Origin of the sequence: Lentzea sp. NPDC005914 (genome assembly GCF_040629405.1) — a bacterium.
In the GTDB taxonomy this organism is placed as follows: Bacteria; Actinomycetota; Actinomycetes; order Mycobacteriales; family Pseudonocardiaceae; genus Lentzea.
Genome location: NZ_JBEXVQ010000001.1, coordinates 284,872 through 342,542, shown reverse-complemented (window position 1 = coordinate 342,542; position 57,671 = coordinate 284,872). Strand labels below are relative to the sequence as shown.

The 57,671-nt window shown below is 68.8% G+C and carries 45 protein-coding genes and 1 pseudogene (2 of these 46 only partly in view); 21 read left to right on the top strand and 25 right to left on the bottom strand.

The genetic code is table 11. The annotated features are described in order from the left end of the window. The 6 genes from ABZ345_RS01415 to ABZ345_RS01390 form a co-directional block, all read right to left on the bottom strand. On the bottom strand, positions 1-866 hold the 5' portion of the coding sequence (locus tag ABZ345_RS01415; RefSeq protein WP_359841736.1) for a LacI family DNA-binding transcriptional regulator. It extends 169 nt beyond the left edge of the window; 866 of the gene's 1,035 nt are visible here — the first part of the coding sequence; it begins with the start codon at positions 864-866; the stop codon falls past the left edge of the window. 239 nt (positions 867-1,105) lie between these two features. Then, a complete protein-coding gene (locus ABZ345_RS01410) occupies positions 1,106-3,487 on the bottom strand; it encodes an endo-1,4-beta-xylanase (protein WP_359841734.1) in 2,382 nt (793 codons plus the stop codon). Positions 3,488-3,504: 17 nt separating this feature from the next. Continuing rightward, positions 3,505-5,268 (bottom strand): glycoside hydrolase family 6 protein, encoded by a 1,764-nt coding sequence (locus tag ABZ345_RS01405; RefSeq protein ID WP_359841732.1) that lies wholly within the window; start codon positions 5,266-5,268, stop codon positions 3,505-3,507. 19 nt (positions 5,269-5,287) lie between these two features. Further along, complete coding sequence (locus tag ABZ345_RS01400; protein WP_359841731.1) at positions 5,288-5,755, bottom strand: hypothetical protein; 468 nt, start codon at positions 5,753-5,755, stop codon at positions 5,288-5,290. Further along, positions 5,752-7,002: a lytic polysaccharide monooxygenase gene (locus tag ABZ345_RS01395; protein WP_359841730.1), complete on the bottom strand. Its 1,251-nt coding sequence runs from the start codon at positions 7,000-7,002 to the stop codon at positions 5,752-5,754. Before ABZ345_RS01395 ends, ABZ345_RS01400 begins: the two co-directional genes overlap by 4 nt. 11 nt (positions 7,003-7,013) lie before the next feature. Then, a complete protein-coding gene (locus ABZ345_RS01390) occupies positions 7,014-9,893 on the bottom strand; it encodes a glycoside hydrolase family 48 protein (RefSeq protein ID WP_359841728.1) in 2,880 nt (959 codons plus the stop codon). 357 nt (positions 9,894-10,250) lie between these two features. Here ABZ345_RS01390 and ABZ345_RS01385 point away from each other — a divergent pair, with 357 nt between their 5' ends. Then, positions 10,251-11,015 (top strand): pectate lyase, encoded by a 765-nt coding sequence (locus tag ABZ345_RS01385; RefSeq protein ID WP_359841726.1) that lies wholly within the window; start codon positions 10,251-10,253, stop codon positions 11,013-11,015. A gap of 53 nt (positions 11,016-11,068) precedes the next feature. Here the strand turns inward: ABZ345_RS01385 and ABZ345_RS01380 are convergent, their stop codons facing one another. Genes ABZ345_RS01380 through ABZ345_RS01360 form a run of 5 tightly spaced genes read right to left on the bottom strand, consistent with a single transcriptional unit; the run spans position 11,069 to position 17,414 of the window. Next, positions 11,069-12,214: an enolase C-terminal domain-like protein gene (locus ABZ345_RS01380; protein ID WP_359841725.1), complete on the bottom strand. Its 1,146-nt coding sequence runs from the start codon at positions 12,212-12,214 to the stop codon at positions 11,069-11,071. Beyond that, positions 12,211-13,479, bottom strand: coding sequence for a sugar ABC transporter substrate-binding protein (locus tag ABZ345_RS01375; RefSeq protein ID WP_359841723.1), 1,269 nt, complete (start codon positions 13,477-13,479; stop codon positions 12,211-12,213). Before ABZ345_RS01375 ends, ABZ345_RS01380 begins: the two co-directional genes overlap by 4 nt. Before the next feature lie 7 nt (positions 13,480-13,486). After that, the gene (locus ABZ345_RS01370) at positions 13,487-14,368 is read right to left on the bottom strand and encodes a carbohydrate ABC transporter permease (RefSeq protein WP_359841722.1); all 882 of its coding nucleotides are present in this window, start codon (positions 14,366-14,368) and stop codon (positions 13,487-13,489) included. After that, positions 14,365-15,240: a sugar ABC transporter permease gene (locus tag ABZ345_RS01365; RefSeq protein ID WP_359841720.1), complete on the bottom strand. Its 876-nt coding sequence runs from the start codon at positions 15,238-15,240 to the stop codon at positions 14,365-14,367. Before ABZ345_RS01365 ends, ABZ345_RS01370 begins: the two co-directional genes overlap by 4 nt. Further along, a complete protein-coding gene (locus ABZ345_RS01360; protein ID WP_359841718.1) occupies positions 15,237-17,414 on the bottom strand; it encodes a pectinesterase family protein in 2,178 nt (725 codons plus the stop codon). Before ABZ345_RS01360 ends, ABZ345_RS01365 begins: the two co-directional genes overlap by 4 nt. 376 nt (positions 17,415-17,790) lie before the next feature. Here ABZ345_RS01360 and ABZ345_RS01355 point away from each other — a divergent pair, with 376 nt between their 5' ends. The 5 genes from ABZ345_RS01355 to ABZ345_RS01335 are packed head-to-tail and all read left to right on the top strand — an operon-like array spanning position 17,791 to position 23,399. After that, positions 17,791-18,672, top strand: coding sequence for a cellulose binding domain-containing protein (locus tag ABZ345_RS01355; protein WP_359841716.1), 882 nt, complete (start codon positions 17,791-17,793; stop codon positions 18,670-18,672). A gap of 42 nt (positions 18,673-18,714) precedes the next feature. Next, on the top strand, positions 18,715-19,716 hold the full coding sequence (locus ABZ345_RS01350; RefSeq protein WP_359841714.1) for a TerC/Alx family metal homeostasis membrane protein: 1,002 nt from the start codon (positions 18,715-18,717) through the stop codon (positions 19,714-19,716). A gap of 42 nt (positions 19,717-19,758) precedes the next feature. Beyond that, the gene (locus ABZ345_RS01345; RefSeq protein WP_359841712.1) at positions 19,759-21,177 is read left to right on the top strand and encodes a hypothetical protein; all 1,419 of its coding nucleotides are present in this window, start codon (positions 19,759-19,761) and stop codon (positions 21,175-21,177) included. 60 nt (positions 21,178-21,237) lie between these two features. Continuing rightward, the gene (locus ABZ345_RS01340) at positions 21,238-21,816 is read left to right on the top strand and encodes a TetR/AcrR family transcriptional regulator (protein ID WP_359841710.1); all 579 of its coding nucleotides are present in this window, start codon (positions 21,238-21,240) and stop codon (positions 21,814-21,816) included. Continuing rightward, positions 21,813-23,399: a CocE/NonD family hydrolase gene (locus tag ABZ345_RS01335; RefSeq protein ID WP_359841708.1), complete on the top strand. Its 1,587-nt coding sequence runs from the start codon at positions 21,813-21,815 to the stop codon at positions 23,397-23,399. Before ABZ345_RS01340 ends, ABZ345_RS01335 begins: the two co-directional genes overlap by 4 nt. 2 nt (positions 23,400-23,401) lie before the next feature. On the opposite strand, the gene ABZ345_RS01330 is transcribed toward ABZ345_RS01335, so the two are convergent. Then, the gene (locus tag ABZ345_RS01330) at positions 23,402-23,605 is read right to left on the bottom strand and encodes a cold-shock protein (protein ID WP_359841706.1); all 204 of its coding nucleotides are present in this window, start codon (positions 23,603-23,605) and stop codon (positions 23,402-23,404) included. Positions 23,606-24,042: 437 nt separating this feature from the next. On the opposite strand from ABZ345_RS01330, the gene ABZ345_RS01325 reads away from it, so the two are divergent. Beyond that, positions 24,043-24,273: a hypothetical protein gene (locus ABZ345_RS01325; RefSeq protein ID WP_359841704.1), complete on the top strand. Its 231-nt coding sequence runs from the start codon at positions 24,043-24,045 to the stop codon at positions 24,271-24,273. A gap of 4 nt (positions 24,274-24,277) precedes the next feature. Here the strand turns inward: ABZ345_RS01325 and ABZ345_RS01320 are convergent, their stop codons facing one another. Both ABZ345_RS01320 and ABZ345_RS01315 read right to left on the bottom strand, forming a co-directional pair. Next, on the bottom strand, positions 24,278-25,381 hold the full coding sequence (locus tag ABZ345_RS01320) for a serine/threonine-protein kinase (RefSeq protein ID WP_359841702.1): 1,104 nt from the start codon (positions 25,379-25,381) through the stop codon (positions 24,278-24,280). A gap of 48 nt (positions 25,382-25,429) precedes the next feature. Next, positions 25,430-26,017, bottom strand: a complete 588-nt coding sequence (locus tag ABZ345_RS01315) for an NAD(P)-binding domain-containing protein (protein WP_359841700.1) — start codon at positions 26,015-26,017, stop codon at positions 25,430-25,432. Positions 26,018-26,083: 66 nt separating this feature from the next. Between ABZ345_RS01315 and ABZ345_RS01310 the strand changes: the two genes are divergently transcribed. Both ABZ345_RS01310 and ABZ345_RS01305 read left to right on the top strand, forming a co-directional pair. Beyond that, complete coding sequence (locus ABZ345_RS01310) at positions 26,084-26,455, top strand: helix-turn-helix domain-containing protein (RefSeq protein WP_359841698.1); 372 nt, start codon at positions 26,084-26,086, stop codon at positions 26,453-26,455. A 47-nt stretch (positions 26,456-26,502) separates the two neighbouring features. Beyond that, a complete protein-coding gene (locus ABZ345_RS01305) occupies positions 26,503-26,970 on the top strand; it encodes a hypothetical protein (protein ID WP_359841696.1) in 468 nt (155 codons plus the stop codon). Position 26,971: 1 nt separating this feature from the next. Here the strand turns inward: ABZ345_RS01305 and ABZ345_RS01300 are convergent, their stop codons facing one another. After that, a complete protein-coding gene (locus ABZ345_RS01300) occupies positions 26,972-27,979 on the bottom strand; it encodes a LacI family DNA-binding transcriptional regulator (protein ID WP_359841694.1) in 1,008 nt (335 codons plus the stop codon). A 256-nt stretch (positions 27,980-28,235) separates the two neighbouring features. Here ABZ345_RS01300 and ABZ345_RS01295 point away from each other — a divergent pair, with 256 nt between their 5' ends. From ABZ345_RS01295 to ABZ345_RS01260, 8 genes are read left to right on the top strand one after another with little or no spacing between them, the layout of a single operon-like run. After that, a complete protein-coding gene (locus tag ABZ345_RS01295) occupies positions 28,236-29,738 on the top strand; it encodes a sugar ABC transporter ATP-binding protein (protein WP_359841692.1) in 1,503 nt (500 codons plus the stop codon). Continuing rightward, the gene (locus ABZ345_RS01290; RefSeq protein ID WP_359841690.1) at positions 29,735-30,811 is read left to right on the top strand and encodes an ABC transporter permease; all 1,077 of its coding nucleotides are present in this window, start codon (positions 29,735-29,737) and stop codon (positions 30,809-30,811) included. The genes ABZ345_RS01295 and ABZ345_RS01290 overlap by 4 nt, the downstream gene beginning before the upstream one ends. Further along, positions 30,804-31,763 carry an ABC transporter permease gene (locus ABZ345_RS01285; RefSeq protein ID WP_359841688.1) on the top strand — a complete coding sequence of 320 codons (960 nt, stop codon included), beginning with the start codon at positions 30,804-30,806 and terminating at the stop codon, positions 31,761-31,763. The genes ABZ345_RS01290 and ABZ345_RS01285 overlap by 8 nt, the downstream gene beginning before the upstream one ends. Beyond that, positions 31,760-32,821, top strand: coding sequence for a rhamnose ABC transporter substrate-binding protein (gene rhaS, locus ABZ345_RS01280; protein ID WP_359841686.1), 1,062 nt, complete (start codon positions 31,760-31,762; stop codon positions 32,819-32,821). Before ABZ345_RS01285 ends, rhaS begins: the two co-directional genes overlap by 4 nt. A 2-nt stretch (positions 32,822-32,823) precedes the next feature. Continuing rightward, a complete protein-coding gene (locus tag ABZ345_RS01275) occupies positions 32,824-33,135 on the top strand; it encodes an L-rhamnose mutarotase (RefSeq protein ID WP_359841684.1) in 312 nt (103 codons plus the stop codon). A 16-nt stretch (positions 33,136-33,151) separates the two neighbouring features. Continuing rightward, a complete protein-coding gene (gene rhaI / locus ABZ345_RS01270; protein ID WP_359841682.1) occupies positions 33,152-34,306 on the top strand; it encodes an L-rhamnose isomerase in 1,155 nt (384 codons plus the stop codon). A 1-nt stretch (position 34,307) separates the two neighbouring features. After that, the gene (locus ABZ345_RS01265) at positions 34,308-36,332 is read left to right on the top strand and encodes a bifunctional aldolase/short-chain dehydrogenase (RefSeq protein WP_359841680.1); all 2,025 of its coding nucleotides are present in this window, start codon (positions 34,308-34,310) and stop codon (positions 36,330-36,332) included. After that, positions 36,329-37,627, top strand: a complete 1,299-nt coding sequence (locus ABZ345_RS01260) for a rhamnulokinase family protein (RefSeq protein WP_359841678.1) — start codon at positions 36,329-36,331, stop codon at positions 37,625-37,627. The genes ABZ345_RS01265 and ABZ345_RS01260 overlap by 4 nt, the downstream gene beginning before the upstream one ends. Here ABZ345_RS01260 and ABZ345_RS01255 read toward each other — a convergent pair. Genes ABZ345_RS01255 through ABZ345_RS01240 form a run of 4 tightly spaced genes read right to left on the bottom strand, consistent with a single transcriptional unit; the run spans position 37,575 to position 42,162 of the window. Then, entirely contained in the window at positions 37,575-39,248 is a 1,674-nt protein-coding gene (locus tag ABZ345_RS01255; RefSeq protein WP_359841676.1) for a glycogen debranching protein, read from the bottom strand. The genes ABZ345_RS01260 and ABZ345_RS01255 overlap by 53 nt on opposite strands. A 13-nt stretch (positions 39,249-39,261) precedes the next feature. Then, positions 39,262-40,020 (bottom strand): carbohydrate ABC transporter permease, encoded by a 759-nt coding sequence (locus tag ABZ345_RS01250; RefSeq protein WP_359842234.1) that lies wholly within the window; start codon positions 40,018-40,020, stop codon positions 39,262-39,264. Between the two features lie 41 nt (positions 40,021-40,061). Beyond that, positions 40,062-40,940 carry a sugar ABC transporter permease gene (locus tag ABZ345_RS01245; RefSeq protein ID WP_359841675.1) on the bottom strand — a complete coding sequence of 293 codons (879 nt, stop codon included), beginning with the start codon at positions 40,938-40,940 and terminating at the stop codon, positions 40,062-40,064. A 7-nt stretch (positions 40,941-40,947) separates the two neighbouring features. Next, complete coding sequence (locus ABZ345_RS01240) at positions 40,948-42,162, bottom strand: extracellular solute-binding protein (RefSeq protein ID WP_359841673.1); 1,215 nt, start codon at positions 42,160-42,162, stop codon at positions 40,948-40,950. A 163-nt stretch (positions 42,163-42,325) separates the two neighbouring features. Here ABZ345_RS01240 and ABZ345_RS01235 point away from each other — a divergent pair. From ABZ345_RS01235 to ABZ345_RS01225, 3 genes and pseudogenes are all read left to right on the top strand, one after another. Continuing rightward, positions 42,326-42,457, top strand: a pseudogene (locus tag ABZ345_RS01235) (LacI family DNA-binding transcriptional regulator); the annotation flags it as partial. A gap of 60 nt (positions 42,458-42,517) precedes the next feature. Further along, on the top strand, positions 42,518-43,342 hold the full coding sequence (locus tag ABZ345_RS01230) for a substrate-binding domain-containing protein (RefSeq protein WP_359842232.1): 825 nt from the start codon (positions 42,518-42,520) through the stop codon (positions 43,340-43,342). Between the two features lie 138 nt (positions 43,343-43,480). Further along, positions 43,481-44,710 carry an SGNH/GDSL hydrolase family protein gene (locus tag ABZ345_RS01225; protein WP_359841671.1) on the top strand — a complete coding sequence of 410 codons (1,230 nt, stop codon included), beginning with the start codon at positions 43,481-43,483 and terminating at the stop codon, positions 44,708-44,710. On the opposite strand, the gene ABZ345_RS01220 is transcribed toward ABZ345_RS01225, so the two are convergent. The 6 genes from ABZ345_RS01220 to ABZ345_RS01195 form a co-directional block, all read right to left on the bottom strand. Beyond that, positions 44,694-47,777: a family 78 glycoside hydrolase catalytic domain gene (locus ABZ345_RS01220; RefSeq protein WP_359841669.1), complete on the bottom strand. Its 3,084-nt coding sequence runs from the start codon at positions 47,775-47,777 to the stop codon at positions 44,694-44,696. The genes ABZ345_RS01225 and ABZ345_RS01220 overlap by 17 nt on opposite strands. A 142-nt stretch (positions 47,778-47,919) precedes the next feature. Continuing rightward, positions 47,920-49,845 (bottom strand): beta-galactosidase, encoded by a 1,926-nt coding sequence (locus ABZ345_RS01215; protein WP_359841668.1) that lies wholly within the window; start codon positions 49,843-49,845, stop codon positions 47,920-47,922. A 206-nt stretch (positions 49,846-50,051) separates the two neighbouring features. Then, complete coding sequence (locus tag ABZ345_RS01210) at positions 50,052-52,304, bottom strand: cellulase family glycosylhydrolase (RefSeq protein WP_359841666.1); 2,253 nt, start codon at positions 52,302-52,304, stop codon at positions 50,052-50,054. Between the two features lie 87 nt (positions 52,305-52,391). Next, positions 52,392-54,212: an immunoglobulin-like domain-containing protein gene (locus ABZ345_RS01205; protein ID WP_359841664.1), complete on the bottom strand. Its 1,821-nt coding sequence runs from the start codon at positions 54,210-54,212 to the stop codon at positions 52,392-52,394. A 154-nt stretch (positions 54,213-54,366) separates the two neighbouring features. Further along, positions 54,367-55,617, bottom strand: coding sequence for a sugar ABC transporter substrate-binding protein (locus ABZ345_RS01200; protein WP_359841662.1), 1,251 nt, complete (start codon positions 55,615-55,617; stop codon positions 54,367-54,369). A 49-nt stretch (positions 55,618-55,666) separates the two neighbouring features. Further along, the gene (locus ABZ345_RS01195) at positions 55,667-56,773 is read right to left on the bottom strand and encodes an ROK family protein (protein WP_359841660.1); all 1,107 of its coding nucleotides are present in this window, start codon (positions 56,771-56,773) and stop codon (positions 55,667-55,669) included. Between the two features lie 287 nt (positions 56,774-57,060). On the opposite strand from ABZ345_RS01195, the gene ABZ345_RS01190 reads away from it, so the two are divergent. After that, positions 57,061-57,671 carry the 5' end (the start) of a glycoside hydrolase family 95 protein gene (locus tag ABZ345_RS01190; protein WP_359841659.1) on the top strand. It continues 1,807 nt past the right edge of the window, so the window shows 611 of its 2,418 coding nt (coding positions 1-611); it begins with the start codon at positions 57,061-57,063; its stop codon lies beyond the right edge, outside the window.

The window sequence follows — 57,671 nt, the reverse complement described above, 5'->3', positions numbered from 1 at the left end:
GACGTCAGCGGGGGCGTCACCTGTTCGGCGATCTCGTCGGGACAGATGGCGACCACGGCGACGTCGCCCGGCACCTTCCGGCCGGACGCGCGCAGGCACGAGCTCACCCAGCCCAGCGCCGCGTCGTTGTGCACGACCAGGGCGGTCATCGCCGGGTGCGCGCGGATCAGGGCCTGGGTGGACCTGAGCACCGACTCGTAGTCCTCCTCCGCGGGCATGGCCGTGGTGGCGATGCCGCGGCGCATGGCGGCCGCGCTGAACCCCGCCATCGCCCGATGCGCGAAGCCCGTGTTGCGGCGGTAGACGGCGCTCGGTGCCCCGAGGAAGCCGATCGAGCGGTGGCCCAGGTCGGCCAGGTGGTCGACGCACTTGGCCCCGGCGGCCTCGAAGTCGAGGTCCACACAGGTCAGGCCCTTCGTCTCAGCAGGATGTCCGATGAGGACGGACGGCTTCGCCATGTCGCGCAGCACCGGCACGCGGTCGTCGTCCATCTCGACGTCCAGCACCAGGAAACCGTCGGCCTGCGCGCCGTCCGCTGCCCTGCGCAGGCCGGGAGCACCGTCCTGCGCGGTCATCAGCAGCACGTCCATGTCGTGCCTGCGGGCGGCCGTCACGGCGGCCGCGACGAACCGCATCATCACCGGGAGGTGGAGACCGGTGCGCAACGGCAGCACCAGCCCGATCACGTTCGACCTGCTCGCACTCAGAGAGCGCTCTCCCGCGTGCGGGAGGTATCCGAGCGCCCTGATGCTCTCGCGCACTCTCGACTTGGTGTCGGCCGAGATCGACCGCTTGCCCGTGAGCACGTAGGAAACCGTGCTCGGAGCGACACCCGCGTGCCGTGCGACGTCCGCGATGGTGACCACACCGACCCCTCTCGCGAACCCACATCACCCGATGCGTTCCCGACACGATAGGGAGCACGATCAGGTGAACTCAAGGGTAATGTTCGCGTTAACATTGTTTGCGAAACGTGGTCCAGACGAATCGTGTCGTCTGGGAACTTCCACAACAGAAGCTTCCTGCAGCTCAGTGCAGTTTCACGGTCACGCTCCGCGCCATACAGCAGATCGGCGCAGAGCGTGAGCACGTTCACATGTGAAGATCACTCGAAGGCGGCGGCCAGTGCCCGGTAGGCGGGTTTCGGGGCGAAGGACTCGTCGAACGGCAGCGCCGCCCCCTGGCCGGGGAAGACCGACGGGATCCACGAGTGCTTGTCGGACAGCGACCAGGTGGTCATCCCCACGCACCGGGTCACCGCGAGGCAGGCCCTGGCCACCGCCGCGTAGTCGGAGGCCTGGGTCGTGAGCTTCGCGGAGTCCGCGGGCAGCGTCATCCGCACGTCGAGCTCGGTGACCGCGACGTCCACACCGAGATCCGCGAACCGCTGCAGGTTCTGCCGCAGCGACGACGGCACGCCGCCCAGGAGCAGATGCCCCTGGAACCCGACGCCGTCGATCGGCACGCCCTGCTGCTTGAACGACCGCACCAGCTCGTACACGGCGTCGCTCTTGGCGCCGAGCCCGTCGGTGTTGTAGTCGTTGTAGTACAGCTTGGCGTCCGGGTCGGCGGCACGAGCGGCGCGGAACGCCTCCGCGAGGTAGCCGTCGCCGAGCTTCTGCTGCCAGAACGACTGCCGGCGCGTGCCGTTGTCCTCGAACGCCTCGTTCACGACGTCCCAGGCGAACACCTTGCCGCGGTAGTGCCCCGCGACCTCGCGGATGTGGTCCAGCATCGCCTGCCGCAACTCGGAAGCCGGCAGGTCCTGCACCCACTGCGGGGTCTGGTTGTGCCACACCAGGGTGTGCCCGCGCACGCGTTGGCCGGCGGCGACCGCACCCGCCCAGATCCGGTCGCCGCCGGTGAACGTGAACTGCCCGCGAGAGGGCTCGGTGGCGTCCCACTTCAGCTCGTTGCCAACAGTGATGACACCTGCCTCGCGTGCGGTCAGCTCACGGTTCTGCGTGTCCTCCAGCTCGGACACGGTCATCGCGCTGCCGAAGTACTTCCCTCTGGCAGCGGCCAGTTCCCGCAACGGCCTGGTACCGGACGACGGCGCGTTGCACAGCTGCCCGTTGAGCCGGAACTCGGGCGGTGGGCTGTTGGCGCCGCTGTAGGTGGCGTTGAACCCGAGCCCCGACAGGGTCGCGCCGGGCGCGATGGTCCGGTTCCAGTCCAGCGCTGTTGCCGAGGTCTGCGACCACGTCGCGTTCCAGCCGTTGGAGATCTTCTGGTTGCCGGGGAAGGCGAACGTCAGTGTCCAGCCGTTGATCGGCGCGGTGCCGGTGTTCGTGATGGACACGGCGCCCGTGAACCCAGAACCCCAGTCGTTCGCCACGCTGTAGGCCACCTTGCACGGCCCCGACGGCTCAGGCCCCGGTCCCGGCCCTGGTGGCGAACCACCCAGGTACGGGTCGAGATAGGCCTGCTTCGTCGTGTTCACCGTGGTCCAGTCGTCGTTCAGGATCCCGCCGGTGTCCCCGGAGTTGGGGTTCCACGACCAGAACGCGAAGCTGAAGCCGTTGTTCAGGTACTCCAGCAACGTCTTCAGCCACACCCGGTCACGCGAGTCCTGAAGCGTGGTGCCGAACTCACCGAGCCACACCGGCGCGACGCCGTTCTTCACCAGGTAACCCCAGTTGCGGTCCCAGATCCCCGCCAGGTTCGACGGGAACGCCGGATCCTTGAACCACGACTGCTCGTAGACCGAGGTCGCGTAGTCGTGCGCCGAGTAGACGAGCCGGTTGGCCACGTTCAACCGCACGGGCGCCGCCGCCGCGCCCTGCAGGTTGCCGCCCCACCAGTAGTCGCCGCTGACGCCCTCGACGATGATCAGCCAGTTCGGGTTCGCCGCCAGCACGGCGTTGCCCGCGCGTTCGGCGGCCAGCCGCCAGTCCCTGGACACGTCCCCGCAGCCCCAGCACGCCGGGTCGTGCGGCTCGTTGTGCAGGTCCGCGCCGATCACCGTGGCGTTGCCGGCGTACCTGCGCGCCAGCATCACCCAGTCGTTGATCCACCGCGATTCCGGATACGCGTCGGTGTACCAGAGCGCCGACTGGCCGGCGGAGCCCGGCCGATGCCGGTCGAGGACGATCTTCAGGCCGATCCGGCCCGCGTGCTCGACGATCTTGTCCATGACCTGGACTCCGGACAGCCCGGCGAGATCCGGGTTCTTCGCGAAGTCGATGCCGTTCGGAGTGACCGAGTCGAACAGCTGTGAGGCGTACGGGAGACGAACCACGTTGTAGCGCAACGACTTCATCTGGTCGAGCATCTCGCGGTAGTTGCGCGCCCAGAGGCCGTGCGGGCTGTAGGTGTCGGTTTCCAGTCCGAACCAGTTGATGCCGGTCATGCGCACCGGCGCACCAGCGGAGTCGAGCAGCCGTGCTCCGCTGGTGTGCCAGTATCCGTCGCCGGCCGCCGTCGCCGCCGGGGTGGCGACGACGGCCGACAACAACAGGACCAGCGCACAGAAGAGGCGTTTCATGTGCGCGTCTGTCCTTTCTAGAGGGCCGGGTAGGCGTTGCGCATGAGCTCCTGGAACTGAGCGGAGAACCAGTGACCGGAGAGCGGGGCGTCACCCAGCGCGCCGGACATGCTGTTGCCGTTGCGCGGGTTTCCGGTGTACGTCGGGTCGCACATCCGGTCGAAACCCTTGCCCTCGTTGTTCGGGATCTCCTTGCTGGCGCCGTCGGACTCGCCCGGCGGCTTGATCCACACGTAGGCGTCGATGCCCGCTTCCGGCGCGGCCTTCGGGCGCTCACCGAGTCCGGCACCGGACTGGTTGCACCAGTTGCCGAGGTGGATGCGCCGGTCGAGCCTGCCGCCGTTGACGTACGCGTCCGCCGACGTGCGCGGGCCGGGTCCGGTCGGGCGTGCGGCGCCACCCCAGCCGTTGCGGCTGGTGTCGATCAGCATGCCGACCCCGGCGTCGAAGCCCGCCTGGACCGCGCGCTGCCGGAACGCCTGCGCGTAGCCGAGCTCGTCGATGTAGCGGTTCCAGTCGACCCACTTGGCCTTCTCGCGCACCACTTCGCCGTTGATGTTGTCGTCGATCTTGAAGTACAGCTCCTTGAGGATGCCGTAGTTCGCGGTGTTGGCGATGAAGCCGTGCACGTTCGCCTTGGTGCTGCCCTGGGCGTTGGCCGCCTGGAACAACAGCTCGGCCGTCGGCCCGAAGTTGTCGTCCCAGCCCAGCCAGCCGTGGTGGCCGATGTCGAGGTAGTTGTAGACGTTCGGCACCGCGCCGAGCTTGTTGAGCGCGTAGCCGACACCGGTGATGTAGTTGCCGTTGGCCTTCATCACGTCGCACTGCGGCGTGTAGGTCGGCCGCGGCGTGACGTTGGTGATCAGGTTCGGCAGCGAGTCGATCTCGACCACGTTGACGATCCGCAGGTCCTTGTAGGCGGGCCTGGCGAGGATCGCCGCGATCGGGTCGATGTACTCCGTCTTGTACCTGTCGATCTGCGTCGGGCCGAGCTCACCGTTGGACGCGAGCGCCGAACAGTCCCGGCCGGGCAGGTTGTAGATCACCAGCTGGATGACGAGCGGTGAACCCGCCGCCTGGCGCACCGCGTCGTCGAGGTGCGCCGCCAGCCCGCGCGCGCCGGTGGTGCCGGTGATCGCCGCGATCCGGTCCAGCCACACGCCAGTGGGCTGGTTCGCGATCCGGGACCCGCCTGGTTCCGCGGCGGCCTTGGCCGACCAGTCCGCGTTCACGTAGACCTTGGCGCCCGCGTACGGGTTGTCCACGCGGTTGCCGGGATTCGGCGGGTTGCCCGTGGTCGTCGTCGTGGTGACCGTTGTGGTGGTGGTCGTCGAGGTCGGCGGTTGTTGGCCCGTGCAGACCGTGCCGTTCAACGAGAACGACGAAGGATCCACGTTGGTAGAACCGGTGTAGCTGCCGTTGAAGCCGATCTCGGTCGCCGCGCCGGTGCCGAGGTTGCCGTTCCACGACATGCTCGTCGCGGTGACGTTCGCGCCGGACTGCGACCAGTTCGCGCTCCAGCCCTGGGTCACCTTCTGCGTGCCGGGGAAGGCGAACTTCAGCGTCCACGACGTCATGGCGTCGCCGAGGTTGGTGATCTTCACCTTGCCGCCGAAGCCACCACCGCCCCAGTTGGTCGCGGTGTAGTCGACACGGCAGCCGGGTGCGGCGCCGGCGGGAGGCGCGCTCAGCGCGATGCCCGCGGTGGCGACGGCGGTGGCGACCACGACTCCCGTCGCGGCCCACCGCCTTCGACCGTTGAAGGTTCGAAGGAACGACATTGTCCCGGATCTCCTTCTATCAATGGTGTTCGATCTGAACGAACGAGCACGAGCCAGGCGTGCACTCGAGCCGTTTCAGTCCCAGGTGCTCCATGCCGATCGACCCGGTGAGCGCGAAGCCGTCGCCGAACGCGAGGTCCGGATCGCCCCGGACCTCACCGCGTGCCAACGCGTTGCGCCACGCTTCCTCGATCCCCGGCCGCAGCACGATCAGCCCGAGCTGCTCGTAGGGCTGTTTCCGGCACGTGCCCCACTCCACGACGGACGGCAGGTAAACGTCCGCACGCACCGGACCGACGAACGCGGTGAAGTCCTCGCCCTTCCTGACGTCGGCGCACTCGCCGGTGAGCTCGTGCAGCCATGCCGCGATTCCGTCCACGCCCTTGGTGAGGTCCGGTGTGGGCTCGGCGCGCGCGACGAGGAGTGCGCACACGACCGAGCCCACCACCAGGAGGGCGACCAGCACCTGCTTCTGGGCCCTCTTCACCCTGTGGTACAAGCGGAACCGTTGAGCGTGAAGGACGCCGGATCGGTCACCGCACCGGTTGTGCTGACGTTGAAGCCGAAGTTCACCGACCCACCGGCCGGGACGTCGGCGTTGTACGACGCGCCCTTCGCGGTCGCTTTGCCGTTCGCCACGGTGATCGTGGACGACCAGGCCTGGGTGAGCGTCTGCCCGGCCGGGAAGTCCCAGACGAGCTGCCACGCGGAGATCGCGGACGGGCCGCTGTTGGTGATCTTCACGTTGGCCGTGAAGCCGCCGTTCCACGTGCTCGGTTTCGTGTACGCCACCGCACACGTCCCGACGGTCCCGGTTCTCACCGCCACGCTCGGCGAGGCCGGTGAGACGTTGCCCGCGGCGTCCAGGGCGACCACGGTGAGGCTGTAGTCGGTGTTCGGGGTGAGCCCGGTGACCGTCGCGGAGGTGGTGGCCGAGGTCGCCACCACCTGGCTGCCGTTCTGCACGCGGTATCCCGTCACGCCGACGTTGTCCGTGGCCGCCGGCCAGTCGAGCTTCACGGAGTTGCCGGTGATGGCCGACGCGACCGGTGCGCCGGGCGCGGTGGGCGGCTGCGTGTCCGGCACACCGCCGCCGAACTGCACGTCGGAGCAGCTGTAGAAGGCCTCCGGGCTGTCGGAGCGCTGCCACAGCGAGTAGATGATGTGCCTGCCGGACTTGTTGGGCAGCCTGGCCTGCCAGCTGTACTCACCGCTCGCCAGCGGCGGGTTGGTGATCTTGTCGAACGGCACGGGTTCCAGGTCGGACCACTTCAGCGGTTTCGTGACGTCGAAGCCGTCCTTGGTGACGTACTGCTCCCAGGTGCCGGGGTGCGGCGCCCACGCGTTGTACCGGAACGTCACCGTCTGGTTCGCCGTCAGCCTCGTGACCGGCCAGTCGGCGCGGGCGAGGTTGTAGGCGTCGTACTTCGTGGTGGGGCCGCAGAGGTGCCCGTCCGGGATGATCTCCCGGCTCCGCCCGCCGGCGTTGCTGATCAGGTTGCCGAACCAGTCCCACAGCGGCTGCTTGCCGCCCTGGGCGACCGCCGCGACGCACGCCGGGTTGGTGGGCTGGATGTCACCGCCACCGCTGCCGGCCCTGCCGTCCTCGTAGCAGAGGTACGTGCGGCTGCCGGGCCACACCATCGAACCGTGCGCCACCGCGGTACCGCCGGTGTTCACCAGGACCGCGGCCGTGCAGGCGACCACGGTGACGAGCGCTAGTCGTTTCCTCATCTCGGTACTCCTCAGCCGAAGAGTTCGGTGTGCAGGGAGAATGCGGTGGCGATCTCCGCCTGGGCCCAGAACCGGTGGTAGGTGAACTCCGGTGCGGGACCACCGTTCAAATAGGACTGAACTTTCGGCCACTGCGGGTCGTTCTTGAACATCGACCGCATCGATAGGAAGGACGCGCCCTGGGCGATCTGGTCGCCGTTGGGCATCTTCCCGGTCCAGCCCGGTGGCACGTACGGACCTTCACCCGTCGTGGCGTTGTAGACGTCGTCGAACCGGTTGTAGTCCGTGCGGACTTCGGGCGTGGAGATGCCGATGCTGTCCTGGTGCGCCATCAACGCCACGAGAAGCGCTTCACCGGTGGTCTTCGCCTGGGCGTTGCCCGACTTGGCCGCGTAGTTCAGCAGCACCTTGGCGTAGGACGCGGCAACACCGACGTCCTGGTTCTTGTTGACCACCCGCACGTGCAGGTTCGGGTTCGCGCCGGGGTTGGTCGCGTTCCACGTGTCCGGTGAGCCCGTCCACTCCAGGTCCGCGGGAATCTGGAAGTTCGTACCAGTCGTGGTGTTCGCCAGCGCCCAGGTCACCCACTTGTCGAGGATCTTCTTCGCGCGGGCGTCCCCGGTCATCCGGTACAACGCCGCCGTGCGCTCCAGACCCCACACCTGGAAACCGAACCAGCGGTTCGACGGCGGGTCGCGCCACACCGGGTGGGCGTCGTAGAACATGCCGTAGAACGTCGGCGTGCCCGCGGGCGGCGCGGCGTACTGACCCTCCCAGCTGTTCGTGACACCACCGGCCAGTGCACCATCGGCCGACTGCAGCCACTGCAGCAGCTCCAGCTGCCGGCTCAGACTGATGGACCAGTCCTGTTGTCCCGTTGCGGAGAGCGGTTTGAGCGCCGGGACGTTCGACAGCGCGTACGCCGCGAGCGGGTTCTGGTAGCCCTGGTGCGAAGCGCCGTCACCGATGCGCCACGCCCAGCCGGCACTCGTGTCAGTCGCACCACCCCACGCGTAGTACCAGGACATGAGGTAGTGCTCGCTGCTCTTGCCGGTACCCGCGGGGCACGAACTCGGGCTCGTGCAGTTGCCGATCTTCTTGAAGTACTTGTCGAACATGGCATACCGCAGGTAGTCGCCCATCTTCGCGGCCTTGCCGATCTCGCTGGAGATCTGCCCGCCGTTGCCCTGCGCCGTCGCCCACTGCTGAGCCAACAACGCCACCTGCACCACGCGAGCGTCCGCGTCCGGCGCGTTCGTGTACTTCCACTGCTTGGCGTAGGAGGAATCCTTGGTGAACAGGTCCAGGAACCCGTTGGGGCCACCGTGCTTGAACGTGTCGCACGACGGCTGCGGGATGGTCTCCCACACCGACTCCGACGACCCGCGCTGATAGGTGTTGATGTACGCCGGTGCCGTCGTACCGTCACCACACCGACCGAAGCCGTAGGTGTTGTCCACGTCCAGCAGCCAATGCATGCCGTAGATGTCATCCGTGCCGTACGCCGACTTCAGCTCCGACGCGATCGGGTCCTGACCCACCGGGATACTCGAATCCAGCTGGGACGGGTAGCGGTCCATCCGCGGGTGTTCTGGCGCGTAGGTCGCGGGCTTGGACGCGTTGTACTTGTCGTTGGTGGGCTGGTCGGCCTTCGCCGGGATGATGAACTTCTCCATCGACGCCCACGCCGACTTGAACGGCGCCCAGTCACCGGTCACCCGGCCGTAGCTCGCCTCCAGCCACAAGTAGTAGCTGAACGCCTCCGACGTCGTCTGGTGACCGTGATCCGGCGCCTCCACCATCAGCGTCTCCACCGAGTGGTACGGCACCAGCAGATCACCGAACTTGCGGAAATACCCGCTCGCCGGATCCTTGATCTTGTTGTACTGATCCAGGAACGCCTTGCTGAAGTCCGAAGTGGACGACGAGATCTCCCGCACCGCGACCGAGGCAGGGGCATAACCGGTCGCAGTCGCAGTGAAGTTCGCGGTCGCCAGATCACCGCCGTTGTCCGCCGACGTCACCGTCACGGTCTGCTTGGCCGCACTCGAGAACGTCAGTGTTGAAGGCGCCACCGTGAGATCGGTGCTGCCGCCGCTGCGACCGATCATCACGGTGACGGGCTGGGACGGCGCGGTGGCCAGCGACACGTCGAACGTGGCCGTCTGACCCTGCCGCACCGTGAGCGTGCTCGGCGTCGCCACCACGGCGGGCCCGGACAGCACCTTGACCATCGCCGGCGCCGAAGTGGTGGTGGCGCCGCGGTTGTCGTACGCCCTCGCGGTGATCCGGTGATCCCCCGCCGGTGCCGTGGTCCAGCTGCCGCTGAACGGCGCGGAGCTGTCCGTCGCGATCAACGCGTCGCCCGCGTAGAACTCGACCTTGGCGATGGTGCCGTCGGTGTCCTGCGCGGTCGCCGCCAGCGGGATCGTGGCGGGCAGGGTGTAGGTGCCGCCCGTGGCAGGCGCGGTCAGCGCCACGGACGGCGGCTGGTTGGGGCCGGTGCAGGCGACGCCGTTGACGGCGAAGTCGGTCGGCGGCCGGTTCGCGGAACCCTTGCTGCCGTTGAAACCGACCTGCGCCGAGCCGCCGGCCGGGATCGTCCGCGCCCAGTCGGGGTTGGTCACGCTCACCACGGCGCCGGTCTGGCTGAACGTGCCGTTCCAGCCCTGCGTGACCCGTTGGCCGTCGGGGAACGTCCAGGTGAGCTTCCAGCCGTCCAGCGCGTCGCCGTCGTTGCGGATCGTCGCGGTCGCGCCGAAGCCGGTGTTCCACTCGTTGGTGATCTGGTAGGCGACGGTGCACGAGACCGCCGCCGGTGCCGCCATCGCGGGGGCTCCACCGGCTGCCATCACCACCGCAGCCGCCAATGCCACTGTTCGCCGAGTCATGCCGCCGCCCTCTCGGAACTGGGAGCGCTCCCAGATTTCACCGCACTGTAACGTGGGTCACGTGGGCCAACCGGCGGCACTGAAAGTAGTTTCTCGACCACATAGAGCTGCCAACTATGCCTTCTGGCGTACCAGCTGTTAGTCCACACGTTCCTCTTGCAGCCCTCTTACTGCTCTGTTCGAGTGGAATCTCCGGGAACGCTCCCAGGGCGTTGTCAGGCCCTCCCGAGGGCATCTCGCGCATCCAAACAATTCGACGATTTTCGATTCGAACGGCCGTCGAGAATTGACAGGTAACACATCCCGCGCACTACCATCGGGAATTACCGCCGCGCATCCGGAGTAAACGGAGCGCACATGAAGAAACTCGCAGCAATGGTGTTCGTCGCTGCGCTGGCCACAATGCTCGCACCCCAGGCTCAGGCAGCGGGCAGCACGTTCCCCACCCCCACCGGATCGAAACCGGTCAGCGCGACCATCAAAGTGCCTTCAGGCACCTACGACGGTGGCATGAAGCGGTTCTACGGCACGGGCAGCCTCGGGGGCGGCGGCCAGAACGAGGACCAGGACCCGATCTTCCAGCTCGCCGACGGCGCGTCGCTGAAGAACGTGGTGCTGGGCGCGCCCGCCGCGGACGGCGTTCACTGCCTCGGCACGTGCACGCTGACCAACGTGTGGTGGGAGGACGTCGGCGAGGACGCGGCCACCTTCAAGGGCACGTCGTCGTCGAAGACCATGACGATCAACGGTGGTGGCGCGCGCAAGGCGTCCGACAAGGTCTTCCAGCACAACGGGCCCGGCACGATGATCGTCCGCAACTTCCAGGTGGACGACTTCGGCAAGCTCTACCGGTCCTGCGGCAACTGCAAGAAGCAGTACAAGCGCAACGTCGTGCTGGAGAACATCACCGCGTTCGCTCCCGGCAAGGCACTGGTCGGCATCAACACCAACTACGGCGACACCGCACGGCTTTCGAAGATCACGATCGTCGGCGACAGCAGCCGCAAGATCAGCGTCTGCGACAAGTACAAGGGTGTCACGAGCGGTGAGCCGACCAAGATCGGCAGCGGCCCGGACAGCACGAACTGCCTCTACAAAACGTCCGACGTGACCTACCGCTAGCGAAAATGGGCCCCTGATCCCCAGGGGCCCATTTCCTCACCACATTTCGATCCTCACCACATTTCGACGGTGTGCGAACCGATGTGCTCGAAATTCCAGTCATCACCGATTCCCGGTCGCGTCGCGAGCAGCACCTCGCCGTTCTCGTCGAGCGCGTCGGCGATCGAGTTCCGATGCGGCGGCACCTGGTCGAAGTCCACGTGCGGATGCAGCAGGCCGCGTTCGTACCACCGGCCCGCGTCGGTGGCCCCGAGGACGGTCAGGCTGGCGGTGCCGTTGCCGTGGATCTCGCAGTCGAGGTTGAACGACTCCGCGAGGTGCACGATCTTGAGCACCGGCGTAACACCGCCGGAACCCGCCGGGCCCGCCCGCAGGATGTCGCACGCACCGGCGGTGATCCACTCGGCGCGCGTCAGGTGCTTGCCCCACGCCACCTCCGGGCCGATCACCGGGATCGCCAGCTGGTCGGCGAGCCAGCGGTAGGAGCTGATCGACGCCTCCTCCATCGGTTCCTCGAACCAGTAGAAACCCAGCTCCTCCAGCGCTCTGCCCAGCCGCAGCGCGTCGATCCTGGAGTACCAGTGGCTCGCGTCGAGCATCAGCTCCACGTCCGGCCCGACCGCCTCCCGCACGGCCTGGCACGCCTCGATATCACGGGAGACGCTCGGCGCGCCTGGCACCGGCGGCATCCACGTGTGCAGCTTGATCGCCCGATACCCCACCGACACGAGGTGCTTGGCGAAGTCCGCGTAGTCCCCCGGCGTCGCGAGACCATCCGTGTCACCGCACATCGTGCTGGCGTAAGCGGGGATCCGGTCCCGAGCGCCACCGGCGAGCTTCCACGCGGGCAGCCCGGCCTTGCGCGCGACGAGATCCCACAGCGCCGTGTCGACGAACCCGAGCGCCCGGTCGGTGAACCCGCCGCCCGACCCGCGTTGCCGCCGGGCCATCAGCCGCCACAGCCGTTCGCGATCCCACGGGTCCTGCCTGAGCAGCACCGGCCGCACGTGCTTGTCCAGCACCGCGGGCCGCAGGTGATCGGGCTGGATCTGGCAGTACCCGGTCACCCCGTCGGTGTCGGTGATCTCCAGCAACGCCTCGGTGATCTCGTGCTCGGGCGCGGGATGCCGGTGGCCCTCGGGGTCCACGGCCGTGCACGCGGTGGTGGTGAACGTGCGCACGGCCACCCGTTCGATCACTTCCGCTTCTCCCATTCCTGCTGGGCGGTCGTGAGCTTGGCCGCGAGTTCGTCCAGGAACGCCTGCGCGGGCATCTGACCCAGCAACACCTTCTGGTAGAGCGGCTCGGTGTCGGTCTTGGTGATCGACGAGTACTCCGGCAGGTAGACGGGCGCGGGCACGAGCACCGTCGCGGGGTCCTCCAGCACGCCGAGCGCCATCTTCACGGCCGGGTTCTTCTGGATCCACTCGGCACCGCGCACATCGGTGTTGGCGGGGATCTGGCCGACCTTCTCGTTCCAGTACCCGTTGCTCTCGGCCGAGGTCAGGAACTCCACGAACTTCCAGGCCGCGTCGGGGTTCTTGCTGCCCTTGAACACCGCGAAGCCGTCGGTCGGGTTCGGCACGACGGTCCGCTTGCCCGACGGCCCCACCGGCAGCGGCATGGCGCTGACCTTCTCGGCGCCGAGGGCCTTCATGACGTCACCGGTCGAGCCCAGGTTGTGGTGCATCATCGCCACCGTGCCGCCGGTGAACTGGGCGACCATCTGCGTGTAGTTGTTGTTCACGTCGGCTTCCGGCGTGGACTTCTTGTAGATCGCCGCGATCTTGCTGACGAGCTCGGCGTTGCGCGGGTCCGCAACCGTGCTCCTGCCACCGCTGTAGAACTTGTCGACGCCCGAGTAGGAGTAGGCCTCGGCGAGCAGCTGGAAGATCGAGCCCGAACCGCCCCGGATGGTGAAGCCGTACTTGTTGTCAGCCGGCTTGGTCAGCTTCGCGGCGGCCTCGACCAGTTGGTCCCACGTGGACGGAACGGTGATCTTCTGCTCGGCGAACAGGTCCGAGCGGTACCAGATGACGTCGAGGTTGCCCGACGCGGGCGCGGCGTACAGCTTGCCGTCCATCGCCGTCTGCCGCACCGTCTCCAGCAGCCCGGGCAGCAGCTTTCCCTTCAACGGGCCGGATTCCACCCGATCGTCGAGCGGTTCCAGCGCGTCCTGCCCCACGAGGTGCGCGAGGTAGGAGGTCGTGACACCACCGACGTCCGGCGTCGACCCGCCCGCGATGGCCGTGTCGTACTTCTGCTGCACCGACGAGCTCGGCACGCCGACGTACTCGACCTTGACGTCGGGGTTGGCCGCCTCGAACCGTTTGATCAGCTCCTGGTAGATCGGCGTGCGGCCGGGACCGCCGTTGTTGTCCCAGAACGTGATCGTCGTGGGACCGTCCGGTGTGGCCGAACACGCACTCAGCACCAACGCCAGCGCGACGAGCAGTCTTCTCATGTCTCCCTCATCCCTTGACGGCGCCGGCGCTCAGTCCCTGCACCAGGAACCGCTGCACCACGGCGAAAACCAGCACGACCGGCACCGCGGCGACGACTCCGCCCGCCGCAAGTGCCCCGAAGTCGGTGTTGAACTCCCCCAGCGCGTAGCTCAGCCCGACCGGGAGCGTGAACTTGTCCTGCCTGCTCGCGAACATCAGCGCGAACAGGAAGTTGTTCCAGGCGCCGATGAACGCGAACGACCCGACGGCCACCAGTGCCGGACGCAGCTGCGGCAACGTCACCGCGAAGAACGCCCGCAGCCGCGTGCAGCCGTCGACCATCGCGGCCTCTTCGAGCTCGACCGGCACGTTGCGCACGAACCCGCTCATCAGGATCAGCGCCAGCGGCAGCTGGAACGCCGTGTCCGCGATGACCAGGCCGGTGAGGCTGTTGAGCAGCCCGGCGTTCTTGAAGATCACGAACAGCGGGATCAGCATCATCGCGCCGGGGATGAACTGCGTGCACAGCAACGCCAGCAGGAACACCCGCTGGCCGCGGAACCTGAAGCGCGCCAGCGCGTAGCCGCCCATCAGCGCGAACACGGTGACGACGACGAGCGTGCCGATCCCGACGATCAGGCTGTTCTGGAAGAACAAGCCGAAGCCGATGCCGTTCCACACGGTGTCGAAGTGCTCGAACGTGATCGGCCACGGCACCAGCGCGGTCTCCCCCGCCGGCCGGAACGCGAAGACGAGCATCCAGTAGAACGGGATGAGCGTGAACAGCAGATAGAGCACCAACGGCAGGTGCAGGCGGACGAACCGGCTGGGGTCACGATGCTTCTTACGTCGCGGAGGTGCCGGTGGTGGCGACAAAACGGTGGCCGGACGGCTGAGGGTCTGAGTCATGCCCGACTCCCGAACTTGGACATCCTCAGGTAGAGGACCGAGAAGAACAGCAGGATCACGAAGCCGGCCATCGTGAGCGCAGAGCCGTAGCCGAAGTCGTGCGAGTCCACGGCTTTGTGCGCCACGTACAGCGGCAGCGTCGTGGTCTGGTTCGCCGGGCCGCCGCCGGTGAGCGTGTAGATCAGGTCGACGTTGTTGAACTCCCACACCGCGCGCAGCAACGTCGACAGCACGATCGCGTCGCGCAGGTGCGGCAGGGTGACGCTGACGAACCGGCGCCAGCGTCCGGCGCCGTCGACCGCGGCGGCTTCGTACAGGTCGTTGGGGATGGTCTGCAGGTCGGCGAGCAGCAAGATCGCGAAGAACGGCACGCCGCGCCACAGTTCGGCGACCACGGCGGCCGGGAACACCGTCGCCGGGTTGCCGAGCACCGACGTGCCGGGATAGCCGACGCCCCACTGCGCGAGCTGCTGGAAGATCCCCGTGGACGGGTTGTAGAGCAGGATCCAGATGCCCGTGGTGAGCACGCCGGACACCGCCCACGGCGAGAACACCAGCGACCGGGCCATCGCACGGCCGACGAACGTCTCGTTGACGATCAGCGCGAGCACCAGGCCCAGCACCAGCTGCAGGCCGACCTCGACGGCGACCCACTTCGCGCTGAACAGCAGGCTCTGCCAGAACAACGGGTCGTCGAACAGCATCCTGCGGAAGTTCTCGAACCCGATGAAGCCGTTCTTCCAGGGCTGGGTGACGGTGTGCTGGCGGAGGCTGAACCACCCGACCGACGCGATCGGGTAGACCAGGAACGCCGCCATCAGCACTAGTGTCGGAGCGATGAGCGCGTAAGGCGCCCACGTACGGGTCCTCACGCGGGGTTCCACCCGCCCAGATAGGCGCTCTTCGTGTGCCGCTGAGCCTGGTCGTCCGTCAGTTGTGGACGGTCGGGGCCCCTGCCCGCGCCGGGCCCGGTGTTGCGGTACTCCGCGAACCTGGCTTCACGCCACGGGAAGCCGGACATGTCGGTCCACGGCGCCGCCTTGATCGCGGCGGGCAGCACGGTGTCGCGGACGACCACCTGCGCGATCGCGTCCGGGTCACCGCCGGGATGCCACGGCCTGCCGAGGAAGTACGTGCCGGCGGGTGCGTCGCTGCGGATCTGCGAGTTGGTGATCAGGAAGCCGTACGGGTTGCTGCGGGGCGTGCTCGCCGCCGTCACGTAGCCGTTCGGGTCGCCGCCGCGGTTCAGCGCGGTGATCGTCGCCCGTTCGAAGACCGCGGTGGCCCGGCCGAAGAGGAAGTCGACGTCCCCGGTGATCGCGCAGTCGCGGTAGTACTGGCGGGACCGCGTGGTCACGTTCGGGCTGTCGGCGTACAGCGTGTCCTGGTGGCCTTCGAAGTTCACGCGGTCGAAGAACATCCGGTCGCCGGTGGTCTTCACCGCGACGGCCTGGGTGTTCGTGATCTCCGGGTGCTTCTTGCGGTCGAACGAGTTGCGGAACGTCAGGTCGCGGGCCTTGAAGTCGTCGGCGGCGATGGTCGCGGTGGCGCTGCCGGACGTGCCGTAGGTGGTGCCGTCGGGCTTCTTCGTGCCGTTGGCGTTGTCGTAGTCGATCACGACGTCCTGCGCGCGGCCGGTGGCGCCGCGCAGGGTCAGGCCCTTCTTGCTCGCGGGGATCTTGATCACCTCGCGGTACACGCCCTTCGGCAGGGTGATCACGCCACCGGCCGGCGCGGCGTCGATCGCGGACTGGACGGTCGCGAAGCCGTCGCCGACCTCGAGGTGGTACCCGGCCTGGGGTGCTCCCGCCTTGAGGTGCTCGATGCGTGACGCGGGTTCGAGGCCTCGGGTCAACGTGGGCGTCCAGCCAGCATCCGTGCCGAGCCGCTTGTCGGGGAACGCCGAGTTGAAGGCGTCGACCAGGCTGGCTGGCCGGCCGTCGACGAGGTTGCCGGTGTCGGTGATCGCCGTGCCGCCCCAGTTGTAGACGACCTTCTCCGGTTTGATGCCGCGGATGTAGTTGTTCTGCGCGTAGATCTGCGAGTGCACACCGACGCCCCAGCTGTAGGTCTGGGTGCCTTCGTAGAGGTTGTCGTAGACGTGCACCTGGCCGAACCGGACCCGCGGCGCGCGTTCGGCGACGTTGCGGAAGATGTTGTGGTGCACCGAGACCCGCAGCTTCCCCGGATCGGTGGTCGAGGAGTTGGACGAGCCGATCAGCATGGTCTTGCCGTGCTCGGTGAAGACGTTGCGCGACACCGTGACCAGGTCGGCGCCCGAGGTGATGTCGAGCTGGCCGTCGTGCGTCTCGTACGGCCGGCCGAAGTACAACGGGTGGGTGCTGTCGACGTTCGGTTCGTCGGTGAACGTGTTGTGGTCGACCCAGACGTGCTCGGACTTCTGGACCGACACCGAGTCGTAGAGCGAGTTCCAGTTGCCGGGCGCGGCACCCGGGCTGTTGTCGTTCGGGTCCCAGGCGGGGAAGCAGTCGCGGGTGTCGCGGAAGGTCAGGTTGCGCACGATCACGTTGCTGACGCCGTGGATGCGCAGGCTGCCGCCCGTGATGCCGGCGCCGGGGCCCGCGCCGATGATCGTCGTGTCCGAGCCGACGTCGAACCCGATCACCGCCGCCTGGTTGCGCGCGGAGGCCGCCCGTGCGTCTTCGAGCGGGCCTTCCGGTTCGCGGTCACGGCCCCAGACCGCGGGGTCGTAGGCGGCGAGGTACGCGGGAAGCGTGTAGCCACCGGTCTCGTAGTCCTGGCACGCCAACGGTTTCCCGCCGGGTCCGGTGTTCGCCTCGATCACGCCCTTGATCCGGATGATCCGAGGCGCCGGCGCGGCCAGCGCGGCGACGAGCTCGGCACGGGTGTGCACGGTGTGCACGCGGGCGGCGGCCGATCCGCCGGTGGTTCCCGGACCGCTCGAGGCCCACCCGTCCCCGGCGAGCAGCACCTGCCTGGCCGGGTCATGACCGGCGTGCGCGGGGGCGCTCACCAGCCCCGTGCAGGCGCAGGCCAGTACAAGCGCACGTACGAACAATCGCATGGCGCAATACCCTTCGAATGGTTTGTTCATATCCATGAACGCCGTCCACGAGCGTGAACCGGATATTACGAACGAGCGCGCCGGGCGTCAATGAAATGAATGCTTTCGACAATTCGACCCAGAATTCGACGAGAATTCGAGTCGAACCGCTCGAATTGGCCTTCCGAGGCCGCAGCCCGCATGCAAGGTGACATACGCATCACGATCCGATGGACCGTCGAACCGCAGCTCGACGCTCTCACCTGCTCATTCGACACGATTCGACAGCGGAAACGTCGAACGAGACTCATCAGTACCGTATTGACCGCGCGAGGATAGAGGCCTACTTTCCGGCCATTGCCGGGCTCCACGCACCAGCAGCAGTACCGGGGGAAGAATGAGACCCATACCGGCCGTCACGATCATGACGGCGATATTCCTGAGCGCCGGATGTTCCGGAACTCCCGATCCGGCGGTTCCCGCTCCGCCGACCACGCATCACCTCATCGCGCCGCCGACGCTGTCGAACACGCTCACCGTCCAGGGCGTGGAGGACGGCCGCACCGTTCTGCTGTCCGACGGCACCCGCATCCACGTGGCGGGGCTCGCCGCGCCCGAGGAGTGCTGGGCGAAGGCCGCCACCGCGTTCGCCAAGGCGTTTCTGCTCGACAAGCAGGTGAAGGTCGAACCGGGCGATCCCGCCATCGTCGACGAGGCGCCCCTGTGGCTCAACGACGGCACCGAGTACGCGCTGCTCGCCGTCAGCCAGGGCGTGCTGCGCGGCGACTCCCCGCACGATCCGGCGTTCGTGGACGCCGAGGTCGCCGCGACGAAGGCAGGGCTCGGACTCTGGGGCGATCCCTGCCGCGGCCAGCCCACACCGCCCACCAGCACGGCCCCGCCACCCGTCGTCGTCACGATGCCCTCGCCCGTGCCGACGACCACGCCCGCGCCTGTGTTCGGGTGCGCCGTCAGCTACCGCGTCACCTATCGCTGGAACAGCGGCTACAACGCTGACGTGACGATCACCAACACGGGCAACAGGCCGATCTCCGGCTGGACGCTGCGGTGGAAGTTCACCCGTGGTCAGATCGTGACGGACATGTGGAACGCGACGGCCAAGCAGTCCGGCGCCGACGTGAGCGCGACCAACGTGTCGTACACCGCCGACATCCCGGTGGGAGGCAGGCAGGTCGTCGGGTATACCGGAAGGAGCTACGCCGACAATCCCGCCCCGACCGGGTTCTCCCTGAACGACCACCCGTGCCCGGTCCGGTAACGTCCACTTAAGACGGACAGGAACTTCTCGGAGGAGTGCTCTGTGCTGGAGATCAGCGGACTGACGTGGGCGGCGACGATCGGTGTGATCGTGCTGCTGCTGGCGGTCGACCTCGTGCTCGCGGCCTGGCGCCCGCACCGGATCGGCTTCCGCGAGGCCAGTCTGTGGTCGGTGTTCTACATCCTCGTCGCCATCGGGTTCGGCGTGTGGTTCGCCAGCGCCCACGGCGGCGGGTTCGGCGCGGAGTACTTCGCCGGGTACATCGTCGAGAAGAGCCTCTCGGTCGACAACCTGTTCGTCTTCGTGATCATCATGACGACGTTCCTGGTGCCCGAGGAGCACCAGCACAAGGTGCTGACGTTCGGCATCGTGCTGGCGCTGATCATGCGCGGCATCTTCATCGCGGTCGGCGCGACGCTGCTGTCGTTGTTCTCGTTCATGTTCCTGCTGTTCGGCCTGCTGCTGATCTTCACCGCTGTGCAGCTGTTCCGGCACCGCGACGAGGACCCCGACGTCGAGAACAACATCGTCGTGAAGACCGCCCGCAAACTCCTGCCCGTCACCGACGACTACGTCGGCGGCAAGATCTTCACGCGCCTCGACGGCCGCCGCATGGCCACTCCCCTGTTCGTCGTGCTGGTGGCCATCGGCGGCGTCGACCTGCTGTTCGCGCTCGACTCGATCCCCGCGGTGTTCGGCGTCACCGAGGAGCCGTACATCGTGTTCACCGCCAACGCGTTCGCGCTGCTCGGCCTGCGCGCGTTGTTCTTCCTCGTCAAGGGCCTGCTCGACCGGCTCGTGTACCTGTCGGCCGGTCTCGCGATCATCCTGGCGTTCATCGGCGTCAAGCTGATCCTGCACTGGGGCCACGTCGACATCTCCGCGTCGATCCCCGAGGTGCCGACGCCGCTCAGCCTCGGCGTGATCATCGCGATCCTGGTGATCGTGACCGTCGCCAGCCTCGTCAAGACCCGCAACGACCCATCGGCCAAGGCGCACCCCGGTTCGTTGCGCGGGCATCAGGAATCGCCTGAGTCCGAGTGATCGTTGTGGGAAGCTGCCCACACCCGATCACGGAGGTGCACTGTGGGTGCCGGCACGTACGGAGACGCCGCTTACCGCTTCCTCGTTCCCGATGCGCCGCAGCACAAGCGCACCGACTCCGACCTGTTCCCCGCCTTCGGCTCCACCCGTGCCGCGACGCTGAACGTGTTCCGCGCCAGGCCAGGCGTGCAGAGTCCCAGCCTGATCTCGTCGTGGTCGGGAACGATCGACAGCCTGCTGTTGTCGTTCCCCTCCTACGGCGTCCAGAGCGCCGAGCTCGTGGCGGGCTACCGGTCGGTGATCGACGCGATGCGCGCCGGCACCCGGTTCGTCGTGGTGCATCACGAGAGCGACCGGCAGACCGTCGAGGAGTGGTTCGCCGGGCATCCCGCGGCGAACGTGTCGTACGTGCCGATGCCCGACTACGTGGACTTCACCGACTGGGCCGAGGACGGGTACCTGGCGCTCGTCGACGCCGGTGAGTCCCAGACCTACCTGCTGGAGCCGTGGTCGTTCCCCCGCTCGGGCGACTCGCTGATCGCGGACACCGTCGAGGAGTACACGTCGGTGCGGGCGAGCCAGGCACCGCTGGTGTTCCAGGGCGGCAACTGCCTGATCGGCGACGACTTCTGGTTGCTCGGCACCGACTACTTCCTCGACACGCTGGAGCTGGTCCGCACCGGCGAGCTGCCGATCAGCGTGCCTGCCGGCTGGACCGAGGTCGAGTTCGTCCGCGAGCTCTTCAGCCGGCACGTGGACAGCGCTCGTGAACTTCGGCTCGTCGGCACGAAACGCCCGTTGGGGCTCAAGAAGTACTACGCGACCGTGGTGGGCGGCGAGTTCCTCCTCGACCTGCCCGGTGGCGGCACCGGTGACCTGCAGCCGATCTTCCACATCGACATGTTCGTGACACTGGCCGGTCCTGGCTCGGACGGCCGGTTCCGCGTGCTCGTGGGCAGCCCTCAGCTCGCCGACGCCGCGCTCGGCACCCGGTCGCCGTTCTCCCTGCAGACCGCGTACGACGAGATCGCCGCCGAGTTCTCCCAGCGCGGGTTCGACGTCGTGCGCAACCCGCTCGTGCACCGGCCGGAGATCACCCAGCAGCTCGCCTTCTCCGCTCTGCGCTCGTTCGCCGACACTCCTGACGGTGCCGAACTGCGCGAGGTGGTCGCGTCCTTCGCGGCGGCGGGCGCGCAACCGTCGTCCACCATCAGCGTCCGGTCGTGGCACCACATCACCTGGAACAACTGCTTGGTGGAGAACAGTTCCAGCGGCCGGACCGTGTACCTGCCGACGTTCGGGCACGGCCCGCAGGCGGACCTGGCCGTGATCGACGACTCGATGGAGCAGTTGTGGAGCGGGCTCGGGTTCACGGTGGTCCGGCTCGCCGACTTCAACGCGTTCGCCAGCAGGCTCGGGGTCGTGCACTGCATCAAGAAGTACCTGGGGCGGGGTGCGTGATCGACCTGGCCGCAATAAGTAACACTTGAATATTTAGTAACACGTGTGCATGATCTGGGCATGGATCTGCACGTGGTCGAGCCTGCACGCGATCGCCGGGTGCGCCGCACCCGCGCGTCCGTGCTGCGGGCCGCGTTCGACCTGGTCACCGCGCGCGGCACGACGGCGATCACGCTGTCCGAGATCGCCGAGGCCGCCGACGTGAGCCGCCGGGTCGTCTACCAGCACTTCGGCGACCTCGACACGGTGCTGCTGGAGTCCGGCCTCGACCTCGCCCGCCGCGAGTTGCTCCCCTGCGTCGCGGAACTGCGGCAACCGGTGGACCCGCGGCCCGAGATCCTCGCCATGGCCCGGCATTTCGCCGAGCACAAGGTGTTCTACCGCGCCCTGCTGACCGGCTCCTGCGCCTACGCGCTGGACCGCGGGCTGATCAGCCTGCTCCTGCCCGTCAACCGGCAGGGTGTCGAGCACGTTTACGGCGACCGGCTCAGCGCGCAAGCCGCCGACGACCTCGCCGCTTTCATCACCGGAGGAGCCGGGTCGTTCGTGACGGCCTGGGTGATCGACGGCGCGCGCGACCCGGAGGCGTTCACCGACCGGTTGATCGCCGTGATGTCCGTCCTGATGGAGATGTCATGATCAGCCGCCTGATCGAGCGCAAGCTGAAGCTCTCGCCGCCACTGACGCGCAACGTCGTGGTGCAGAAGGGTTTGCGGGTGCCGATGTCCGACGGTGTCGAGCTGCTGGCGGACCGGTGGATGCCGCGCTCCGGTGGCGACCGGCTGCCCACGGCGTTGCTCCGCTCCCCCTACGGCCGCAGCGGCATCGGCAACCTCCTGGCGAGGCCCCTCGCCGAGCGCGGGTACCAGGTGGTGATCCAGAGCGTGCGCGGCGGGTTCGGGTCCGGTGGCACGTTCGACCCGATGCGCCAGGAACGCGAGGACGGCCTCGCGACCCTCGACTGGCTGGTGGCGCAGCCGTGGAGCGACGCGATCGTGCTGTACGGGATGAGCTATCTGGGGCACGTGCAGTGGACCGTCGCCGACCAGCTGCCGCCGCAGGTCAAGGCGATGATCCCGGTGGTGACCGAGTCCGCGCTGACGCTCGAGTTCCTGCGCGCCGACGGCATGTCGCTGGAGACGCCGTTCGCGTGGGGTGTGCTGGTCGGCATCCAGGAACGGCCGCTGGCGATGCTGCGTCAGTTGCGGCAGGGCAAGAAGACCGCGCGGGCGCTGAGCACGCTTCCGTTGCGAGAGGCCGACGTCGCCGCGCTCGGCGAGCGGTCCGCCTACATCCAGGACATCCTCGTCCACGACGCCGACTCCCAGCGGTGGGACGGGTTCGACCACAGCGCGCGGGTCGCGGACGTCACCGTGCCGGTCAGCTCGATCGGTGGCTGGTACGACATCTTTCTGCCCGGCCAACTGCGCGACTTCCAGGTGCTGCAGGAGAAAGGTCGTCCGGCACGGCTGACCATCGGGCCGTGGACGCACGCGCAGTTCAACTCCACGCCGGTCGACGAGGCCGTCTCGTTCGGACTCGCCCACGCGCGGGGCACGCAGCCACCGGACCGCGCGCCGGTCAGGTTGTACGTGATGGGCGAGGAGGCCTGGCGCGACTTCCCGTCGTGGCCGCCGCCGGGCTACGAGCCGCGGCGCTTCCACCTCGGCGCCGGCGGCGAACTGGGTCCGGAGCCTGTTGAGTCCTCCGTGGACTCCTACCGCTACGACCCCGCCGATCCCACGCCGGCGGCAGGGGGCGTGCGGATGGTCGAGGACAGCGGCCGCGCCGACAACACCGCGGTGGAGGCCCGGCAGGACGTGCTCACCTACACCACGCCCGTTCTCGACGAGGACGTCGAGGTGGTCGGTGAGGTGAGCGCGGAGATCTGGTTCTCGTCGAGCCTGTCGCACGCCGATGTGTTCGTGCGGCTCTGCGACGTCGATCCGCAGGGCCGGTCGTGGAACGTGTGCGACGGGCTGGTGAGCCTGACCGGAGCTGAAGAGGTGCAGTGCGCCGCCGTCCGGTTGTGGCCGACGGCGTACCGCTTCCGGCGCGGTCACCGCATCCGGGTGCAGGTGTCGAGCGGCGCTTTCCCGCGCTACGCCCGCAATCCCGGCACCGGTGAGTCGCGTGCCACGGCCACCAGGTTGCTCGCGGCCGACCAGACCGTCCACATCGGACCAGTCCGGCCGTCCGCGATCACGCTTCCGGTGCGCTGACGTCAGAGGACGCGAACGGAGACCGCCTGCGGCCCCTTCTGTCCCTGACCGATCTCGAACTCGACGGCCTGGTTGTCCGGGAGGCCCTGGTGGTCGTAGCCGACGATCTCGGACTGGTGCACGAACAGGTCGGCGCCACCGCCTTCCGGCGCGATGAAACCGAAGCCCTTGGTGCCGTTGAACCACTTCACGGTGCCCTGAGTCATTCGCGTGCTCCTAGCGTCGGCTGGGCGGAGAGACCGAGCATCAGGAGAAGTTCCCTGCAGTCGCTCGCGTCATGGGCGCGTTCTGCCACTCTGCGGGCTGCCGCGTGTTGCTGAACGGCTTCTGCCTGTTCTGCGGCTATGCGCGCGTCGGCGAAGTCGAGCGCCGCACGGCGGACGGGACGAGATGTGTCGAGTGATGTCATCGGGGCATCAGCCGCACGAATGACCGTCGAACATCATCGGCCTGCGAGGAATCGGATGGAACGAGGTAGAGCTGATGATCCGGCAGCAAGCCGGTGCTCCTGTCTCCGGCCGGATGACCACCGCGCCGAACTGGATCGGGGGACCCGACGGCGGGCTGCCGACAACTCCGAACCCCGACCGGGCCGACTGTACATCAGAGGCGGCCCCAGCACGGCGCGCAGTACTGTCGTCGCATGTCAGATGAGCACGGCGGCCCCGCGGTCGGCCCCACCCTGTCCGAATGGCGCAAGGCCCGCGCGGAGACGGAACGTCACCTCGCGTCCGGCTCCGAGCTGCCCATCAGCACCGAATGGGTGCAACGCCTCGCGGATCTGCTGACCACCGAGCGGTCCTGGCAGGATCAGTACACCGAACTGCTCGCGCTGGGCAGCAGCGGCGGCCAGTTCCCGTCCTCGAACCGCTGACGGGTCAGGGCCCTTTGCCCTTGCCGTTCTTCTTGCCCGGTTTCGCCTTGCCGCTCCTGTCCTCCTGCTGGACAGGGGGCGGCGCGGCGGTGGTCGGAACGACAGGCTGCTCGACCACAGGCTGCTGCTCGACGACGGGCACCGGAGTCTGCTGAACGGTCTGCGGCTGCGTCGAGGTGGACACGGGCGGCGCCGACTCCGCGGGCGTGGCGCGGTTCTGCACGACGAGTCCCGTGCCGACCGCCGCGAGCAGCACCGCGGCCGAGGAGGCCACGAGCAGTCCGCGGGAAGGTCGCCGGACCGTCTCGACGCGCGTCGGCGGGCCCGAATCGAGCAGGGCGTCGGCGCAGTCGCGTGCGGACGGCCGGCGAGCCGGGGACAGGGCCGTCATCAGCGACAACAGCCGCGTGAGACCGAACGGGAGATCAGCCGGAACCACCGGAGGGCGGTGCAGCCGGGCGACGGCCGCCTCGATCTCCGCGCCCTCGTACTCGCGGTGCCCGGTCAGGCACTCCAGCAGCACCAGTCCCAGGGCGTACACGTCGACCGCCGAGGTGATCTCCGTACCGCGCACCTGCTCCGGCGCCAGGTAGGCCGCGGTGCCGACGACCTGGTCGGCCCGCGTCAGCCGCGCACCGTCCGCGAGGCGCGCGAGGCCGAAGTCGGCCAGGCGCGGAACGCCGTCGTCGTCCAGCAGGATGTTGGACGGCTTGACGTCGCGGTGGATGAACCCGTGACCGTGCACATGCGACAGTGCGTCCGCCAGAGCCGCTCCCAGCCTCCGGACCTCGTCGACGTCCATCGGCCCGTTCGCGATCCGGTCGCGCAACGTGCGGCCCTCGACGAGCTCCAGCACCATGAACGGGGTGTCGCCGGACGTGTCCGCGTCGTACACGGACACCAGTCCTGGATGCGACAGCGTCGCGAGCGTGCGGATCTCGTTGGTGAACCGCCGGACGTCCACCTCGTCCTGGCAGGTCCGGAACAGCTTGACCGCGACGTCGCGGTCCAGCACGACGTCCGTGGCCCGGCGGACCTCCGCCATGCCACCCGTGCCCAGCAGTTCGCCCAGCCGGTAGCGGTCGGCGAGAAGACGTCTGTCCGGCATGGTCCGGGATTCCCACCGGACAGACGTCCCAACCGTCGGTCTGCGAGGTCAGTCCGCGACGGCGAACGCGGCTTCCAGCGGCGGAAGCACCGCGCGTGCGTCGACGCCCCCGAACCACAGTCCGACCACGAAGACCGACATCGCCTCCAGGTACCGGGCCCGGTGCAGCCCGCCCGCCCTCGCCGGTTCCGCCTTCAGGTCGCGGACGAGCGTCTCTGCCTGAGCCAGTGCGTCCTCGTCGTCACCGCACAGCGGCACGACCAGGCGGCGTCCCTCGAACACGCGCTCGTCGGCGGCCCACACCTCGGCGGCGCACAGGTTGAACGCCTTCACCACGCGCGCACCCGGTGCGAGCTTGGCGACGCGCTCGGCGACGGCGTCCTCGCTCAGCACCATGCCGCCGCTGTCCGGCTCGAAGGCGTTCGTGCAGTCGATCACGATCTTCCCGCCGAAGTTTCCCTGCCGCAGAACGTCGGTGAGCGCTGACACCGGCACCGCCAGCAGCAGGACGTCACCGAACTCCACCGCTTCCCCGATCTCGCCGCGCTTGCCGTACCTGATCTCGTGGCCCGCCGCGGCCCAGCCGTTGCCCAGTGCCCGTGCCATCTGCCCGGCACCGATGATTCCGATTCGCATGCCGCAGACGCTAGGAAGTTCGAAAGGCACCCGCGGGTGCGCAACGGCGCTGGCAGGCTGGACACCGTGACGACCGAACAGGTGGACCTGGGACCGTACGGCGACTTCGAGGCCGACTGCCCGGCCAGGCTCGCAGTCGACCTGTTCGGCAGCTCGTGGCTGATGGTGATCGTCTACACGTTGCGGGACGGCCCGATGCGGCCCGGCGACCTGCGCGAGACCATCGGCCACATCAGCCAGAAGATGCTCACGCAGACGTTGCGCCGCATGGAGACCATGGCGCTCGTCGAACGCCGCCGTTACGCCGAGGCACCGCCGCGCGTCGAGTACTCGCTGACGGCCGCCGGGCGTGATCTGCTGGTACCGATCTTCGCCCTGGGCGCCTGGGCCGACGAGCACGGCGACACCGTGCGGACCGCGATGTTCGGCGATACCTGAATTCGTCCGCTGTTTGGCCCCTCGCTCGGTTGATCACCCCGTGACTAATGTCGGATCGCGGCCGCGACAACCGCCAACAACAACGAGGTGGAAAAACCATGCGTGCATTTTCGACGTTCGTGCTGACGGCAGCCGCAATAGTGGCCACCGCGGTGCCGTCCATTGCGGCGGCCCCGCCGGTCGAGGCCGCTGTCGTTGTTCAGCCGCAGGGCCGGCTGGAGGCACGCGGAGCTGCGGTGACCGTGCCCACGAGGGTGATGTGCCAGCAAGGCGCCACCGGGTCGCTGTGGGTGCAGGTCACCCAGAACGTCCGCGGTGAGCTCGCGATCGGCGAGAAATACACGCCGAGCGTTCCGTGCACCGGCGAATTCCACAAGGTCGACGTGACCGTGGTGTCGCGCACGAAAGCGTTCCGGCCGGGCGTCGCATTCACGTCGGCGTCGCTGAACGTCTATCTGCCGCCGGACAGTTCAAGCACTGTCGAACAAGACCGCGAAATGATGCTCGTCCGGTAATTCACCGTTTGACGGCACTGGACGCGCGGACCACGAGCTCCGGCTGGAACTTCACGTGCCGGTGCTCGTGGTCCGGCTCGTTCTCGGACAGCAGCAGACTCGCGGCGGTGCGGCCCAGCTGTTCACGCGGCTGGCGCACCGACGTCAGCGGCACGGCGGCGGCCGCGGCGAACTCGATGTCGTCGTAGCCCACGACGGCCAGGTCGTCCGGGACCTTCAGGCCCTGCTGCGTCATCGACTGCAGCAGGCCGAGCGCGAGCAGGTCGTTGGCGCAGAACGCGGCAGTGGGGCGGCGCGACGCGGGCAGGCCCACCAGCCGCTCCCCCGCGCCGCGGCCCTCCGCCACCTGCAAGCTCTTCGTCTCCAGCACCGTGAGCGCGTCCCGGGGCAGGCCGGCGTTGGTGAGCGCGCGCAACGCCCCCTCGTGACGATCTCGCACCTGCTGGATCGACAGCGGGCCGCCGACCATCGCGATGCGGGTGTGGCCGGTCTCGATCAGGTGGGTCACCGCGAGCTCGCCGCCGAGCACGTCGTCCACGGCGACCGAGCAGTGCGTGCCGTCCGGCGACTCGCGGTCGACCAGCACGACCGGGGTGCCGCGTTCGGCGAACTGCGCGCTCTCGCCGTCGACCGGGGTGATCAGGATGCCCTCGACGCGTTGTTCGTGCAGCAGCTCCAGGTACTCGCGCTCGCGGCCGTCGTCCGACGCGCTGTTGCACAGGAAGAGCGCGAGCCCCGCGTCTCGTGCCGCGTCCTCCACGCCACGGGCCACGTCCGTGAAGAACGGGTTCGCCGCGTCGAGCACGACGTAGGCGATGACCCTGCTGCGGCCCGCCCTCAGCTGGCGCGCGGACTCGTTGCGCACGAAGCCGAGCTCCTCGATCGCGGCCAGGACCCGTTGCCGCGTCGCCGGGGCGACGACGTCGGGCCGGTTCAGCACGTTCGAGACGGTCGCGTTCGACACGCCGGCGTGGTGCGCGACGTCGCGGATGCCCACTGACGGCTTCACCGGCGGCTCCTTCGTTCCTGGTCGCTGCTTCGCGGACTCCGGCGAGTTCACCGGGCAGCCTGTCATCCGGCCGCCGTCTCGCCGTGACCGGGCTTCACCGAGTCACGAAGACGAGGCGACTCGGACGACCGGCGCGAACCGCCTTTGTTGAAACGTGACAACGAATCGTACCTCGGGTCCCTTGACATGTGGCCGTAACACACCCAGAGTGCACGTAACTCGGCGGTTAAAACGTTTCAACATCGAGGAGACGGACGTGGACCGACCTCCCGTGGTGGCACTGGACGAGGTGAGCAAGTCCTTCGGCGCCGTCCGCGCGTTGTCCGGGGTGTCGCTGCGACTGCTGCCCGGCGAGGCCCACGCGCTGCTCGGGGAGAACGGCGCGGGCAAGTCGACGCTGATCAAGACCCTGGCCGGGGTGCACCGCCCGGACGCGGGCCAGGTGCTGGTCGACGGCTCTCCGCAGCGGTTCTCCGGCCCTGCCGACGCTCTCGCCGCCGGCATCGCGATCATCTACCAGGAACCGACGCTCTTCGGTGACCTGTCGGTGGCGGAGAACGTGTTCATGGGCCGTCAACCGCTCGGCTTCGGCCGCCGGATCGACGTGTCCGAGATGCACGCCCGCACGTCGGAGTTGTTCTCCCGCCTCGGTGTCCGGCTCGATCCCGCGCGTCCGGCACGCGGACTGTCCATTGCGGACCAGCAGCTCGTCGAGATCGCCAAGGCGCTGTCGTTCGACGCCCGCGTGATCGTGATGGACGAGCCGACAGCCGCCCTTTCCGCGCACGAGGTCCAGCGGCTTTTCGGTGTGGTGCAGGCGTTGCGGTCGCACGACGCGGCGGTTCTGTTCGTGTCGCACCGGCTCAACGAGGTGTTCGAGCTGTGCCAGCGGGCCACGGTGTTGCGCGACGGCGAGTTCGTCTGGTCCGGTCCGCTCACCGACGAGACGCCGGACTCGTTGGTGCGCCGGATGGTCGGCCGAGAGCTGTCGCAGCTGTTCCCCAAGGAGGACACGACGGCCGGCGACGTGCTGCTGTCGGTGCAGCGGCTGACTCGCGAGGGCGTGTTCACCGATGTGTCGTTCGACGTGCGGGCGGGCGAGATCGTGGCGCTGTCCGGACTGGTCGGCGCGGGCCGCAGCGAGGTCGCGCGGGCGGTGTTCGGCATCGACCGGCCCGACGGCGGTTCCGTCGTCGTGCGCGGCCGCAAGCTCAAGTACGGCTCCCCCACCGCCGCCATGGCCGCGGGCATCGGGTTCGTGCCGGAGGACCGGCGCCAGCAGGGGCTCGTGATGGACGCGTCCATCGAACGCAACACCGCGCTGGCGTCGTTGGGTCGCCTGTCGACGTTCGGGTTGTTGCGGCGTCGCAGTGAACGCGCCCTCGCCCAGGACTGGGCGGTCAGGCTGCGGCTGAAGTTCGCGAAGCTGAGCGACCCGGTCGGGGTGCTGTCCGGCGGCAACCAGCAGAAGGTCGTGCTCGCGAAGTGGCTGGCGCGCAAGCCTTCTGTGCTGATCGTCGACGAACCGACGCGCGGCATCGACGTGGGGACGAAGGCCGAGGTGCACCGGTTGCTGTCGGAGCTGGCCGGTCAGGGCGTGGCCGTGCTGATGATCTCCTCGGAGCTACCAGAGGTGCTCGGGATGGCCGACCGCGTGCTGGTGATGCACGAGGGACGGCTGGTCGAGGAGCTGTCACGGGCCGAGGCGACCGAGCAACGGGTGGCGCTCGCGGCGGCCGGACAGGTGGTGGCGCGATGACCCCGCGAACGAGCGACTCAGCACCACCGCACCCCACCGAGGTGCGCGACGCGCCCCCGCCCAGCCGGCGCACCGCGGCCCGCCGCCTCTCCACCCGAGTCGGCCGCGTTCGCGAACTCGGCATCGTCGTCGCCCTGGCCCTGGTCGTCATCCCCACCGCGATCGTGAACCCGAGGTTCATCCAGCCCCAAAGCCTCCGCGACCTCCTCCTCAACGCCTCGATCGTCGCGCTCCTGGCCGTCGGCCAGACCCTCGTGGTGGTGACCCGCAACGTCGACCTCTCCGTCGGTTCGGTCCTCGGCCTGTCCGCCTTCCTGACCGCACAACAGTTCGCCGACCACCCCGGCACGCCGCTCCTCGCGGGCATCGGGTTCGGCATCGCGGTCGGACTCGCGTGCGGGCTCCTCAACGGCCTCCTGGTGGCGCTGGGCAACGTCCCCAGCCTCGTGGTCACCCTCGGCACCCTGTACGTGTTCCGCGGCATCGACTTCGCCCTGGCCCACGGCAGGCAGGTCAACGCCGCCAACCTCCCCGACGCCCTGCTGGACCTGGGCAGCAGCCGCGTCCTCGGCATCCCGATCCTCGTCCTCATCACGGTCGTGGTCATCGCGGTGGCCGCGGTCTACCTGCGCTCCTACCGCTCCGGCCGCGAGCTGTACGCGATCGGCTCCAACCCGGAGGCCGCCACCCTCGCCGGCATCCCGGTGGCCAGGCGCACGCTCACCACGTTCGTCCTTTCAGGACTGATCGCGGGACTGGCCGGCGCGCTGTGGGTCGCCCGCTACGGCACGGTCGACGCGGCCGCGGGCACGGGCCTGGAACTCCAGGTCGTCGCGGCGGTGGTCGTCGGCGGCGTCGCGATCTTCGGCGGCTCCGGAACCGTGGCGGGAGCCGCGCTCGGCGCGCTTCTCCTGGGCACGATCACCAGCTGCCTGGTGGTGCTGCAGATCCCCGCGTTCTGGCAGCAGGCGATCGCGGGCGCGCTCCTGCTGAGCGCCATCACCGTCGACCGGCTCCTGGCGCTCCGGCTGGCCAAGGCCCTGCGCACCACGGAAGGAACCAGCCATGCGTAACCTCCTGCGGTGGGAGACCGCGCTGGTGTTCCTGCTGATCGTGGTGGCGCTGACAGGCCAGGTCAGCACGGATGGATCGTTCCTGTCCGGCGGCAACCTCTTCTACCTCGGCCTGGACATCGGCGAGATCGCGCTCATCGCGCTGCCGTTGACGCTGGTGATCGTCGCGGGCGAGATCGACCTGAGCGTCGCCTCGGTGCTCGGCCTGTCCAGCGCGATGATCGGCTGGCTGTGGAACGCGGGCTGGCCTCTCGAGACCATCCTGCCGACGGTCATCGTCATCGGCGCGGTCTGCGGAGCGTTCAACGGACTGCTCGTCACGAGGCTCGGCCTGCCCAGCCTCGCGGTCACCATCGGCACGCTCGCCCTCTACCGCGGCCTCGCGCTGGTCGTGCTGGGCGACACGGCCGTCGCGGACTTCCCGGCGAGCTACACCGCGTTCGGCACGACACCGATGCCCGGCACCGGCATCCCTTACCCGATCGTGCTCGCCGCGATCCTCGCCGTCCTGTTCGGCATCGCCTTGCACGCCAGCTCGTTCGGCAGGTCGGTGTACGCGATCGGGGCGAACGAGGAAGGAGCCCGGTTCTCCGGCATCCGGGTCAAGCGGATCAAGCTCACCCTCTTCGTGCTCGCCGGAGCCGTGGCCGCGGTCGCCGGCATCGTCTACACGTTCCGCTTCTCCAGCGCCCGCGCGGACAACGGCGTCGGGCTGGAGCTGGCCGTCGTCGCCGCGGTCCTGCTCGGCGGCGTGTCCATCTTCGGTGGCAAGGGTTCGCTCTTCGGCGTGCTGGCGGGCGTGCTGCTGCTGGGCGGCCTGCGCAACCTGCTGATCCTGCAGGACACCTCCACCGAGGTCCTCACCATCGTCACCGGCCTCCTGCTGCTGGTGAGCGTGCTCGCCCCCTCCATCACCCGACGCGTTGGCACACTACGAAAGGCCGCCACATGAACACACGTCTAGTGGTCGCCCTGGTCATGTCCGGGGCCGTCGCACTCACCGCCTGTGGTGGTACGACGAAGGACAGTTCGACCCAGCAGACCGGTGGCGCCACCAACGCCGCCAAGGCAGACCCGAACGCGCCGCTCAAAGAAGGCCTGAAGATCACGTACCTGCCCAAGCAGGTCAACAACCCGTACTTCACGGTGGCGCAAAAGGGCGCCGAGCAGGCGGGCACGGCGATCAAGGCCGAGGTCAAGGCGACCGGCCCGTCCGACGCCGCCGCGTCCTCGCAGGTCACCTACATCAACACCGCCGCGCAGCAGAAGCAGGACGCGCTGGTGATCTCCGCCAACGACGCCAACGCGGTCGCGCCGGCGTTGAAGACTGCGCGCTCACAAGGCTTGAAGGTCGTCACGTTCGACTCCGACGCGGCACCGGACGCCCGCGACGTCTTCATCAACCAGGCCACCTCCAACGAGATCGCGGCCGGCCAGGTGAAGCTGATCTCGGAGGCGATCGGGGGCAGCGGTGAGATCGCGATCCTGTCCGCGACCCCGAACGCCACCAACCAGAACGCGTGGATCGAGGTCATGAAGACCGAGCTCGCGAAGCCCGAGTACTCGGGTCTCAAGCTCGTGGAGACCGCGTACGGCAACGACGACGACCAGACGTCGTTCCAGAAGACCCAGGGTCTGCTGCAGGCGCACCCGAACCTCAAGGGCATCATCTCGCCGACCACCGTCGGTGTCGCGGCCGCGGCGCGCTACCTCAGTTCGTCCGAGTACAAGGGCAAGGTCCAGCTGACCGGTCTGGGCACGCCGAACCAGCTGCGCAAGTTCGTGCAGGACGGCACGGTGAAGTCGTTCTCGCTGTGGGACCCGACCAAGCTCGGCTACCTCGCCACGTACGCCGCGGCAGCGCTGGCGTCCGGGCAGATCACCGGTGCGGAGGGCGAGAAGTTCAAGGCCGGTGACCTCGGTGACTACAAGATCGGCGCCAAGGGCGAGGTCGTGCTCGGCCCGCCGACCGTGTTCACCAAGGACAACATCGACAAGTTCGACTTCTGACCATGCGCGTCTGCTTCACGTTGCGGGTCCGCCCGGACCGTCTCGACGACTACCGGGCGCGACACCGCGAGGTGTGGCCGGAGATGCGGGCTGCCCTCAGCGAGGCGGGCTGGCACAACTACTCGCTCTTCCTCGCCGAGGACGGCCTGCTCATCGGCTACCTGGAGTGCGACGACTTCGACGCGGCACTCGCGGAGATGGCGCGCACCGAGGTGAACGCGCGCTGGCAGACCGAGATGGCGGAGTTCTTCGTCGGTGACGGCAACGCCGACGAACGGATGCGGCCCCTCGACGAGGTCTTCCACCTCGACTGAGCATCATGGAGAAAAGATGAGCGTGAAAGACGCGCTGCGCGGGCAACGGATCGAGACGCCGTCGTGGGCGTACGCCAACTCCGGCACCCGGTTCAAGGTGTTCGCGCAGCAGGGAGTTCCGCGCACGCCGTACGAGAAGATCGACGACGCGGCGGTGGTGCACCGGCTGACCGGCGTCGCGCCCACGGTCGCGTTGCACATCCCGTGGGACAGGGTCGACGACTACGGCAAGCTCGCGGAGTACGCACGGGACCGCGGGGTCGCGCTCGGTGCCATCAATTCCAACGTCTTCCAGGACGACGACTACAAGCTCGGCAGCGTGTGCCATCCAGATGCTTCCGTGCGGCGCAAGGCGATCGGGCATCTGCTCGAGTGCGTCGACATCATGGACGCCACGGGGTCGCGAGACCTCAAGCTGTGGTTCGCGGACGGCCTCAACTACCCCGGCCAGGACAACATCCGCGCCCGCCAAGACCGGCTCGCGGAGGCTCTGGGCGACGTCTACGCGCGGCTCGGCTCTGATCAACGGATGTTGCTGGAGTACAAGCTCTTCGAGCCCGCGTTCTACACCACCGACGTGCCGGACTGGGGCACGGCGTACGCGCACTGCCTGCAACTGGGCGACAAGGCGCAGGTCGTGATCGACACCGGCCACCACGCGCCGGGCACGAACATCGAGTTCATCGTGTCGTTCCTGTTGCGGGCGAACAAGCTCGGAGCGTTCGACTTCAACTCGCGCTTCTACGCCGACGACGACCTGATGGTGGGCGCGGCCGACCCGTTCCAGCTGTTCCGGATCATGCACGAGATCGTGCTGGCCGACGCGCTGACGCCGGCCGCGGGCATCGCGTTCATGCTCGACCAGTGCCACAACCTGGAGCCGAAGATCCCGGCGATCATCCGCTCGGTCCTCAACGTCCAGGAGGCCACGGCCAAGGCGCTGCTCGTCGACCACGAGGCACTTGCTCAGGCACAACAAGCCGGTGACGTGCTCGGCGCGAACGGCGCGTTGATGGACGCCTACAACACCGATGTCCGCCCACTTCTGCGGGAACTGCGCGAGGAGATGAGCCTCGATCCCGACCCGATGGCCGCGTACGCGCGGTCCGGGTACGCCGAGCAGATCGTCCGTGAACGAGTCGGTGGCGAGGCCGCCGGGTGGGGTGCCTGACATGACTGAGGTGCAAGCCCTGCTCCACCGTTCCAACCGGCTGGGAGCCGACCCGCGCAACACCAACTACGCGGGCGGCAACACCTCGGCCAAGGGCGAGCAGCTCGACCCGGTCACCGGGCGGCCCGTGGAACTGATGTGGGTCAAGGGATCCGGCGGTGACCTGGGCACGCTGACCGAGTCCGGTCTCGCCGTGCTGCGGCTGGACCGGTTGCGCGCGCTGACGTCCGTCTATCCCGGTGTCGAACGGGAGGACGAGATGGTCGCCACGTTCGACTTCTGCCTGCACGGCAAGGGAGGCGCGGCACCGTCGATCGACACGGCCATGCACGGTCTCGTCGACGCGGCGCACGTCGACCACCTGCACCCGGACGCCGGTATCGCGTTCGCGACCGCCGCGGACGGCGAGGCGCTGGTCAAGGCGTGCTTCGGCGAACGAGTGGTGTGGGTGCCGTGGCGGCGGCCCGGTTTCCAGCTGGGACTGGACATCGCGGCGGTCAAGCGTGACAACCCGCAGGCCATAGGCGTGATCCTCGGCGGGCACGGCATCACCGCGTGGGGCGCGACGAGCGAGGACTGCGAGGCCAACTCGCTCGACATCATCGCCACCGCCCAGCGCTACCTCGACGAGCACGGCCGCCCCGACCCGTTCGGCCCGGTGATCCACGAACCGCTGCCCGAGGACGAACGCCGGGTGAGGGCCGCCGAGCTCGCACCGGTGGTCCGCGGCCTGGTCTCCACGGACTCCCCGCAGGTCGGCCACTTCACCGACAGCGACGTGGTGCTGGACTTCCTGGCCCGCCAACGGCATCCCGAACTGGCCGCGCTCGGCACCTCGTGCCCCGACCACTTCCTGCGCACCAAGGTCCGGCCGCTCGTCGTCGATCTGCCGCCGGACGCCCCGCTGGACGATGTCATCGAACGCCTGGAGCACCTGCACGACGCCTACCGCGAGGACTACAAGTCGTACTACGAGCGCAACGCCGAGCCGGACAGCCCGCCGATGCGCGGCGCCGACCCGGCCATCGTGCTCGTGCCGGGCGTCGGCATGTTCAGCTTCGGCCGGAACAAGCAGACCGCGCGCGTCGCCGGCGAGTTCTACGTGAACGCCATCAACGTGATGCGTGGTGCGGAGTCGGTCTCCCGGTACGCGCCGATCGAGGAGCGCGAAAAGTTCCGCATCGAGTACTGGGCGCTCGAAGAGGCCAAGCTGCAACGGATGCCGAAGCCCAAACCGCTCGCCACCCGCGTCGCGCTCGTGACCGGTGGCGGGTCGGGCATCGGCCGGGCCATCGCGCAGCGACTGGCCGCCGAGGGTGCGTGCGTGGTCGTCGCCGACCGCAACGGCGATGCCGCGCGCGAAGTCGCCGAGGGAATCGGTTCGGCGGACGTGGCGGTCCCGGTGACCGTCGACGTCACCGACACCGCGGGCATCGTCGAAGCGTTCCGGGCGGCGTCACTCGCGTTCGGTGGCGTGGACCTGGTGGTCAACAACGCCGGTCTGTCGATCTCCAAGCCGCTCGCCGACACCACCGAGGCGGACTGGGACCTTCAGCACGACGTGATGGCCAAAGGTTCGTTCCTCATCTCCCAGCAGGCCGCGAAGGTCATGCGCGCCCAGGCGATGGGCGGCGACATCATCTACATCTCCAGCAAGAACGCGGTCTTCGCCGGCCCGAACAACGTGGCTTACGGCGCGGCGAAGGCAGACCAGGCACACCAGGTCCGGCTGCTGGCGGCGGAACTCGGCGAGGACGGCATCCGCGTCAACGGCATCAACCCGGACGGCGTGGTCCGCGGCTCCGGCATCTTCGCGGGTGGCTGGGGTGCCCAGCGCGCCGCCGTCTACGGCGTGCCCGAGGAGAAGCTCGGCGAGTTCTACGCCCAGCGCACACTGCTCAAGCGCGAAGTGCTGCCCGAGCACGTGGCCGCGGCGGTGTTCGTGCTGACAGCAGGCGATCTCTCGCTCACCACGGGCCTGCACGTGCCGGTCGACGCCGGTGTCGCCGCGGCTTTCCTGCGATGACAACGGTCGCGGCCGTCGACCTCGGCGCCTCCAGCGGACGCGTCGTGCGCGGTGTCGTCAGCGATGGCACCGCGCACATCGAGGAGGTGCACCGGTTCCCCAACGGGCCGGTGCACGACGGTGGCACGCTGCGCTGGGACGTGCCCGGCCTCTACCGCGAGGTGCTGACGGGGCTGAAGCGCGCGGGCGAGATCGACAGCATCGGGATCGACAGCTGGGCGGTCGACTACGGCCTGCTCGACGCGCACGGCAAGCTGCTGGACAACCCGGTGCACTACCGCGACTCCCGCACCGACGGCATCACGCCACCGGACGGCCTGTACGAGGTCAACGGGCTGCAGTTCCAGCCGTTCAACACGATGTTCCAGCTGATGGCCGAACCGCTGCTGCCCCAGGCGTCCGGGCTGCTGCTGATCCCCGACCTGCTCTCCTACTGGCTGACCGGGGAACGCGGCGCCGAGTACACCAACGCCACCACGACCGGCCTGATCGACGTCCGAACAGGACAGTGGTCGCCGGAGCTGACCCGTGACCTGCCCGCGAACCTGTTGCCGGACCTGCGTCATCCCGGCGACCCTGCGGGCACCTACCACGGCGTCCCGGTCACCGCGGTCGGCTCGCACGACACCGCGTCCGCCGTCGTCGCGGTGCCCGCCGAGAACGACCGGTTCGCCTACATCTCGTGCGGCACCTGGTCGCTGGTGGGGGTCGAGCTGGACGCACCGGTGCTCACACCGGAAAGCCAGGCCGCGAACTTCACCAACGAGGGCGGCGTCGACGGCACGATCCGCTATCTCCGCAACGTCATGGGCCTGTGGCTGCTGCAGGAGTGCCTGCGCTGCTGGGACACTGAGCTGGAACCGTTGCTGCGAGAGGCCGCCGGCGCGCGAGGCTCGGTGTTCGACCCCAACGATCCGGTGTTCCTCCCACCCGGCGACATGCCCGCGCGGATCCGGCAGCGGTGCGGGAGAGACATGACCAGGCCCGAGATCGTGCGGTCCATTCTGGACAGTCTCGCCCTGGCCCACCGCGACGCCATCGCGGACGCACAGCGGTTGTCCGGCAAGGAGGTCGAGGTCGTGCACATCGTCGGCGGTGGCTCGCACAACGAGTTGTTGTGCCAGCTCACCGCCGACGCGTGCGGTCTCCCGGTGGTCGCAGGGCCCGCCGAGGCGACCGCTCTGGGCAACGTCCTGGTGCAGGCGCGTGCCGTGGCCGCGGTGCACGGCACGCTCGCCGACCTCAGGGCGTTGGTGCGGAAGTCCCAGCCGCTGCGGCGTTATCTGCCCCGCTGAGCAGGAGGTAGGCGCTGGCCGTCCACGTGTAGGCGCGGTCCCGCAGGCCCTGTCCGGTGAGCGCGTCGAAGTTCTCGGCGAACCCGGACTTCTCGCAGGTCGCCCGGAACCGCGCGCTCACCAGGTCGGCCAGCTCCACCGCGCCACCCCGGCGCAGGCCGTCCTCGATCAGCACGGTGGCAGGCGCCCACACAGGGCCCCGCCAGTAGCCGTCGGCCTCGTAGTACGGCGAACTGGGCAGCTCGGTGGCCGGTCCGACCGACGTCAGGTGCTCGGCGATGCCGCCGCACAACTGGTCGAACACCTCGGGCGGCAGGTGCTCCCCCAGCACGACGGGCATCAGGTCGAGCAGGCTCGCGGTGGCCCGGTACTCCCCCGACACCACACCCCGGCTGACGAACCTGCTGCCGTCCCACAGCTCCTCCAGCATCGCGGCGAGCATCGTGTCGGCCCGGTCGCCCCACGCAGTCGCGTCACCCACCTCGGCGCCGAGCACGGCCAGTTCCTTCATCTGCAGCACGAGGAACGCGGCGAGGTCGGCCGACTCGACGAGGCGTTCGTCCAGGAACACCGTCGAGTTGTCCCAGCCGCTGTCGTTGCCGTGCTCGTAGTACGGCAACGGCCTGCCGGGCGCCCTGCGGTGGTCGAGCCAGAACGACGTCCACGCCGACAGCTGCCGGTAGGCCAGTTCCGGGTCGGGCAGGCCGCCGGGCAGCCGTGAGCGCAGACGGCTGAGGGTCCAGCCGTGGATCGGCGGCTTCACGAAGTTGCGCAGCACCTCGGAGTGGGTGATCGAGTCCGGCAGCGCGCCCTGCGCGTCCTGATGGTCGAACACCACCTGGAACTGGTGCCAGGCCAGCTCCGGTGCGCCGGGCGCGAGGGCCAGCGCGTTGAAGCAGTGGTCCCAGCTCCACACCTTGTCCATCCAGTGCTTGGACATCAGCACCGCCGGACGCGTCACGAACCCGGCCGGGGCGACGGTGGCCGACCACAGCACGTAGCAGGCCAGCTCGGCCGCGGGCGACGGTGAAACGGCGTCGACGAACCGAGCGAACTCCTCACGTGCGGCGGTCACGGCGGCGTCGAACCCGATGTCGCAGCGGTACGGCTCTCGCGCGGTGGTGATCTCCTCGATCACCAGCTCCCACGGCTCCTCGCCCAGCACGACCGCCCGATCCGCGGACACGAGATCCTCCGCACCGACGTACCGCGACTGTCCGGAAAGGACTGTCACGCGGAAGCGGTGCCCGGTCTCGTAGGAGGTGAAGACCGCACCTCCGGAAGGGTCCGTGAAGAAGTACGTGCCGGTGAACGGCGTCAGCGTGCGTTCGGCCGCGCCGACCCGCAGGCCCAGGCCGTTACCCGAGATCCGGAGTGTGTCAGGCGAGGTGAAGACGGCCTGGATCCGAGACTCACCACTGCGCCACGTGAGCACCGCCGGGTCGGCGACGATCTCGGTGGGCCGCGACGGCACCAGGGACAGCACGGCGTGCATACCGTTTCGGTGCGACACCACGTGCACGTCCTGCGCGTACCTGGCCAGCCCCACCACCGGCGAGAGTCCGAACCACGCGCCGGAACGGCTGAACGGGATCTCCCGCACGGAGAACTCGGTGGCCACAGGGGGTTTCCTTTCAGTCCTTGACGGCACCGGAGGTGACGCCCGCCGCGACGAAGCGCTGGGCCACCACGATGAGCACCGTCGCGGGCACGGACGCGACCACGGCGGTGGCCATGATCGAGTTCCACTCCTGGTTGTTGTTGCCGATGTAGCGGTAGATGCCCAGCGTCAGCGGTTGCAGCTTGCCGCCGGAGTCGAGCGTGGCGGCGAACAGGAAGTCGGACCACGCCCACAGGAACGAGAACAGCGCGGCGGTGACCAGGCCGTTGCGGCTGGCGGGCAGCACGATCGAGACGAACGACCGCCACGGCCCCGCGCCGTCGATCCTGGCCGCCTGCAGCACCTCGTCCGGCACGGACGCCATGAACGAGGTGAGGACCAGCACGGCGAACGGCACCGCGATGGTCGAGTCCGCGAGCACCAGGCCCCACACCGTGTTCGTGATGCCGATCTTGACGTAGATGCCGTAGAAGCCCAGCGCCATGATGATTCCCGGGATCATCTGCGCGACCAGCAGCAGGAAGCTGAGCATCTGCCGGCCGGCGGGACGGAGCTTGGCCAGCGAGTACGCCGCCGGTGCCGCGAGCGCCAGGGTCAGCACGACCGTGCCGAGCGCGACGAGCAGGCTGGTGCCGAGGTACGGCACCTGTTCGCGCAGCACCCGCTCGTACCCCTCGGTCGTGGGGTTGACCGGGAAGAGGCTGGGCGACTTGCGCATGTCGCTCATCGGCGTGAGCGACACGGTGATCATCCAATAGACGGGGAACAGCATCAGCGCGGTGATCAGCACGCCGACCGGTGTGCGCCAGGACCTCAAGCGAGCTCCTGCCTGCGTTGCATGCGGATGTAGAGCAGTCCGGCCACCACGGCGATCAGGATCAGCACGTTGCCGACGGCGGCGCTGGGCCCGAAGCGCGGCAGCATGTTGCCGAACCCGAGTTCGTACGCCCAGGTGGCGAGCGTGGTGGACGAGCCGCTCGGGCCGCCCTTGGTCATGATCCAGATGACGTCGAACACCTTCAGCGTGTAGGCCAGCCCGAGCAGCAGGGTGATCGCGGAGACCGGGCGCAGCAGTGGGAACGTGACGTGCCAGAAGGTCTGCCAGCCGTTTGCACCGTCCAAAGCGGACGCTTCGTAGACCTCGCGCGGGATGTTCTGCAGCCCGCTGTAGAGCACGACGAGGTTGAACGGGATGCCGATCCAGATGTTCGCGATCGTCACCGACACCAACGACCACTCGGGCGAGGTCAGCCAGTTGACCTGACTCAGGCCCACGCCTTCCAGTACGGCGTTGACCAGCCCCGACTCGCTGTTGAGCAACCACGACCAGGTCGAGGCCGAGACGATCAACGGCAGCAACCACGGCACGAGGAACAACGCGCGCAACGTCGCCGACAACCGGAACCCGCGAGCGAAGAACAACGCCGCCGCAAGCCCGATCGTGTACTGGAAGAACAGCGACACCAGGGTGAACAGGACCGTGTTCACCAACGCCGTGCGGAAGGTCGGGTCGCCGAACACGGTGGCGTAGTTGGCGAACCCGACCAGCGGCGCGCCACCGTGGACGAACGAGCGCACGGTGTACCCGCGGATGCTCAGATCGACGTTGGTGAACAACGGATACGCGTAGCACACCGTCAGGTACGCCACGAGTGGAACCAGGAAGGCCCAGCCGGCCAGCCTCGAACGCACCAGGTGCCTACTTCGCCGACGCCTGGGCGTCCCGCAGCGCCGCTTCCGGTGTCTTGGCACCGGTGAGCGCGGCCTGCACGGCACCCCAGAGCGGCTGCGAGATCTTCGGGTACTTCGTGCCGAGGTTGTCCCCGGTGCGCCCCTTGGCGCTCTTGACGGCCTCGACCCAGACGGCGAGCTCCGGTTGAGCCGCGACCTGTTGCTGCTGCACGGAAGGCACGGCCGAGATGTACGTCAGCGCGGTGTCGGAGGCCAGGACCTTGTCCGGCGCGGTGAGACAGGACGCGATGCGGCCCGCCTTGGCCTCGGTGTCCTTGTTGTTCTGCGCCGGAACGGTGACGAACTCGCCGCCCGTCGGCGCGGGCGCGGTTCCTCCGGTGCGGCCGGGAATCGGGATGACCCCGTACTCGAAACCGGCCTTCTTCGCGTTGCCCAGCTGCCAGGTGCCGTTCTCGGTGAACGCGTACTCGCCGGTGGCGAACTCCTGCCAGCTGGTCGTCTGCGTGTTGCCGACGACCGAGTTGGGCGCGTACCCGTTGTCCAGCCAGGACTTCCACAGCTCGAGCGCCGCCTTGCCCGACGGCAGGTCGGTGAGCGCCCCGCTCGCGCCCCAGAACCACGGCAGGAACTGGAAGGTGCCTTCCTCCGTGCCGATGGCGGAGAACGTGATGCCCTTCTTGCCCGAGGCCTTCACCTTGGCCAGTGCCGCGTTCAGCGAGTCCCAGTCCTTGATCGACGCCGGGTCCACGCCGGCGCCGGTCAGCACCGCCTTGTTGTAGTAGAGAGCCAGGGTGTTCGCGCCGATCGGTGTGCCGTAGGTCTGGCCGTTCATCGTCCCGGCCGCGGCCAGGTTCGGCGAGACCTGCGACGCGTCGAGCCCGACCTCCTGGTTCGTCTTGAGGACGCCCGCCTCCGCGAGCGTGGACACCACCGGGTTGTCCAGCACCAGCACGTGCGGCGCGGTGCCCTGCTGTGCGGCGAGCAGGACCTTGCCGGTCAGGTCGGTGGTGTCGTAGGCCTGGCGCTGGATCTTGACGCCCGCCTCCGTACCGCACTTGTCGATCGTCTTCGCCCACTCGGACTCGGCGGTGAACTGCGGGTACGGGTCCCAGACGGAGAAGGTGTCCGGTGTCGCGGTGGTCGGCGCCGATGAGCACGCCGCCACTGACGCGACCAGGCCGAACGCGGCCAGCAGTCTGATGGGGACAGAGGCGGGGAACATGGGGGTCCTTCCTGGCGGCTGCGCTGACGACAAGAGGTCGAACCGGTTCGACATCGGGAAGCGGGCGCCAACGTAATCGCCCGCGATGGTGTCGTGCAAGAGGGAAAGCCTAGGATGACGTGTAGTCGAACCGGTTCTCAGAAGCGGCCGGAGGCGGGAAGCGCGCATGAACATCGGAGAGATCGCCAAGCGGGCCGGGGTGTCCCGGAGCACCGTGTCGTACGCGCTGAGCGGGAAACGGCCGGTGTCGACGGCGACCGCCCAGCGGATCAACGACGTCATCGACGAGCTCGGGTACCGGCCCAACGCCAGTGCCCGCGCGCTCGCGGAAGGACGCACCCGCACGTTCGGCCTGGTGATACCGCCCGCGAGCGCCCGTCTCACCGACGTGCAGCTCGCGTTCGTGGCAAGCGTTGTGGAGGCGGCCGCGGCCCACGACCACGACGTGCTGCTGTCCCCCAGCGGCGGCGACCACGACCGGTCGTTCGAGCGGATCGTCACGGGCCGGCGCGTCGACGGCGTCATCCTGATGGAGATCCTCCTGCAGGACCCTCGTGTCGAGCGACTGACCAGCGCCGGACTGCCGTTCGTGACGATCGGCCACGTAGAGGACCCGGCCGCGTCGTGGTGGGTCGACGTCGACTACGCCGGGCTGATCACCCGCTGCGTCCGCCATCTCGCCGACCTCGGCCACTCCGACGTCGTGCTGATCAACCGGTCCGACGAGCTGGTCGCGGCGGGTTACGGCCCGGCCCTGCGCGCCACGACGGCGTTCGCCGAGACGGCGCGGGAGTGCGGGATCACCGCGCACACCGTGTGCTGCGCGGACGAACCCGCCGCAGGCCAGGCGTGTTTCGAGGAGATCAGGACGCGCTGGCCGGAGGTGACGGCGGCGGTGACGATCAACGAGGCCGCGCTGCCGGGCGTGCAACGCGCGCTGCACCGCGCCGGGCTCGACGTGCCTCGCGACTTCTCGCTCACCGGCGTGATCGCGGACCGGCTCGCCGAGGACTTCCACCCACCGCTGACCGCGGCCGACGTGCCCGCCGGTGACATGGCGCGCCTGGCCGTCGGCCTGCTGCTGGAGCAGATCGGCGACGCGTCGGCGACGCCGCGGCACAGCATGCTCGCGCCGCCGATCACGTTGCGTTCGAGCACCGGGGCGCGCCGCAGGGCCTGATGCGTCGAACCGGTTCGACGCACCACTGACCGGCGCCGAAAAGTTTCGAAAACAGATTCGAAACCGCAGGCGATTGACGCTCGTTCGGCGACGCTCCTACGTTGATCTTTCAACTCCCTTCCCGAAAGGGCGTGGAAGATGCGCAGGCGCTCGTTCCTCGGTCTGGCCGCCACCGGCGTGCTCACCCCCGCCGTCGCGCAGGCTCAAGCTCCGGCGCGAACCAGGTGGGTGAACACCTGGACGTCCATGCCGCAACTCTGCGAACCGGGCAACATGCCGCCTCCGCCGTTCACGCAGGACGGCCTGGTGCTGGCCGATGCCACGCTGCGCCAGACCGTCCGGGTCACGGTGGGCGGCCGGCGGATGCGGCTGCGCTTCTCCAACGCGTTCGGTGGCGCGGTGCTGCCGATCACCGCGGTCACCGTCGCACTCCCGCAGGACGGCCGCGCGGGAGTCAGCGCCGTTCAACCGGCCACGCTGCAGCGCGTCACCTTCAACGGACGGTCCTCAGCGGACGTTCCGAAAGGCGCGCTGGTCGTCTCCGACCCGCTGGACTTCGCGCTGAAGCCGGGGACGATCCTCACCGTCACCACCTACCTGGCGCGCGGGCAGGCGTCCAACGACATCACCTCGCACCCCGGCTCGCGCACCACGTCCCACCTCCTGGCGGGCAACCACGCCGAGTCGGCGGACCTGCCCGGCGCGACGCCCGTCGACCACTGGTACTTCCTCAGCGGCATCGAGGTGCTGTCCGCCAGGCCCGCCCTCGTGGTGATCGGCGACTCGCTGACCGACGGCCGGGGTTCCACCACCAACGGCAACGACCGCTGGCCCGACCGGCTCGCCGACCGGTTGCGCGGCGAGGTCGCGGTGCTGAACCAGGCCGCCGGCGGCAACCGCGTGATGAACGACGGCCTGGGCCCCAGCGTCCTGGCCCGGCTGGACCGCGACCTGCTGGCGCAGAGCGGAGTCCGGTGGCTGATCCTGCTCGAGGGCGTCAACGACATCGGCACCGCGGCCACGACCGAAGCCGCCCAGAAACAGGTGGCGGACGACCTGATCGCGGCCTACCAGCAGATCGCCGAGCGGGCTCACGCGCACGACATCGAGGTGTACGGCGGCACGATCCTCCCGTTTGGAGGCAGCTTCTACGACGAAGGCTTCCGCGAGGACGCCCGGCAGACCGTGAACCGCTGGATCCGCACCAGCCACCACTTCGACGCGGTCATCGACTTCGACGCCGCCGTCCGCGACCCGGCCACGCCACGGCAGCTGCTGCCCGTCGCGGACGTCGGCGACCACCTGCACCTCAACCCGGCGGGCTACCGCATGCTCGCCGAGGCCGTTCCCCTCAAGCTCTTCCGTTGAACGTCCACCGCCCGTGCGGCACCGACTTCACCGGCCCGCCAGGTACGTGCACCTGCGCGGTGGAGCCCACCGGCACGTCGACGGTCAGCCGCAGCACACCGTTGACCTTCGCCCACGACACCCCGACGCGTCCGCGCACGCTCTCGAACTCCAGCTGGGCCCACGAGACACCGGCCGTCGCGTTCGGGCGGACCGTGAACGTCCGGTAGCCGGCGTCACCCGGCACGAGCCCGGCCACGTGCTCGTACAACCACTGCGCGACAGTGCCTTTGAAGTAGTGGTTGCGAGAGCGGGTGGCGGTGTCCCACATCTCCCACATGGTGTCGGCGCCGTTCGCGAACCAGTAGCCCCAGCTGGGGTAGGACCGCTCGGTGGCGAGCGCGGTGGCGACGGCAGCGTGTCCGTTGTCGCTCAAGGCCTTCAGCAACACGCTCGCGCCGAGGCAGCCGACGTTCACGTGGTTGCCGTTGGCCTTCACCTCGGCCGCGAGCCGGTCCGCGACGGCCTGGACCGAACCGGCGGGAACCATGCCGAACGCCAGCGGAACCGCGTTGGACGTCTGCCGGTAGCCCGGGTCCTTGGCCGTGCGGTAGTAGCCCGCGCCGAGGAACGCCTGGTTGAACGCCGATATCAAGCTTGCGGCCACCTCGCGGTAACGCGGAACGGGTTTGCCGATCACGTCACCGAGCTCGGCGGTGTGCAGCAGGGCCCGGTAGAGGTACGCGGTGGCGGTGAGCCTGGTGTCCTCGGGCGGGATGCCGTCGGTGCCGGGCGCCAGGAAGTCGCCGAGGGCGGTGACCGCGAGGCCGTCGCGCAGCCGCGCGATCTCCCAGTCCAGGTAACGCGTGAGCACCGGCCAGTGCTGCGCGGGCAACCGGTCGTCGCCGTAGATTCGGTACATCTCCCGCAGCACGAACGGATACACCGTCGTCCACTCCGGCGCGGGTGCGAGCTCGCGGTAGCCCCAGCCGCCGCTGGGCACGATCACCGGCAGCTGACCGGCCGTGTCCTGGCTGTCCGCGAGGTCGCCGAGCCACTTGGTGAAGAACTTGGCCATGCCGAACTCGGCGAGCATCGACGGCGCGCCGACCTGCGCGTCGCCCGTCCAGCCGTTCTTCTCGTAGGTCGGGGTGTCGGTGGGGATGCCGTGCAGGTTGTTCGCCACGGTCCGGCGCATCGCGGCGTCGTACTGCTCGAACAACGGCTCCGAGCACCGGAACGTGCTCACCCGCGGCACGTCCGAGTGCACGACGCGGCCGACCAGTCGTGGTGCGGCGGTCAGGCCTGTCACCTCGACGTAGCGGAAGCCCTTGTAGGAGAACTTCGGCTCCCAGGTCTCCTCCCGGCGGCCCGCGCAGATGTACTCGTCGAGCTGGATGCGGTTGCCGCTGACGTACTGGTTCTCGATGTGCACGGTGCCGTCGGCGTTCAGCGTCTCGCCGTGCTTGAGCCGCACCACCGTGCCGGCCGGCGCGGTCACCGTGAGCTGCGTCCAGCCGGACATCGTGCGACCCATGTCCGCCACGAACACGCCCGGCTTCGGTGAGCTCACCACGGGCGTGACCGACTCGAGCACGCGGATCGGTTCGTGCTCCTGGGCTTTCAGCGTGCCTTTCGGAGCGGGCCGGACCGGCGACGACTGCCACTTCGAGTCGTCGAAACCGGGCTTGGTCCAGTCCTGCGGTGCCAGCCGGGCGTCGTAGGTCTCGCCGGTGTGCAGCGAGTTCGAGAGTGTAGGACCGTCGGTCAGCTTCCACGACTCGTCGGACGCGATGGTCGTGCGGGTGCCGTCCGGATGGTCGATCTCCAGCTGTGCCAGCAGTTTCGGCTCGTCGTGCCACGGCGGCCGCTCCCAGTGCCACACGTTGGGCGTCTTCATGCCGTAGAACCCCCGACCCAGCGTCACGCCGATCGCGTTGCGGCCGGGGCGAACCAGTCCGGTGACGTCGTGCGTCGCGTACAGGACGGTGTTGTCGTAGTCGGTGAACCCCGGATCGAGCACCCGGTCACCGACGCGGCGGCCGTTGATCTCGGTCTCGTGGTAGGCCAGCCCGCTGACGTACAACCTCGCGCTCCTGACCGGCTTGCCGAGCGTGAACTCGGTGCGCAGCAACGGAGCCGGCTGCTCCCCCGCGCTGACGTTCGAACCCCAGGGGCCCTGGCCGTACGGGTCCAGCACGGTGGCGGCGGCCCACCCGGAGTCGTCGAAGTCCGGCGTCTGCCAGCCGGGATGTTCGGTGTCGGCGACCTTCCACCCCGGCCCGGTGACGAGCTCACGCGGGCCGCCGGGCAGGTCGACGACCAGCCGCAGCAGCAGTCCGGCCGGTCCGGGAGACCGGTTCGTGGCTCGCACGGCCAGCACGATCGCCCTGCCGTTCACCAGCCGGGTGACGTCAGCTCGTTGGCCGATCTTCCACACGTCCGTCTGCTCCGGCACGTGCAGCGCCTCGGAACCGTTGACGTACAACGTGAAATCGTCGTCCGCGGTCGCGATGAGCCTCGCGCGCACCGCGTCCGCCGGCAGCTCCAGCCGGGTGCGGAACCAGCGGCTCTCCGGTGGCGCCGAGGCCGACCAGATCCACGAGGCACCGGTGAAGCCGAGAGTCGTGTCCGGGGCGCCGATCCACCGCGCCTGCCACGGCGTGCCGAGCAACGCCGTCTCCCACCAGCTGCGCGTGCTCCACGCCGACACCCGGTTCGCACCATCCCACACCCGCACCCGCCAGTGATAGCGCGTGCGCGGCTGCAACTCCTTGCCACCGAAGGGAATCCCCGTGGTGCGGTCGGAGTTCACCCTGCCCGACTGCCACACGTCCGCACGGCCGGGCGCGGTCCCCACCTCGACCTGGTAGGCCGTCTGCCGCGCCCCGGTTCCGTCCGCCGCGAGCACCCAGCCCAGCCGTGGTGCCGTGACGTCGGTGCCCAGCAGCGTCTCGGCGTACTCGACCGTCGTGCGCACGACCCGCAACCCGTCCGCCTGGTCCGGCGAGGCCTGCGCCGTCCCGACCGGCAACGCGGTCGCGGACAGCCCGACCGCCGATGTCCTGAGGAACTCCCGTCTGCGCACGTCGTCTCCACCTTCGTCGCTGGATGAAACGTTTAAATTGCGGCGGCGAGGCACAGCTTCTTAGGTGCGTGAGAGCGTGTCAAGGCAGCCAAGAACAGGCTGTCCGCAATCGGACAGCCTGTTAAATCGTTTAAATCAGGTGTCAGCGAGGGGTGAAGACCACCCGCACGGCACCGGGAGGCAGCACGAGATGGCCGTCCACGCTCTCCCCCGACAGCAACTCGGTGCCCGCGGCGGGGATCATCTCGGTCTCGCCCGTGTGGTTGATCGCGAACAGGTACCGCCCGCGCTCGCCTTCCCGCTCGACGACCTCGACGTCACGAGGCAGGTCACGCGACACGACCTTGGCCTCCGCACTCGCCGCCATCAGCACGGCGTCCAGCCCGCCCTCCCCCAGACAGGTCGACACGTACCAGGCACTCCCCTGTCCGAACGGATGTCGGGTGACAGCGGGAAGTCCGGCCGCCGGTCCATCCACATAGGACCATACGGGCGTGGCACCGCGCAGGGCCACGACCTCGGACCAAGCATCACCCGCCATCCCGTTGTCCAGCCTCACCCGCCCGGCGCGCAGTGGCGTGAACTCCTCCACCGTCAGGCCGAGCACGTCGCGCAACGCACCGGGATGCGGTCCGGAGTGGACGGTGTCGTGTTCGTCCACGATCCCGGAGAAGCACGACACGACCAGCACGCCGCCTACCTCGACGTAGTGGCGCAGGTTCGCCGAAGCCGCCTCCGTCATCGAATACAGCGCCGGCACGACCACCAGCGGATACGCGGACAGGTCCGCTTCCGGCCGGGCGAAGTCGGCGGTCAGGTGCAGGTCGTACGCGGCGGCGTACCAGGCCTCGGCGCGCTCACGGGCGTCGAGATCGCTCTGCCGCTGCGCCCACCAGGACTGCCAGTCCCACAACAGCGCCAGGTCCGCCACCACGCGGCTGTCCCGGACCGAGCCGATCGCGGTGAGGTCCTGCCCGAGCCGCACGACCTCGCGCCACTTCCGGCTGTCCGTGCCGGCGTGCGGAAGCATCGCCGGCCGGAACTTCTCGGCACCGAAGCGGGACGCGCGCCATCGCGAGAACAGCGCGCCGTCCGAGCCGCGGGCGACGAGCGCGAGGCCGTTGCGCACCCCGTGGTGCTCCGCGGTGGTGCGGTGCAGGAACGGCCGCCCACCCGCCAGCGAGCGCGTGAGGTCGGCCGCCATCGCGAGGCTCACGTGGGCGCGCTCGTCCTCCTCGCGCAGGTCGTGGTCGTTGGTGACGACGTCGACCTCGCGTGCCCAGGCCCAGTAGTCGATCGACTCGCAGCGCGACAGCGCCGCGCGGAAGTTCGTGGTGACGGGGATGCCGGGCGACACCTCGTGCAGGATGTCCCGTGCCCGCTGGAAGTTCGCGAGCATCGCGTCGCTGGTGAACCGCTCCCAGTCGAGCTGCTGGGCGGAGTTGCCGGCGGCCGGGGCGACGCGCGGCGGCCGCACCTGGCCGAAGGTGTTGTAGGTCTGGCCCCGGAACGTGGCGCCCCACGCCTCGTTGAGCTCTTCGACCGTCGTATAGCGGTCGACGAGCCAGCGGCGGAACGCACTCTCGCTGAAGTCGCAGTAACAAGAGCCGTTCTCGGTGCGAACCTGCCACATCGCGAGCGCCGGGTGCGCGCCGTAGCGACGCGCGAGCTGACGGGTGATGGAGACCGCCGCCTGCTGGTAGGCGGGTGCGCTGGGGCAGATGGAGCCGCCGAACGCGTCTCGCACGCCCTCGCGGTTCACGGGCACCGCCATGGGGAACTTCTGGTGGAACCAGACGGGCGGCGCGACCGTGGGCGTGCCGAGGACGACGCGGATCCCGTTGTCGTGCAGCAGGTCCAGCAGCCCGTCCAGCCTGCCGAAGTCGTACTGGCCGGGTTCGGGTTCGACCAGGGACCAGGTGAAGGCACCGATGCCGACCAGCGTCACCCCGGCGTCGCGCATGAGGCGGACGTCCTCCCGCCACACCGGTTCCGGCCACTGCTCGGGGCTGTGGTCGCCGCCGAACGCGAGCGCCTCCAGCCCGACCGGCCAGTTCAGCCGCCCCATTCGCACCCCTGTCCCTGTGAACCCGCGGTGCCGGGCGAGCCCCGCTCGAGCAGAGGGACCCTAGCCGCGCCGTGGCCACGTTCTCCAGCAACGACGCGGCACTCCTTTCCGTTCTGTCTCAGCAGGTGGGCGCGATCTGGTGGCGAACTTCCTGCCACGGTTGGAAAGTCGCCATCGGTGACAAGGATTCGCGCAAGATCGTCGTGTCAACCCGTTGTGCAAGTGTTCCCGTTGAGGGTGAACGACGCCGGTGCCGGGTTCGACCCGCTGTAGGTGCCGTTGAACCCGATGCTCACCGACGCGTTCGGTGCGAGCGTGCGGTTCCAGGTCAGGTTGGTCGCGGTGACGGCGGCGCCGGACTGCGCGAACGTGGCACCCCAGCCGGGCAGCGTGACGCGCTGGCCGTTGGCGTAGCTGAACGCCAGGGTCCAGCCGTCGACCGCGCTCGTTGCCGTGTTCGTGATGGTCACGCTCGCGGTGAAGCCGCTGCCGCCGCCCCAGTTCTGGCCCGAGTAGCCGACCTTGCACGTGCCGGAGCCACCACCCGCGCCGGTCGTCGCCGTCACGATCCCGGAGTAGGCCGACACGTTGCCCGCAGCGTCCTTCGCCCGCACCTGGTACCGGTAGGCGGTCGACGGGGTCAGGCCGCCGTCCGCGAAGCTCGTCGACGCCGAGGAGCCCACCAGTGCGAACGAACCGGACCCCAGCGCGCGGAACACGTCATAGCCGGTGACACCGACGTTGTCGGTGGAAGCCGTCCAGGTCAACGTGAGACCGGTGGACGTCACGCCCGAAGCGGTGGGAGTGCCCGGCGTGGACGGCGGTTGGGAGTCACCGCCCCCGCCACCGAAGATGGTGGCCTCCTTCGACGTCTGGCGGACTCCGTTGGCGCCGTTGAGGAAGCGTTCACCCCACGGGGTGAGGCTCGCCGGGTCGAAGTTGTTCGTCATGTCGAGGTAAGCGACCTCGCTGCTGTTGCCGCTCCACGACCAGCCGAGGTATCCGAGGCCACGAGCCTGGGCCTGAGCCATGATCGTGGCCTCGTCCGGGTCGCCGTCGGAGTGGTTGTGCCCGAACTCCCCGACCACCAGCGGCAGTCCCGCCGTCCGGAACGCGTCGAAGTACGCGTTGATCTCGGCCGCGGTGTCGTACACGCCGTACATGTGGATCGAGAACACCGTGTTGCGCTGCGGATCGGCGTTGAACACCGAAGCCGCGTTGTCGCGCATGATGTTGCCCCAGTCCTGGCCCCACATCGGCGCGTCGGCCATGATCAGGTGCTGCAGCCCGGCGCCGCGCAACCGGTTGATCGCGCCGCTGGTCGCGCTCGCCCACGTGGCGCTGACGGATGCGTTGTTGCCGAACGGCTCGTTGCCCAGGTTGATGACGACGTAGTTCTCCTGACCCTTCAACGCGTTCGCCACGCCCACCCAGTACGTCGCCGCCTGGTCCAGCGAGGCGGCGCCGCTCTGTTCGCCGTACCCCGTGGTGTCGTGGACCTCCAGCACGCAGATCATCCTGTTCTGCTTGCACAGCCCCATCACGTTCGTGACCTCGGCGGCCGGCGTCGGTCCCCACCGCTGGCCGCTGCCGAGCACGACGCGGACCGTGTTGGTGCCGAAGGACTTCATGTCGGCGAAGGCCCTGTTCTGGCTCGGGTACCAGACGTAGGCGTGGTTCACCCCGCGCATCACGAACAGGGTGCCGTTGGCCTCGACGACCCGCGTGCCCTCGACGTGCAGACCCGCGGCCGCCGAGCCGCCCAGTGCCGCGACCACAGCCGGGAACCAGCGGCTTTCCATCTTCTGGATGCCCGTGGTGGTGTTGGGGTGCACGCCGTCGGTGGTGTCGGCCGAGGTGCTGAACCCGGTCCACTGGTCGACCACGGTGATCGGTGAGGCCGCCGTGCTGTTCGCCTGCGCCCAGCCGGGGATCGCGGCGTTCAGGTCGATGACCCGTTGCCCGCAGGCGGCACAGCCGCTCGGGTTCATCGGGATGATCTGGGCCACGACCAGCTTCACGGCCGGGTTGCTCGCGCGCATCTGGCCGAGCATCGTGGTGTAGGCGTTGAGGATCGTGGCGGCCGGGACGTTGTTCCAGACGTCGTTGGTGCCCAGGTGCATCAGCACGACGTCCGGGCGTGCCGACGACAGCCAGCCGGGCAGCTGGTTGTCCCGCACGATGTTCGTGGCGAGGATCCCGCCGTGGCCCTCGTTCTCGCCGTCGTAGGTGAACCCGCACCCCGGCGCCGGCAACGACCCCACGAAGTCGACATCGGTGTGCCCGGTGTCCTGCAGGTGCTTCCAGAGCAGCGCCCGCCAGCAACCGGGCGAGCCGGTGATGGAGTCGCCGAGGGCCATGATCCGCGTGGGTGCCGCGGCACTCGCGGCCGGAGCGAGGACAACGGTGGCGGCGAGCAGCAGCCCGGCCACCACCGCTCGGAGAGTTCGCCAGGTCATGCGCACTATTCTGGGAGCGTTCCCAGAATAGGCGACACCGCCGAGTGGACTACCCAGGGCGAGATTCTCGGCAGCAGATCGTCGACGCTATCGAAACGCGCGGATCTCCTGTTCGGTCAGCACCCGGTTCCACACCGTCAACCTGCGCGTTTTGCCGTGGAAGGACCTGCCGAACTCACGCAGTCCCACCGTCACGCCGTCCATTCGAGCGAATTCGACAGGGCCGTCGAACAAACGCGCGGTGCCATTCGACAATGTGCACGTCACGGTATGCCAATTGCCGCGCGGCAAAGCGCTCACCGCGTCGCCGGTGTCCCACAGGGAGAACGGTGTCCGCTGCGCGGGATCGACCCACACCTGTGCGGAGACGGTCATCGCGCCCAGCCCGGCCGCGAGGTCCTCCGGAAGCTGGAGGTAGCCGTCCTCGCCGCCGAAGACCAGCCCGGCCGGCGAACGGCTCACGTCACCGCGGATCGTCGCGGTACGGGCGTTTCCGGACAGGTCGGCGACCGCGGCGCCAACACCGCCGGTCAGGTCGTAGTCGGCCAGGACGCCTTTCTTGCCGGCGCGCAACGGAGGCGGCCCCTGGCGCACCCTGTCCAGCTCGGCCTTCGACACCGCGAGCTCGGTGCCGAAGCGCGGTGTCCCGGCCGACACCGGGACGTGCCGCTGCTCCGACCACGTGACGAGGTCGGTCGACTCCCAGATCTCGAGGTGGCTGCCGTCCTGCCGCATCGCGACGAGCGAGAAGCTGTCGCCTTCCTCGCTGCGGATGATGAACGGGTCGCGCACGGCGTACTTCGACCTCAGCACCGGACGGCCACCGTTGGTCTCTTCCCACCGCGACGGGTCGGAGCCGCTGATCGCGAAGTGGACCTCCTGGGCGGCCTCGCCGGTGACGCGGGCCGCCAGGTAGCCCTCCATCGCCGCCTTCTTGGGCAGCGGGAGGACGGTGAGCGTGAAGTAGCGGGTGTTGTACGTGTAGCCCTTCGCGGCCCTGACCGAGATGCGGGCGACGCGCGGCCGCGATCCGTGCGGCGGCCGGGTCACCTCGCCGGAGGTGGTGACGACGCCGGGATCGCTGCTCTGCCAGGTGAACGTGACACCGTGGGCACCGCCGGACGGCAGCGCGAGGTCGCCACGGACCTCGTCGCGGATCACGACGTCCTTCAACGCGTCGTCGACCTTCTGCCGGTCGGTGAGGTCCTCCAGCACGGTCACGGTGAACTCGCGCGTGGCGGTGTAGCCGGCGTGGGAGGCGGTCGCGGTCAGAGTCACCCTCGAGTCGCCCGCCCGTGCCGCGGGACGGGTGACCGCGCCGGTCGCCGACACCACCGAGGGTGCGCTCGACTCCCAGGAGATCACCGATCCGCCCAAGGCCTTCGCGGGCAGCGTGAGGTCGTCCGTCACGGCCGAGGTGGCGCCCAGGTCGAGCGCCGCGACGTCGGCGGCGGGCCGGGCCGACGCGGTCACCTTGCCCAGCTCGCGGGCCTCGCCGGGGCTCAAGGCCCGGTCGTAGAGCCGGAAGTCCCGGACCTCGCCCTGGAGATATCCGTCGGCCGAACGGCGGAGGCAGGTGGCGATGGTGTCCGCTGTGGTCGTGACGCGGGTCCGCCTGGCGACCTCGACCCCGTCCTCGTAGAAGATCGCGGTGCCGCTGCCGAGCGTGCACGTGATCGTGCGCAGGCCGCCCGCGACGTGGCCGACCTGAGCGGAGACGGTGGCGTCGGCGAGTGCGCGAAGCACGTCGTCGGACAGCCGGACGTGATCGTTCGCGTCGGCGTGGTGCAGGACCAGGCCGTCGTCGAGCGTCGCCGCCGAGCTGGTCGTGACGGAGAACGCGAGCCCCGCCGAGGTCAACGCGACCGCGACGAGCACTGACGTGGAAGTGAGATGACGCAGGGACATGCCGGCCTTTCCCGACGGGCACGCGAAGGTACCCCGTGCAGGGGTGAAAAGGGGAACACGCGGACGTCCCGGAAGTGAGCGCCAAGATAGCTGGCACTCGATAGATCGTCAATGCAACGCGGTGGGCGGGACGGGAAGCCCGCCCACCGAGCGTTCACCTGACCAGGTTCTCCAGTGAGCGCTGGGCCGCGGCCAGGCCGTCCTTCGGCGTGACCAGACCGTCGCAGATCTCGCCGATGATCGTCCCGAACGCCTTCTGCATGCCGCCCCACTCCGGCGTCATCGGTGGCGTGTAGGCGAACTCCGCGGACTGTTTGAACGCGGACATGTCGACGTCCGAGATCGTCCACGCCGGGCGCAGGAAGTCGTCGCTGTCCTGCACCTCGCGGTTGGCCGGCGCGTCCTGACCACTGGTGGCGATGGGCTTCTGCCCCTCGGCGCTGGTCAGGAAGTCGAGCACCCTGAACGCGAGCTCGGGGCGCGTGCTCGACTTCGTGATCGCGAGACCGCTCTGGAACGAGATCGTCGCCTGCTTGGTGTTCTTGAACAGCGGCGAGATGCCCCACCGCACCTGAGGAGCGTCCTTGAGCTGGGCGATGTTCCAGAAGCCGGTCATGATCATGGCGGCGTTGCCCTGGGCGAAGAGCTGGTCGGGACTGGAGATCCTCAGCGCCTCGTAGTCCTTTTTGGACGGCGCGACGTGGTGCTTGTTCACCAGGTCCGCGTAGAACTGCATCGCCTTGACGTTCTCCGGCGAGTTGATCACCGGTTTGCCCGCGTCGTCGAGGATCCTGCCGCCGTTCTGCAGCATGAACGCCGTCCACCACGGCCACCAGTCGCCCGCCGCGAACCCGTACCGCATGGTCTTGTCGCCGTCGCGGACCGTCAGCTTCTGCGCGGCGGCGAGGAAGTCGGGCCACTTCCAGTCGGCGGTCGGGTAGGCGACGCCGTCCTTGTCGAAGAGATCTTTGTTGTAGTACAGCACCATCGGCCCGGTGCGGTCCGGCAGCGCCCACGTCTTGCCCTCGCGGTCGTAGGAGTGCGCGGCCCGCTCGCCGAACCTGCCGACCAGGTCGAGCTTCTCCCCGTCGACGAAGCTGTTGAGCGGCAGCAGCTGGTTCTTGCTGCTGTAGCTGTGCACGGACTCGGCGACCTCGATGATGTCGGGCGGGTTGCCGTCCGCCATCATCTTCGCGATCTTGGCGCCGTAGTCGCCGTCCTTGACGTGCAACAGCTTGACGTTGACCCCGCTGACGCGGTCGCTCGCCAGGTCGACGCGCTGCTGGTAGGTCCTGGCGTCCTGGTCGCTCCCCCACACGGCGACGGTCACCTCGGGTTCCGGCGTCGGAGTCGGCGCGTTGGTGGAACACGCGGACACGACCAGACATGCCACGAACGCGGACATAGCTCTGAACGGGCGGTGTAGCCCCATGAATCTGGATCCCCTCGGAAGTTCAGTCGAGCAGGTGGGCTTCGAAGGCGAGCACGGCCATGCCGAGGGACACCGGGTCGTCCAGATGACTGCCCAGCACGGCGGTCGCCGCTTCGAAACGGGTTGCGAGCGCGTACTCCTTGATCACCGGGGTGACCGCTGACACGAGAGGCTCTCCGAGCGCGGCGCCGACCCAGCCGCCGAACACGACCAACCCCGGGTCGAGCAGGGTGACTGCGTGGGCGAGCGCCAGACCGAGCGGACGGGCGTACCGGGAGAGCGTTTCCAGTGCCCCGCGATCGCCAAGGCGCACGGCTTCCGCAAGCCGTGCCACCGTTGCCTCCTGGTCACCGGGCACGAGAAACGGGCTGCCTTCGAGCAGGCGCACCAGAGCACCCGCTCCGGCGTAGGCCTCCACGCACCCCTGACCCCCGCACCGGCACTTCTCCCCGCCGGCGTGCAGGACGGTGTGTCCCCACTCCCCCGCGTTGCCGGTGGCACCGCGCAGCAACCGGCCGCCGGACACCACTCCCAGACCGACTCCGGCTCCCAGGTGGACCACGATCACGTCGTCCTGGTCGCGCGCCGCGCCGAACGTCTGCTCCGCCAGCGTGATCGCCCTCAACGGGTTGTCCAGCACCACGGGCACGTCGCACCGTCGTTCGAACAGAGACCGGAACCCCTGCTCGGGCAGGCTGACCCCGATCGCGCTGACCGGTGCCTCGTACACCTGCCGCCGGACAGCCGCCACGGCCGCGAGAACCTGCTCCACCAGGGCATGCGGCGCGCTCTCCACCACTGACACCCGTTTCCGGGCCAGCCGCGCCATCGCCTGGTCGAACAACTCGGCCGTCACGGACGTCTCGGTGACGTCCACCCCGGCCACCAGCGAACCACCGCCGCGCAACGTCAACTGCGCGGCGGGGCGGCCACCACCGGTGCGCGGTCCGGCCGATTCCTTGAGGAATCCGGCTTTCGTCAGCTCACCGACGATGGTGCCGATCGTGGCGACGGACAGGCCGAGCCGGCTCGCCAGCTCCAACCGGGTCCGCGGTTCGCCACCGCAGAAGCTCCGCACGACCTCCACGCGGTGTGCCCGCCGCAGATCGCCCGAATGCTTCAGTCGCATGAACCTGTTCCTAGTACCGCGCTCCGATCGGGCACAGTACGTGATCTTCATTCGAAATTGAAGGGGTTCTTTCAACGGACAGCAGAAGTGTTAGCGATGCGCCCACCAGGATGTTTGCGTCGTCAATCAGGATTGGATCAGACCCCGGGCCCGCGACGCTGCGTGAACATCCCGCCGAACCGGGCTCATTCGATAACTGGCAAATTCGGTGCGACAAGTCCACTTGATCCGGACTCGCGCGCACCCCCAGGCTGGGGTGATCATCCCCTGGTGACGAGGAGCCGGCTGTGGCGAGCGAGACGAACTCCGCGAAAGTGTCCCGCCGGTTGTTCGTCGCAGGCACGACGGCGGCCGCGATGACCGGTGCCACGAGCCGGGCAGAAGCAGATCCGCAGGTCAGCCAGACCCTTTGGTACGCCAAGCCCGCCAGCAGCTGGGAGTCGGAGTCGTTGCCGATCGGCAACGGCCCACTCGGCGCGAGCGTGTTCGGCGGCGTTGCGAGCGAGCTGCTGCAGTTCAACGAGAAGACGCTCTGGACCGGTGGCCCGGGCTCGCCCGGTTACGACTTCGGCAACTGGAAAGCCCCGCGGCCGGGCGCTGTCGAAGAGGTCCAGCGTCGAATCGACACCGACGGCCGAGCTGATCCGGACTGGGTGGCGGACAAGCTCGGCCAGCCACGCCACGGGTACGGCGCCTACCAGTCCTTCGGTGACCTCACGCTGACGCTCGTACCGGCACCCGGCGCGGTGACCGGGTACCGGCGTCACCTCGACCTCGCCGAAGCGGTCGCCGGGGTGAGCTACACGTCCGGCGGTGTGCGGTACACGCGCGAGTACTTCGCCACGGCGCCGGACAACGTGATCGTGGCTCGGCTGAGCGCGAACAAGTTGGGCCGGAT

Bases quoted from the DNA above. Each gene is read 5' to 3' on its own strand.
- ABZ345_RS01375 (WP_359841723.1), bottom strand. From the start codon at position 13,479: ATGAGAAGACTGCTCGTCGCGCTGGCGTTGGTGCTGAGTGCGTGTTCG.
- ABZ345_RS01305 (WP_359841696.1), top strand. From the start codon at position 26,503: ATGTCGGATCGCGGCCGCGACAACCGCCAACAACAACGAGGTGGAAAA.
- ABZ345_RS01340 (WP_359841710.1), top strand. From the start codon at position 21,238: ATGGATCTGCACGTGGTCGAGCCTGCACGCGATCGCCGGGTGCGCCGC.
- ABZ345_RS01275 (WP_359841684.1), top strand. From the start codon at position 32,824: ATGCGCGTCTGCTTCACGTTGCGGGTCCGCCCGGACCGTCTCGACGAC.
- ABZ345_RS01355 (WP_359841716.1), top strand. From the start codon at position 17,791: ATGAGACCCATACCGGCCGTCACGATCATGACGGCGATATTCCTGAGC.
- ABZ345_RS01410 (WP_359841734.1), bottom strand. From the start codon at position 3,487: ATGAAACGCCTCTTCTGTGCGCTGGTCCTGTTGTTGTCGGCCGTCGTC.
- ABZ345_RS01395 (WP_359841730.1), bottom strand. From the start codon at position 7,002: ATGAGGAAACGACTAGCGCTCGTCACCGTGGTCGCCTGCACGGCCGCG.
- ABZ345_RS01335 (WP_359841708.1), top strand. From the start codon at position 21,813: ATGATCAGCCGCCTGATCGAGCGCAAGCTGAAGCTCTCGCCGCCACTG.
- ABZ345_RS01205 (WP_359841664.1), bottom strand. From the start codon at position 54,212: ATGTCCCTGCGTCATCTCACTTCCACGTCAGTGCTCGTCGCGGTCGCG.
- rhaS (WP_359841686.1), top strand. From the start codon at position 31,760: ATGAACACACGTCTAGTGGTCGCCCTGGTCATGTCCGGGGCCGTCGCA.
- ABZ345_RS01315 (WP_359841700.1), bottom strand. From the start codon at position 26,017: ATGCGAATCGGAATCATCGGTGCCGGGCAGATGGCACGGGCACTGGGC.
- ABZ345_RS01260 (WP_359841678.1), top strand. From the start codon at position 36,329: ATGACAACGGTCGCGGCCGTCGACCTCGGCGCCTCCAGCGGACGCGTC.
- ABZ345_RS01285 (WP_359841688.1), top strand. From the start codon at position 30,804: ATGCGTAACCTCCTGCGGTGGGAGACCGCGCTGGTGTTCCTGCTGATC.
- ABZ345_RS01200 (WP_359841662.1), bottom strand. From the start codon at position 55,617: ATGTCCGCGTTCGTGGCATGTCTGGTCGTGTCCGCGTGTTCCACCAAC.
- ABZ345_RS01215 (WP_359841668.1), bottom strand. From the start codon at position 49,845: ATGGGGCGGCTGAACTGGCCGGTCGGGCTGGAGGCGCTCGCGTTCGGC.
- ABZ345_RS01385 (WP_359841726.1), top strand. From the start codon at position 10,251: ATGAAGAAACTCGCAGCAATGGTGTTCGTCGCTGCGCTGGCCACAATG.
- ABZ345_RS01320 (WP_359841702.1), bottom strand. From the start codon at position 25,381: ATGCCGGACAGACGTCTTCTCGCCGACCGCTACCGGCTGGGCGAACTG.
- ABZ345_RS01250 (WP_359842234.1), bottom strand. From the start codon at position 40,020: ATGCTGTTCCCCGTCTATTGGATGATCACCGTGTCGCTCACGCCGATG.
- ABZ345_RS01325 (WP_359841704.1), top strand. From the start codon at position 24,043: ATGTCAGATGAGCACGGCGGCCCCGCGGTCGGCCCCACCCTGTCCGAA.
- ABZ345_RS01405 (WP_359841732.1), bottom strand. From the start codon at position 5,268: ATGTCGTTCCTTCGAACCTTCAACGGTCGAAGGCGGTGGGCCGCGACG.
- ABZ345_RS01240 (WP_359841673.1), bottom strand. From the start codon at position 42,162: ATGTTCCCCGCCTCTGTCCCCATCAGACTGCTGGCCGCGTTCGGCCTG.
- ABZ345_RS01370 (WP_359841722.1), bottom strand. From the start codon at position 14,368: ATGACTCAGACCCTCAGCCGTCCGGCCACCGTTTTGTCGCCACCACCG.
- rhaI (WP_359841682.1), top strand. From the start codon at position 33,152: ATGAGCGTGAAAGACGCGCTGCGCGGGCAACGGATCGAGACGCCGTCG.
- ABZ345_RS01265 (WP_359841680.1), top strand. From the start codon at position 34,308: ATGACTGAGGTGCAAGCCCTGCTCCACCGTTCCAACCGGCTGGGAGCC.
- ABZ345_RS01360 (WP_359841718.1), bottom strand. From the start codon at position 17,414: ATGCGATTGTTCGTACGTGCGCTTGTACTGGCCTGCGCCTGCACGGGG.
- ABZ345_RS01290 (WP_359841690.1), top strand. From the start codon at position 29,735: ATGACCCCGCGAACGAGCGACTCAGCACCACCGCACCCCACCGAGGTG.
- ABZ345_RS01390 (WP_359841728.1), bottom strand. From the start codon at position 9,893: ATGACTCGGCGAACAGTGGCATTGGCGGCTGCGGTGGTGATGGCAGCC.
- ABZ345_RS01195 (WP_359841660.1), bottom strand. From the start codon at position 56,773: ATGCGACTGAAGCATTCGGGCGATCTGCGGCGGGCACACCGCGTGGAG.
- ABZ345_RS01210 (WP_359841666.1), bottom strand. From the start codon at position 52,304: ATGACCTGGCGAACTCTCCGAGCGGTGGTGGCCGGGCTGCTGCTCGCC.
- ABZ345_RS01225 (WP_359841671.1), top strand. From the start codon at position 43,481: ATGCGCAGGCGCTCGTTCCTCGGTCTGGCCGCCACCGGCGTGCTCACC.
- ABZ345_RS01330 (WP_359841706.1), bottom strand. From the start codon at position 23,605: ATGACTCAGGGCACCGTGAAGTGGTTCAACGGCACCAAGGGCTTCGGT.